The sequence below is a fragment of the Enterobacter sp. K16B genome, assembly GCF_020216105.1.
GTDB classification, from domain to species: Bacteria; Pseudomonadota; Gammaproteobacteria; order Enterobacterales; family Enterobacteriaceae; genus Enterobacter; species Enterobacter sichuanensis.
Genome location: NZ_JAIWJZ010000130.1, coordinates 1 through 54,874, shown reverse-complemented (window position 1 = coordinate 54,874; position 54,874 = coordinate 1). Strand labels below are relative to the sequence as shown.

The window sequence follows — 54,874 nt, the reverse complement described above, 5'->3', positions numbered from 1 at the left end:
GGCGTGTGTGCCGTTGTTCCGTGTCAGTGGAGGCGCATTATAGGGAGTAATTCCGAACCTGCAAGGATAAAGTGAAAATTATTTACTGACTGCTCACTTTCCAGGCAAATCTGACTCCAGACCTCAATTCTCGCCTGGTTTTTAAACAAAAACGAGCCGCAAGCGGCTCGTTTTTGCGTTTTGTGACCTACTGCACTGCCACAATGCGATCGTCGTTGGCTTCCAGACGAATAACTTTTCCTGGAATCAGCTCCCCGGAAAGGATCTGCTGCGCCAGCGGGTTTTCGATCTGCTGCTGGATAGCACGTTTTAATGGACGCGCACCGTACACCGGATCGTAACCATTCTTACTCAGCAGTTTCAGCGCTTCATCGGAGATGTGAATTTCATATCCACGTTCTTCCAGACGTTTATACAGACGCTGCAGCTGGATCTGCGCAATCGACGCAATGTGTTTCTCACCCAGCGGATGGAACACCACCACTTCATCAATACGGTTGATGAACTCCGGACGGAAGTTATGGCTTACCACACCCAGCACCAGATCCTTCATATGGCTGTAGTCCAGTTCGCCGAAACGTTCCTGAATCAGATCGGAGCCCAGGTTCGAGGTCATGATGACAACCGTATTACGGAAATCGACCGTTCTCCCCTGCCCGTCTGTCAGACGACCATCGTCCAGGACCTGAAGCAGAATGTTGAACACATCCGGATGCGCTTTTTCCACCTCATCCAGCAGGATGACGGAATAAGGGCGACGACGCACCGCTTCTGTCAGGTACCCACCCTCTTCATAACCAACGTATCCCGGAGGCGCACCGACCAGACGCGAAACGGCGTGTTTTTCCATAAACTCGGACATGTCGATACGGACCATTGCATCGTCGCTGTCGAACATAAAGTTAGCCAGCGCTTTACACAGCTCGGTCTTACCGACACCGGTCGGCCCCAGGAACAGGAAGGAACCAATCGGACGATTCGGGTCGGACAGCCCTGCACGGCTACGACGAATAGCATTCGATACCGCCTCAACCGCCTCGTTCTGGCCAATCACCCGATTGTGGAGATCGTTCTCCATGCGCAGCAGTTTTTCACGCTCACCTTCAAGCATGCGTGCTACCGGAATGCCTGTCCAGCGAGCAAGGACTTCAGCAATCTCGGCATCCGTGACTTTATTACGCAACAGACGCATCGTTTTACCTTCCGATTGCGTCGCAATCTCAAGCTGTTTTTCCAGCTCAGGAATTTTGCCGTACTGCAGCTCGGACATTCGCGCCAGGTCGCCCACGCGTCGCGCCTGCTCAATGGCAATTTTTGCCTGTTCGAGTTCAGCTTTAATGGTCTGCGTACCGGACAGGGAAGCTTTCTCGGCTTTCCACTCTTCTTCCAGCTCGGAATACTGGCGCTCTTTATCGTCCAGTTCTTCATTGAGCATATCCAGGCGTTTCTTACTGGCTTCATCAGACTCTTTCTTCAGCGCCTGCTGTTCCAGCTTGAGCTGAATGATGCGTCGGTCAAGTCTGTCCAGCTCTTCCGGTTTCGAGTCAATCTGCATACGAATGCTTGAAGCCGCTTCATCAATCAGGTCGATGGCCTTATCGGGCAACTGACGGTCGGCGATGTAACGATGCGAAAGCGTCGCAGCCGCTACGATGGCCGGGTCAGTGATCTGCACATGGTGGTGCAGTTCATAGCGCTCTTTCAGACCACGTAAAATCGCGATGGTATCTTCAACGCTTGGCTCAGCGACAAACACTTTCTGGAAACGACGTTCCAGCGCAGCATCTTTTTCAATGTACTGACGGTACTCATCAAGCGTAGTAGCACCGACGCAGTGAAGTTCACCGCGCGCCAGCGCAGGTTTCAGCATGTTCCCGGCATCCATCGCGCCGTCCGCCTTACCAGCACCGACCATGGTGTGCAGTTCGTCGATAAACAGGATAACGTTGCCTTCCTGTTTCGCGAGATCGTTAAGGACGCCTTTCAGACGCTCTTCGAACTCCCCGCGGTATTTCGCACCGGCCACCAGCGCGCCCATATCCAGCGCCAGTACACGGCGGCCTTTCAGCCCTTCCGGCACTTCACCGTTCACGATACGCTGCGCCAACCCTTCAACGATGGCAGTTTTACCGACACCCGGCTCACCAATCAGTACCGGGTTGTTCTTGGTACGACGTTGCAGTACCTGAATCGTACGGCGGATCTCTTCGTCACGGCCGATCACCGGGTCAAGTTTGCCCTGTTCAGCACGTTCGGTCAGATCGACCGTAAATTTCTTCAAAGCCTGACGTTGGTCTTCGGCTCCCTGATCGTTCACGCTTTCACCTCCGCGCATTTTCTCAATCGCCTGAGTCACATTGGCGGTGGTTGCTCCGGCAGATTTCAGCAGGTCGGTCAAGGTACCGCGTGATTCAAGCGCCGCCAGAACAAACAGCTCTGACGAAATAAAGTTGTCCCCACGTTTTTGCGCCAGCTTGTCGCAAAGGTTCAGCACACGCACCAGATCCTGCGACGGCTGCACGTCCCCGCCGGTCCCTTCGACCTGCGGTAAACGGCTCAGCGCCTGATCGATGGCGGTGCGCAACTGGCCAGCATTAATGCCAGCAGACGTTAATAAAGGACGTACCGATCCCCCTTCCTGATTCAGCAAGGCACTCATTAAATGAAGAGGTTCGATAAACTGGTTGTCGTGCCCCAGTGCGAGGGACTGGGCATCGGCGAGAGCAAGCTGGAATTTATTAGTAAGACGATCCAGACGCATAACTCCTCCCATAACAGGTCAAATTTGCTACTGGAGATTAAATGAGGTCATCCCTCAATTATTCAAGGTTAATGACCTGAATTATGTGAAAAGAAAACAGCACGTGCCGGATCGTCTTGATTCTTTAGGTTATATCAGCCAAATGAAACTTGCCATACGCCCCGTGGTCTTGTCGCGGCGATAAGAGAAAAAATCACCCTTTTCGGTGAAGGTGCAGCGATCGCCGCCGAAAATCTGCGTCACACCAACATTATTCAGACGCTGACGGGCAAGCTGGTAAATATCGGCCAGATATTTATTCCCCGAAGGCTGGAAGGCGTCCACGGCTTGCGGATCTTTTTCCATAAAAGCGTCGCGGACTTCGGGTCCTACTTCAAAGGCACGAGGACCGATGGCCGGGCCAAGCCAGGCCATGATATTGGCGGGGTCATCCTTAAAGCAGGCGACAGTCTCCTCCAGCACGCCTTCACACAGACCACGCCAGCCAGCATGCGCTGCGGCAACCTCGGTACCTGCACGGTTACAAAACAGAACCGGCAGGCAATCGGCCGTCATTACGGCACAAACGGTGCCCGGAGTATTACTGTAAGAGGCGTCAGCACGTTTAGAAGCGTAGGGTTCTCCCGTCAACTTCAGTACCGCTTTACCATGAACCTGTTCAAGCCAGACCGGTTTCGACGGTAGGTTCCCTGCAGCAAACAGGCGCCTGCGGTTCTCTTCAACATGCTCAGGATCATCGCCACAGTGCGCACCGAGGTTCAAAGACTCCCAGGCACCCTGGCTAACGCCGCCAGTGCGGGTTGAACTGCAGGCAGCCACGCCTTCAGGCAATGGCCACTCCGGGACAATCAGTTTGGTCATAACCAGTCCACTTGATCCTTATGTTCTTCGAAATCAGCACGCATCGCGTCAATAAGTTCCACCATATCCTGTGGGATAGGCGCATGCCACTCCATCTGAATACCGGTGATCGGATGGTATAGGCGCAGCATGGTCGCGTGCAGCGCCTGGCGATCGAATTTGCGCAGTACGCTGATGAACTCATCCGATGCGCCTTTAGGCGGACGCGGACGGCCACCGTAAACCTGATCCCCCACCAGCGGATGGGTTATGTGTGCCATGTGAACACGGATCTGGTGAGTACGCCCGGTTTCCAGACGCAGACGCAAGCGCGTATGAATGCGGAAGTGCTCCATAATGCGGTAGTGCGTTACCGCGGGTTTACCCATCGGATGCACCGACATATGAGTACGTTTGGTTGGGTGACGACTGATTGGCTCTTCCACCGTACCACCAGAGGTCATATGCCCAATGGCTACCGCTTCATACTCACGGGTAATTTCGCGCAGCTGCAGCGATTCCACCAGACGGGTCTGCGCTGGAACAGTCTTCGCGACCACCATCAGACCGGTCGTGTCTTTATCCAGACGGTGCACAATGCCCGCGCGCGGAACATCCGCGATGGGCGGATAATAATGGAGAAGTGCGTTAAGTACCGTACCGTCAGGGTTCCCCGCGCCCGGATGAACAACCAGGTCGCGCGGTTTGTTGATCACCAGGATGTCATCATCTTCGTAGACGATGTCCAGTGGGATATCCTGCGGCTCGAAGCGGATTTCCTCTTCGATTTCAGCATTGATGGCGACAGCTTCCCCACCTAACACTTTCTCTTTTGGTTTGTCCCAGATCTTGCCATTTACCATCACGCGCTGGTCAAGGATCCATTCTTTTATGCGTGAACGCGAATAATCAGGGAACAATTCGGCCAAAGCCTGATCTAAGCGTTGACCGAGCTGATTTTCGGAGACTGTTGCGGTGAGTTCTACTCGTTGTGCCATAAACTGCTTCTTCGTTTAACGTTGGGTTTTACGGCTTTGCCGTTTAATATAGTGTGCTATTGTAGCTGGTCTTAATCGGGAGCAGGAACAGAGTTTCTCCCGGACAAACATTTGAGGAAAGTCAAAACGTCATGACGCGCATGAAATATCTGGTGGCAGCGGCCACGTTGAGCCTGGCTTTGGTGGGCTGCTCCGGTTCAAATGAACAGGTCCCTGACAATCCGCCGAATGAAATCTATGCGACTGCACAACAAAAGTTGCAGGACGGTAACTGGAAACAGGCGATAACGCAACTGGAAGCGTTGGATAATCGCTATCCATTTGGTCCGTATTCGCAGCAGGTACAGTTAGATCTCATCTACGCATACTATAAAAATGCCGATCTGCCGCTGGCACAGGCAACCATCGATCGTTTCATGCGTCTGAACCCGACTCATCCTAACATCGACTATGTCATGTACATGCGCGGTCTCACCAACATGGCGCTGGATGACAGTGCGCTTCAGGGCTTCTTCGGCGTGGATCGTTCCGACCGTGACCCACAGCATGCGCGTGACGCCTTCAATGACTTCTCCAAACTGGTGCGCGGCTATCCGAACAGTCAGTACGTGACTGACGCCACCAAACGTCTGGTGTTCCTGAAAGATCGTCTGGCGAAATATGAGTACTCCGTGGCGGAATACTATACCCGCCGTGGCGCATGGGTTGCCGTGGTTAACCGCGTAGAAGGTATGCTTCGCGATTACCCGGATACCCAGGCAACGCGCGACGGCCTGAAGCTGATGGAAAATGCGTACCGTCAGATGCAGATGACCGCCCAGGCTGAAAAAGTGGCGAAAATCATTGCTGCCAACAGCAGCAACACCTGATATGACCTCAATGCAAAACGGCAGCCTTCTGGCTGCCGTTTTTTTATTCATTTCTAAGCATCGCTGAAGCGCTTTAGCCTCAACACATCCCGTCAACTATGACCGCAATTTTTGCCTTCCACAAGGTAAATCTCACCTCTTCCTGCCCTGCCTCACAAAAAAGATTCCCTGACAAAAACCGACAAAATAACGTGATCTAAATCACACATTTTGACATTGGGTCGGGTATGCTGGAATCACCAAGACGGAAAGACAAGAGGTAAAATTTATGACAATGAACATTACCAGTAAACAAATGGAAATTACTCCGGCAATTCGCCAGCACGTCGCAGACCGTCTCGCCAAACTGGATAAATGGCAAACACATTTGATTAATCCACATATCATCCTGTCCAAGGAGCCGCAGGGTTTCATCGCTGACGCAACTATCAATACTCCAAACGGCCATCTGGTCGCCAGCGCAAAACATGAGGATATGTACACCGCAATTAACGATTTGATCAACAAGCTGGAACGGCAGCTCAATAAAGTGCAACACAAAGGTGAAGCCCGTCGCGCCACAACATCGGTGAAAGACGCCAGCTTCGCGGAAGAAGTTGAAGAAGAGTAATCCTTTAAATTGAGTGTACCGCCAACGCGCCTTCGGGCGCGTCTTTTGTTTTTTATTGACAGGGTGAAAACAGTACGGGTACTTTAACGATATCAATCACAGGATGACCTTATGAAACTGACACCGTTCTTCTTCGCATTCTTTTTTACCTTCCCCTGAACGGGAGGCGTTTCGTCGTGTGATAAAGAATGCGAAGACGAACAACAAGGCCTCCCACACCGGGGGGCCTTTTTTATTGATAACGATAAAATGAGACAGGCAACACTATGACACCGGAAAACCCGTTACTGGATCTGCGAGTTAAGATCAGCGCACTGGATGAAAAATTACTGGCGCTGCTGGCTGAACGCCGCGCGCTCGCCATCGAAGTGGGTAAAGCCAAGCTGGACTCCCATCGCCCGGTCCGTGATATTGACCGCGAGCGCGATCTGCTGGAGCGGCTGATTCAGCTCGGTAAAGCGCATCACCTCGATGCCCATTACATCACCCGGTTGTTCCAGCTCATCATCGAAGACTCTGTTCTGACCCAGCAAGCTTTACTCCAGCAGCACCTGAACAAAACCAATCCGCACTCTGCGCGAATCGCCTTCCTCGGGCCGAAGGGCTCTTATTCTCACCTGGCCGCACGTCAGTATGCCGCACGCCATTTTGAAGAATTTATTGAGAGCGGCTGTGCGAAGTTTGCCGATATTTTCAATCAGGTCGAGACCGGCCAGGCGGATTACGCCGTCGTCCCGATTGAAAACACCAGCTCCGGCGCCATCAACGACGTCTACGATTTGCTGCAGCACACCAGCCTGTCGCTGGTTGGCGAACTGACGATCCCTATCGATCACTGCGTGCTGGTCTCTGGCTCAACGGACCTGAGCAAGATCGAAACCGTCTACAGCCACCCGCAGCCGTTCCAGCAGTGCAGCCAGTTTCTGAACCGTTACCCTAACTGGAAAATCGAGTACACCGAAAGCACCTCCGCGGCGATGGAAAAAGTCGCGCAGGCTAACTCCCCCGCCGTCGCGGCGCTCGGTAGCGAAGCGGGCGGCGCGCTGTATGGTTTACAGGTGCTCGAACGCAACCTGGCAAACCAGACGCAAAACATCACCCGCTTCGTGGTGCTGGCCCGCAAGGCCATTAATGTGTCAGACCAGGTCCCGGCCAAAACCACGCTGCTGATGGCGACCGGCCAGCAGGCCGGCGCGCTGGTTGAAGCCCTGCTGGTGCTGCGTAACCACAACCTGATCATGACGAAACTGGAATCACGTCCGATCCACGGGAACCCGTGGGAAGAGATGTTCTACCTTGATATCCAGGCCAACCTGGAGTCTGCTTCCATGCAGAAAGCCCTGCGCGAACTGGGTGAAATTACCCGTTCAATGAAAGTGCTGGGCTGCTATCCAAGTGAAAACGTCGTGCCGGTCGATCCCATCTAACGTTCGATAAAGCGGCTTTTCTTCATCCCTGCCACGTTAACGGGCAGGGTGAAAATGGCGCCGGAGAGTGGATACTGCGCCACCTCCTGCGCGTCCATATTTTCCCGCGTGGTCGTGATGAACAGCGTTTTCATGTCGTCACCGCCAAAACAGACCATCGTCGGGCAACGTACCGGCATTTCATACTCTTCCAGCTGCCCCCCTTGTGGAGAAAAACGCGCGATACGCCATCCGTCAAACAGCGCGCTCCAGTAGCAGCCCTCAACATCCATTGCCGCGCCGTCCGGTATCCCCTCCCCCTCTTTAAACTGACGAAATACCTCACGCCTGCCCGGTTCGCCCTGCTCATCGAGCGGCGTACGGTAAATCACACCATTTGGCGTGTCTGAGGTAAACATCCACTGATTATCCGGGCTAAACGCTAAACCGTTGTGCCCGTGAATATCGCACTGGATCACTTTCGGCGTCAGGTCGTTGTCGATACGCATCAGCAGTGCGCCGTTGTAATCCCCCGGTCCCCAGAAAGTCCCCGCATAGAAACGCCCCTGACTGTCGGTTCCTCCATCATTAAAACGCGCCAGCTGCGGATTAGAGGGGTTATCGCACACCTTGCGCTGCAGAAGGCCATGCTTGTCAGCCAGCCAGATGCCAGTGCGCATAGCGACGATAAACCCGCCGCGCTCACGCAGTGCGAAACAGCCCACCTCCTCATGGAAAGAGAGCACGGTATGTTCCGCGGTCGGCAGATGGTATCGGTGGATCTCCCCTTCCAGAATATCCGCCCAGTAGAGTGCGCGCTCTTCCGCGCTCCACGTCGGGCATTCGGGCAGATGCCCGGTGTAATTGAACAGCAACTGCGGTTCGGCCATGACGGTTCCCCAAAATGAAAAAAGCCAGCGATGCTGGCTTTCAGTATATACATCATCGCATTACTGGCGACTGTCATTTGCCTGGCGCAATAGCGTGCGGCTCTCACTCTGGAAACGCTGCGCGTAGTCGCCAAACCAGTGTTCGACCTTGCGGAAACTGTCGATAAACGCCTGCTTGTCTCCCTGCTCCAGCAGCGTAATGGCTTCCCCAAATCGCTGATAGTAACGCTTGATGAGCGCCAGGTTGTTTTCGGAGGACATGATAATGTCCGCATACAGTTGCGGATCCTGCGCAAACAGACGCCCGACCATCGCCAGCTCCAGACGATAGATAGGTGAAGAGAGCGCCAGCAGCTGTTCAAGCTGAACGTTCTCTTCCGCCAGATGAAGACCATAGGCAAACGTGGCAAAGTGGCGCAGCGCCTGAATGAAGGCCATATTCTGATCGTGCTCGACCGCGCTGATGCGGTGCAGCCGCGCGCCCCAGACCTGAATCTGTTCCAGGAACCACTGATAAGCTTCCGGCTGACGACCGTCACAGTAGACCACCACCTGCTTAGCCAGACTGCCGCTGTCCGGGCCAAACATCGGGTGCAGCCCCAGGACCGGCCCGGTATGCGCCGCCAGCATTGCCTGCAGCGGACCATTTTTGACAGAGGCCAGGTCTACCAGGATGCAGTCTTTCGGTAAAGGAGGAAGCTTCCCGATGATCTGCTCCGTCACGTGGATCGGCACGCTGACGATAACCATCCCGGCATCTTTCATGAGCTCCGGTGCCTGTGCCCAGTCCTCTTTTTCCAGAATGCGTACCTGATAGCCAGAAAGGGTCAGCATTTTTTCAAACAGACGCCCCATCTGTCCTGCCCCGCCGACAATCACCACCGGACGCAGTGACGGACAGAGGGTTTTGAAACCCTTGTCGTTTTCGCTGGAATAGGATTCCCGCATCACGCGACGCAGAACATCTTCAATCAAATCCGGCGAAACACCCAGCGCCTGCGCCTCTTTGCGACGGGAGGCCAGCATGGAGGCTTCGCGCTCCGGGACGTAAATCGGCAGGCCGTATTTGCTTTTTACCTCACCGACTTCGGCAACCAGCGCCATACGGCGCGCCAGCAGATCCAGCAGCGCCTTATCCACTTCATCAATTTGATCGCGTAATGCGGTCAATTCAGCAACCATAACTAACCTCTTAAGCCAGACGCGCCGCCAGCTGGCCGTTTAAATCTTTATGGATCTCACGCAGCAGGGCATCGGTGGTCTCCCAGCTAATGCAGGCATCCGTCACGGATACGCCGTGCTTCATTGCGCTGCGCGGTTGTTCAGATGATTGATTGCCTTCATGAATGTTGCTCTCAATCATCAGTCCGATAATCGAACGGTTGCCATCTTTGATCTGCGCGACCACGGATTCTGCAACCGCAGGCTGACGGCGGTAATCTTTATTGGAATTACCATGACTGCAATCTACCATCAGTGCCGGGCGCAGTCCCGCCTGCTCCATCTCTTTTTCACACTGCGCCACATCTGCCGGGCTGTAGTTTGGCGCTTTACCGCCGCGCAGGATCACATGCCCGTCCGGGTTGCCCTGGGTTTGCAGGAGACACACCTGGCCTGCCTGGTTAATACCGACAAAGCGGTGCGGCATGGCGGCAGCGCGCATGGCGTTGATCGCCGTCGCCAGGCTACCATCGGTACCGTTTTTAAAGCCAACCGGCATCGACAGGCCAGACGCCATCTCGCGGTGGGTTTGTGATTCCGTGGTACGCGCACCAATGGCGGACCAGCTGAACAGATCGCCCAGGTACTGAGGGCTGTTTGGATCCAGCGCTTCGGTTGCCAGCGGCAGCCCCATACTGACCAGCTCCACCAGCAGGCGACGCGCAATTTTCAGGCCTGCTTCCACATCAAACGAGCCATCCATGTGCGGATCGTTAATCAACCCTTTCCAGCCAACGGTCGTACGTGGCTTCTCAAAATAGACGCGCATCACCAGATAGAGGCTATCGCTGACCTCCTCCGCTAATGCTTTAAATCGACGAGCGTACTCAATGGCGGTTTCAGGATCGTGAATGGAGCAAGGACCACATACCACCAGCAGGCGCGGATCGCGACCGGCAATGATGTCAGAAATGGTCTGGCGCGAGTGCTCAATCTGAGCCTCCTGCGCGACGCTCAGCGGGAACTCCGCTTTCAGTTGATCCGGCGTGATTAAAACCTGTTCGTCAGTGATATGTACGTTGTTCAGCGCGTCTTTTTGCATGATGGCGATCCTGTAAAGCTCGTTTGCGATAGTTGTTTTCCTCAATGAGGTGACACCACGATACCATAAAAAGTAAACATTTCAATCCAAAATACGTACACTTTAATTTACAGAAGCCATTTTATTGCCAATATCAGCCGATAAAAACGTAAAGATTAAATTACATACGAGCTATCATTTGCCAGGCTATGCTGAAGAAAAAAGGAGAATGGCTATGCGTTCAATTGCTCTCGTGCTGTTGTCGCTGTTGTTATCGGGCTGCCAGATCAATCCTTACACTTTCCAGCCCGACTGGACCAGTCCATCCTGGTTTGATGCAGGTAAAGAAGACGCCATGAACGGCCTGCCGGTTAAAGATAACCAGACCCTGGCCGATAGTTTTAACGATCCACACGTTGATCGTAGTGAATATCTTCGCGGCTATGCCGATGGTCAGAAGAAAGTTTGCGAAGAAGGCTTTATCCACGCCTGGGGTTTAGCAGGCAAATCTTTTCCTGCCAGTTGCGATACTGTCGAAAACGCCGCAAAACTGCATACCGCATGGCAACAAGGAATGGATGAAAGTATGCGTTCCAGCAGACTGAATTAAATCTGTTTTTATTCATCGAAAAATAAACAACTGTAGGATTTAGCTTAGGTCGGCCGGACGCTATTCCTGACATAATGACGGCTTTGATAAACAATGGTATTCTGCCCGCAACTCTTAAGGACATCTATTTCCGGAGCGTTGTGGCGGATTCTGGTGAGAAATTCATTCTTGAACTCTTTGTTCCGACTTACTCTGGTGCTAATGCTGTTCTTTATGGTGGGCCTGGCGACGGCAGGCACGCTCACGGAAACGGATAAATCGGTACGTTCGATTGTCTCAGGCATAGTGAGCTATACGCGATGGCCGTCACTTTCCGGACAGCCTAAACTCTGCGTCTACGCCACCTCTCATTATACTCACGCACTCAGCAGCAATGAGGGGCATAGCGAGTTACCTTATACTCCCGTTATTGTGCGTAACGATCGGGAAGCCCTGGCCGCGACGTGCGATGCTATTTATTTCGGGTCTGAATCACCGGCCAAACAACTTGAATTAATAAGTCAATATCAGGGCAGAGCATTACTTTTAATCTCAGAGCAAAATCCGGAATGTGTAATTGGCAGCGCGTTTTGCCTGATGATCGATCGCGACCAGGTACGGTTCTCCGTCAATCTGGATGCGCTGACGCGCAGTGGCGTTAGAGTCAATCCGGATGTATTAATGCTTGCACGGAATAAGCAGCATGGATAAAGATTTCACTTCAACGCCACGTCCGACGTTTAAAAGAACGTTGAGGCGAAACAGCATGATAAGCGTCATCATCACGATGACGTTAATATGGGTGTTGCTCTGTTTTGCTTCCGTTGTGACGTTAAAACAATACGCGCAAAAGAACCTGGAATTAACTGGCGCAACAATGAGCCACAGCCTGGAAGCCTCGCTGGTGTTCAACGATTCTCTGGCGGCCAACGAAACGCTTGCGGCCCTGGGTAAACAGGGGCAGTTTGCCGTGGCCGAGGTGGTCAACGCGCATAAAAAGCGGTTTGCTTACTGGTCCTGGAACCCGGAGGATAACAACGACACGCTGGGCGCCCTGGTCAGTCGCTGGCTTTTTCCCGTTCCGGTTGCGCAGCCCATCATGCATAACGGCGCAATGGTCGGCGAAATTAGACTTACCGCGCGAGACAGTCTCATCAGTCATTTCATCTGGATGTCGTTTGCCGTGCTTACCGGCTGCATTCTTTTTGCTACCGTCGTCGCACTCACCATTACCCAGTCTTTGCATCACGGTATGGTGACGGCCCTGCAAAACATCACCGACGTCGTGCATGATGTCCGCACTAACCGCAACTTCTCCCGCAGGGTGAAAGATGGCCGCATCGAAGAGTTTCACCAGTTTGGTGAAGACTTCAACAGTCTTCTGGATGAGATGGAAGAGTGGCAGCTAAAACTGCAGGCCAAGAACGCCCAGCTGTTGCGGACCGCCATGCACGACCCGCTCACCGGCCTTGCCAACCGTGCGGCGTTTCGTAACAGCATTGCAGCTTTAATGAACGATCCTTCCGCCAGAACTAACTCGGCCCTGCTCTTCCTCGACGGTGATAACTTTAAGTTTATTAACGACACCTGGGGACATGCGGCAGGAGACTGCGTGCTGATTGAAGTGGCGAGCAGAATGATGGAGTTTGGCGACAAACGTCATCAGTCCTATCGCCTTGGCGGTGACGAATTTGCCATGGTGCTCTACGGCGTGCACTCTGAGCTTGAGGTTCAACACATTTGTGCTGCGCTTTCGCAGCAGTTTATCCGTCCGTTTGATCTCCATAACGGACAAAAAGCATCAATGTCACTCAGCATTGGCTTTGCTCTGGCGTGGGAAAATGCTTCCGTGGAAGCATTACTGGAGAGGGCTGACCGCAATATGTACCAGGTTAAAAACCAGCGTACGAAAACAATAAGTTAGAAAGGATACACTATGTTAAAACGATACTTCGCGCCGTTAGTTCTGGCCTCAATGGTTTTCGCAGGCTGTCAGTCGCCGCCGGAAGGCAAATTCACTCCTGAGCAAATCGCGGCGATGAAGTCTTACGGTTTTAACGAACTGAACGGTGACTGGTCACTTGGCCTGTCGGATACCATCCTGTTTGATAAAAATGACGCCCGGCTGCGACCTGAAAGTGAAACACAGATCAAGTCCATGGCCTCTCGCCTTGCCGAAACCGGCCTGAACCACGCGCGAATGGACGGCCACACGGACAATTACGGTGAAGAAAGCTACAACAATGCGCTGTCGTTAAAACGCGCCAATGCCGTGGCCGACGCCTGGGCGAAGGGAGCGAATATCCCGCGCAGCAATCTCACCACGCAGGGATTGGGTCAAAAATACCCGGTTGCGAGCAACAGTACCCCACAAGGGCGTGCTGAAAACCGCCGGGTTGCCGTGGTTATCAGCACGCCATAGGGTTATTTAGCGGAAGATTCGGCGAGCGTCACCCCTGTTGCCGCTCGCCAGCGTAGCCAGTCCACCAGAACAAACAGCGCCAGACTCACGCCCATGACTGGCAGGGCTATCCCCAGCAGCAGGCTAATCAACACCGTAATGCCCCTTCCCCAGCCCGGCAACGCCAGCCAGCTCTGGCAAAGCGTCTGCACCGGACTCACTGTCGATTGCGCCGGACGACGCATCCACCACATCCGGTATCCCCAGATGATGAGCACGCACAGGGCAAGGCCGAACACGACGAGCAGTAGCTGATTCACCAACCCGAATAAGATCCCCATATGAAAATCTACTCCCCAGCGGGTCAGTTTTGCCATTAGCGGGAAATCCTCAAATCGGGTTCGGTCCAGCACCTGCATCGTATGCGGATCAACCGCAACGGCGTCCACCTGGGTTGGCCAGCTGCGATCGATTTCCGTCACCGTCCAGGCGCGATCTGCCGTTTGCGCCGGGCGGATCTCCAGCTTGCTGGCATCAATCCCCGCTTTACGCGCCGCGCTTAAGACCCCATCAAACTGCGTCAGATCCATCGCCATCTCCGGCATCATCATTCCGCCGTGATGGCCATGGTGTTCGGCATGTTCATCCACGCTCTCCGGCGCACCGGAGAGCGTGGTGTTCACCTGAGGGGTGAGCCAGTTCATCTCTGCCCGCAGCTTATCAACATTCCCGCCAGCCCACTGGGACCAGGTCAGGCCGGTTGCAGAGAATAACAGCATTCCGCCCAGCAGAGCCCAGCCCAGCGTCACGTGCACGCGACGCCGGTTCTGGAAGCGATTGTTGATCCGCCGTTTGGGGCGGGTATAACACCACAGGGCAATGCCACCCAGCGCGGCCACCCACATCCAGGAGGCCGCCAGCTCGCTGTAGAGCCTTCCTGCGTCGCCCAGCATCAGAGACGTATGCAGATAATCAATAGTCTGGCGCAGCGGTAAAATCCCGCTGGTGCCATACACCGTCAGATCCCCCAGTACCGCCAGATTGACCGGATCGACAAAAATAGCCCGGTGTTCAGATGGTCCAAGCGTCGGGTCAGCAAACATCACGCGGGTGGTTTCACCTTCAACCAGCCCCGGACGAACGGCGTGCAAACGTAAATCTGATCCAACCGTTTTTTCCGCCACAGCGATTTGCTCCGCCAGAGGCTGCGGCTCGCCCACGGAATCCGTGTGGAGCGCATGCCGGTAGAGCGCATTCTCCAGCTGCGGGGTGGCCACATACAGCGTACCGGTCAGCGCGGCGAAGAAGATAAACGGGCCGACAAACAGCCCAACATAGAAATGGAGGCGACGCAGCAGGTTTCCCCATGCCGCGTGCGAAGTACAGGTCGTCATACTTTTCCTTTTTAAGGCAAAAAGTTATCAATATTTTTTTAAAGGGAAAAAGCAGACTGCCGCGGTGGCGCGCGGGTATCAGGGTAAAGCCAGGGGAAAAAGTGCCAGTGGCTGACCGCCCGACGCGGCGGTTTCACGCGAAGCCTCTGCAGCACCACGCTGAGCAGGGCGATCAGCGCCAGCATCATGCCCGGTACATGCGCTAACAGCACGCAGTAGCCGCACGCTTCAGCATGGTCAACAGGCACCGTGTGGGACATATCGCCGTGGTGCTCATCCATCGACATCATGCTCATGTCATGATGCATACCCGGCATGGCGCTCATGGGATCTTTTTGCAACGAGACGGAGATGAGCGGCGCCACCACGATCAGCAGGATCGCAAACAGCGCGATCAAGGCCGCTGCGCGTTTCCGGTTTTGCTGATGCAGTACGTTATCCACTTCCCCTCCCCTCAAGAGGCAAGCATTGTAAATGATTTATGACGAAAGGGTTAACGCGAGAGATACGATGGGATAAAAAAAGGGCCAGCCTTTCGGCCAGCCCTTTCTAACAGGATGTCGCTTAAGCGAATCTTAGTTCAGACGCTCTTTAATACGAGCAGACTTACCAGTACGCTCACGCAGGTAGTACAGTTTAGCTTTACGTACAGCACCACGACGTTTAACAGCAATGCTGTCAACTACCGGAGAGTGAGTCTGGAAGACACGCTCAACGCCTTCGCCGTTGGAAATTTTACGAACAGTGAATGCAGAGTGCAGACCGCGGTTACGAATAGCGATAACCACGCCCTCGAATGCCTGCAGACGTTTTTTGGAACCTTCAACAACCCATACTTTCACTTCCACGGTGTCACCTGGACGGAAGGAAGGTACGTCCTGCTTCATCTGCTCTTGTTCAAGTTGCTTAATAATGTTGCTCATAATTTAATCTCTTATCCTGGGTAAACTGATATTCGGGTGCGTATTACGCATTCCCATCATGTTCATGCTGCTGTTGCGCGTGTTCAGTTTTGAACTCGGCCAGCAACTTTGCTTGCTCTTCAGTCAGAGCCAGGTTTTCCAGAAGTTCAGGTCTTCTAAGCCAGGTTCGGCCCAGCGACTGCTTCAAACGCCAGCGACGTATCTCGGCATGGTTTCCAGACAGTAACACTGCCGGTACTTCCATCCCTTCTAACACTTCAGGACGAGTATAGTGTGGACAGTCCAGCAATCCATCGGCAAAGGAATCTTCCGTTGCCGAAGCTTCATGGCCCAGAACACCCGGAATGAACCGGGCGACAGAGTCAATCAGCGTCATTGCGGGTAACTCACCACCGCTGAGAACGTAATCGCCGATAGACCATTCTTCGTCAATCTCGGTTTGAATTACGCGCTCATCTATCCCTTCGTAGCGACCACAGACCAGAATCAGCTTTTGATTCGTCGCCAGTTCGCTCACGCCCGCTTGATCAAGCTTGCGTCCCTGAGGTGACAGATAAATCACCTTTGCGCCTTCACCTGCCGCGGCTTTTGCTGTGTGAATGGCGTCCCGTAAGGGTTGCACCATCATTAACATCCCCGGTCCGCCGCCGTAAGGACGATCGTCCACGGTACGGTGCCGGTCATGAGTAAAGTCACGAGGACTCCAGCTCTGGATGCTCAGCAGGCCATTCTTTACTGCCCGGCCAGTTACCCCGTAATCGGTAATCGCGCGGAACATTTCAGGAAACAGGCTAATTATGCCAATCCACATAGCGCCGTCTTTTACCGTTTATCCGGAGAATTTAAAAACCAGGATCCCAATCTACTTCAATGGTTTGAGTAGTGAGATCGACTTTCTTGATAACCTGTCCATCGAGGAACGGGACCAACCGCTCCTTGATGCCAAATGCATCTTTCAGGTTTGCCTTAATGACGAGAACGTCATTTGACCCGGTTTCCATCATGTCGATGACTTTCCCCAGGCTGTAGCCTTCAGTGGTCACTACCTGGCAGCCCATAAGGTCTTTCCAGTAGTAGTCACCCTCTTCAAGCTCCGGCAACTGCGACGAATCCACGACAATTTCACAATTAGTCAGCGCATTCGCGGCATCACGATCATCAACGCCTTTCAGCTTGATGATGATGTCCTGATTGTGGTGACGCCAGCTTTCCAGCTCGACCTCTTCCCACTTACCGCCTTTCTGGATAAACCAGGGCTGGTAATTAAAAATGCTATCAGCGTCTTCAGTGGAGGAAAACACTCTGAGCCAACCACGGATACCGTAGCAAGAACCCATTTTTCCCAATACAATCGGTTCAACAGGTGCTTTATTGCTCATCATGACCACCGTGACAGATTAAGCTGCTTTGTTTGCTGCTTTGATCAGCGTAGCAACGCGATCGGAAACAGTAGCGCCCTGGCCAACCCAGTGAGCGATACGATCCAGATCCAGACGAGTTTCTTCTTCTGCGCCAGCGGCCAGTGGGTTGAAGAAACCAACGCGCTCGATGAAGCGACCGTTGCGTGCATTACGGCTGTCAGTCACAACAACCTGGTAGAACGGACGCTTTTTAGCGCCGTGACGTGCTAAACGAATAGTTACCATAACATCCTCTTGTGTGAATAAAACAACCGGGCCCCATCGAGGAACGGAGCCCGGGTGTCATATTAAAAGCCCGAAAATTTTACTCATTTTCGGGCAAAAAGCAATCTCAAAAGCGATTAACGCCCTGGAAAACCGGGAGGCATCATCCCTTTCATGCCGCGCATCATCTTCGCCATGCCGCCTTTCTTCATTTTCTTCATCATGCGCTGCATGTCGTCGAACTGTTTCAGAAGACGGTTAACGTCCTGCACCTGCATGCCGCAACCGGCTGCGATACGGCGTTTGCGGGAACCTTTGATGATATCCGGGTTAGCGCGTTCCTTGAGGGTCATCGAGTTGATGATCGCCTCCATCCGCACCAGCACCTTGTCATCCATCTGCGCTTTCACGTTGTCCGGGATCTGGCCCATGCCTGGCAGTTTGCCCATCAGGCTTGCCATGCCACCCATGTTTTTCATCTGACGCAGCTGCTCAAGGAAGTCGGTCAGATCGAAACCATCACCTTTTTTCAGCTTGCTGGCCAGCTTCTCAGCCTGCGCGCGGTCAACCTTGCTCTCGATATCTTCGATCAGCGACAGCACGTCGCCCATGCCGAGGATACGGGAGGCAATACGATCCGGATGGAACGGCTCCAGCGCTTCGGTTTTTTCGCCCACGCCGAGGAATTTGATCGGCTTACCGGTGATATGACGAATGGAGAGAGCCGCACCGCCGCGGGCGTCACCGTCCACTTTGGTCAGCACCACGCCGGTTAACGGCAGGGCTTCGTTAAACGCTTTTGCGGTATTCGCCGCATCCTGACCGGTCATGGCGTCAACAACAAACAGAGTCTCTACCGGGTTAATAGAGGCATGCACCTGTTTGATCTCGTCCATCATCGCTTCGTCAACGTGCAGACGACCGGCTGTATCCACCAGCAGCACGTCGTAGAATTTCAGCTTCGCCTCTTTCAGCGCCGCGTTAACGATATCGACAGGTTTCTGGGCGACGTCTGACGGGAAGAAATCCACGCCGACCTGCTCAGCCAGGGTTTCCAGCTGCTTGATCGCCGCCGGGCGGTAGACGTCCGCAGACACCACCAGCACTTTCTTCTTGTGCTTCTCACGCAGGAATTTCCCCAGCTTACCGACGCTGGTGGTTTTACCCGCACCCTGCAGGCCCGCCATCAGCACCACGGCCGGTGGCTGAGCCGCCAGGTTCAGGACCTGGTTCTCTTCGCCCATCGCCGAAACCAGTTCGTTACGAACGATTTTGACGAACTCCTGACCCGGGGTCAGGCTCTTGTTAACTTCATGACCAACCGCCTTCTCTTTAACGCGGTTGATAAAATCACGAACAACCGGCAACGCGACGTCTGCTTCCAGCAGCGCCATGCGCACTTCGCGCAGCGTTTCCTTGATGTTGTCTTCGGTAAGGCGTCCGCGGCCGCTGATGTTGCGCAGCGTGCGCGACAAACGATCGGTTAAATTATCAAACATTGTCTCTCGCCTGAGTAGAAACGTTGGGCCGCCATGAGCGACACATACACAGAATTTTGCCGGAGTATAACATGAAGGCGCCTTTGTTGTTATGCAACGGTTGGAGCAGGCGTCACGTAACGTTATACTGCTTCTCTTTCTTATTAAGACAACTGTCGATGCCTATATGCCTGTTTTCGCACTGATCGCCCTTGTTGCCTACTCTGTCAGCCTCGCGCTGATCATTCCCGGACTGCTGCAAAAAAACAGCGGCTGGCGGCGCATGGCTATTCTTTCGGCGGTGATCGCACTGATTAGCCACGCGTTTGCGCTGGAATCACGCATTATCCCCGGCGACGGCAGCGTGCAAAACCTGAGCGTCCTCAACGTCGGCTCGCTGGTCAGCCTGATGATCTGTACGGTGATGACCATCGTGGCCTCTAAAAATCGCGGCTGGCTGCTGCTGCCGATTGTGTATACCTTCGCGCTGATCAATCTGGCCTTAGCCACCTTTATGCCTAATGAGTTCATTACCCATCTGGAGGCGACGCCAGGGATGCTGGTGCATATCGGCCTGTCGCTCTTTGCCTATGCGACGCTGATCATCGCCGCGCTCTACGCCATGCAACTCGCCTGGATTGACTACCAACTGAAAAACAAAAAGCTGGCGTTTAACCATGAGATGCCGCCGCTGATGGTGATTGAGCGTAAAATGTTCCACATCACCCAGGTGGGCGTGGTGCTGCTGACCCTGACGCTCTGCACGGGTCTGTTTTATATGAAGAACCTGTTCAGCGTGGAGAATATCGATAAAGCGGTGCTCTCCATCATTGCCTGGTTTGTCTATATTGTCCTGTTATGGGGCCATTATCATGAAGGCTGGCGCGGTCGCCGCGTGGTCTGGTTCAACGTCGCGGGTGCGGGCATTCTCACCCTTGCCTATTTTGGCAGCCGCTTCATACAGCAATTTGCTGGCTAAGAAACAAAGGAGTTCCCCCTGGAACACATCTCTACCACCACGCTGATCGTTATCCTGATCGTCATGGTGGTCATCTCCGCCTATTTCTCCGGCTCGGAAACCGGCATGATGACCTTAAACCGCTACCGGTTACGTCATCGTGCTAAACAGGGTAACCGTGCCGCACGTCGCGTTGAAAAGCTGCTCCGCAAGCCGGATCGCCTGATTAGCCTGGTGCTTATCGGCAACAACCTCGTCAACATTCTGGCCTCTGCCCTCGGCACCATCGTCGGGATGCGCCTGTACGGCAACGCCGGGGTGGCGATTGCCACCGGCGTGCTGACGTTTGTGGTGCTGGTGTTTGCCGAAGTGCTGCCGAAAACCATCGCCGCGCTTTACCCGGAGAAGGTCGCCTACCCGAGCAGCTTCCTGCTGGCACCGCTGCAGATCCTGATGATGCCGCTGGTCTGGCTGCTGAACATGGTGACGCGCGTCCTGATGCGGATGGTGGGGATCAAAGCCGATGTCACCATCAGCAGCGCGCTCAGCAAAGAAGAGCTGCGCACCATCGTGAACGAATCCCGCTCGCAGATCTCCCGACGTAACCAGGACATGCTCCTCTCGGTGCTGGATCTGGAAAAAGTGAGCGTGAACGACATCATGGTGCCGCGTAATGAAATCGTCGGTATCGACATCAATGATGACTGGAAAGCCATCGTCCGTCAGCTGACGCACTCGCCGCACGGGCGCATTGTCCTGTATCGCGACTCGCTGGATGACGCCATCAGCATGCTGCGCGTGCGCGAAGCCTACCGTCTGATGACCGAGAAAAAAGAGTTCACCAAAGAGGTGATGCTGCGCGCCGCCGACGAGATTTACTACGTGCCGGAAGGCACCCCGCTCAGCACGCAGCTGGTGAAATTCCAGCGAAACAAGAAGAAAGTTGGCCTGGTGGTCAATGAGTACGGCGACATTCAGGGCCTGGTGACGGTCGAAGATATTCTGGAAGAGATTGTCGGAGACTTTACCACCTCAATGTCCCCTTCCCTTGCGGAAGAAGTCACTCCGCAAAATGACGGCTCGGTACTGATTGACGGCAGCGCGAACATTCGCGAACTCAACAAAGCCTTTAACTGGCATCTGCCGGAAGATGAGGCTCGCACCATTAACGGGATGATTCTGGAAGCGCTGGAGGAGAACCCGGCGGCAGGCACGCGGGTGCGCATTGAGCAGTACGATATTGATATCCTGGACGTGCAGGACAATATGATTAAGCAGGTGAAGGTCCTGCCTGTAAAACCCCTGCGCGAAAGTATCGCAGAGTAAGGTTGTAGGCCGGGTGAGCGAAGCCGCCACCCGGCACTACGCGTGCGGCAAATTACGCTTTCGCTTTCGCCACGGTTACCATCGCAGCGCGAATGGTACGGCCGTTCAGGGTGTAGCCTTTCTGCATCACGCCCAGCACTTTACCGGCTTCAATCTCTTCAGATTCCACCATCGCAATCGCCTGGTGAACGTTTGGATCCAGCGGTACGTCGGTATCGGCAATCACTTCCACGCCAAACTTACGCACCACGTCGAGCATGGATTTCAGCGTCAGCTCGATGCCTTCGATCATCGCCGCGTTGTCCGGATTCGCTTTGTCAGCGACTTCCAGCGCGCGATCGAGGCTGTCGATCACCGGCAGCAGTTCGTTGACGAATTTCTCCAGCGCAAACTTGTGCGCCTTCTCAACGTCCTGCTCGGTACGACGACGCAGGTTTTCCATCTCCGCCTTGATGCGCAGAACACTGTCGCGTTCGCGATTCTGTGCTTCTACCAGCTGGGCTTCCAGATTCGCAATTTTTTCATCGCGCGGGTCCACCTGCTCAGCAGATGCGTCTGGCTCTACAGCCTCAACTTCATCGTGCTGTTCCGTGATAATTTCTTCAGGGGCTTGCCCCTCAGGCGTTTTCTGTTCTTTACTACTCATGAATTTCTCCGCGTTTTTCTGCATTCATCTCGCTAACTTCGCTTATTATGGGGATCAGTTTCCGGGATTCAAGGGAACAAGACAGATTGTCATCATTCATCAGGCACAAGGACCTCCAGAAAATGAATAATCATTTCAGGTGTATTGGGATCGTCGGGCATCCGCGTCACCCTACCGCATTGACGACACATGAAATGTTGTATCGCTGGTTGTGTAGCAAAGGCTATGAAGTGATGGTCGAGCAGCAGATTGCCCAGGAGCTGCAGCTGAAGAGCGTCAAAACTGGCACGCTGGCGGAAATTGGCCAACAGGCCGACCTCGCCGTGGTGGTAGGCGGCGACGGCAATATGCTCGGCGCGGCCCGCACGCTGGCGCGGTATGACATCAAGGTCATCGGCATCAACCGTGGCAATCTCGGCTTTCTCACCGACCTCGACCCGGACAATGCGCAGCAGCAGCTGGCCGACGTGCTGGAAGGCCACTATATCAGTGAAAAGCGCTTTTTACTGGAAGCGCAGGTGTGCCAGCAGGACTGCCAGAAACGCATCAGCACCGCGATTAACGAGGTGGTCCTCCACCCCGGTAAAGTAGCGCACATGATTGAATTCGAGGTTTATATCGATGAAATCTTTGCCTTCTCCCAGCGTTCTGACGGGCTGATTATCTCCACCCCGACCGGCTCAACCGCCTACTCGCTTTCTGCCGGCGGGCCGATCCTGACCCCGTCTCTGGATGCCATTACCCTGGTGCCGATGTTCCCGCACACGCTCTCTGCCCGGCCGCTGGTCATCAACGGCGACAGCACGATACGTCTGCGGTTCTCGCACCGGCGTAACGACCTGGAGATCAGCTGCGACAGCCAGATAGCGCTGCCAATCCAGGAGGGGGAAGACGTCCTTATTCGCCGGTGTGATTACCATCTGAATCTCATTCACCCGAAAGATTACAGCTATTTCAACACATTAAGCTCGAAGCTTGGCTGGTCAAAAAAATTGTTCTGATTTTGCATCCAGCACTTTACTGTATATAAAACCAGTTTATACTGTATGAAAACACAGTTATGGTTTTTCATACAGGAAAACAATTATGCTGGCACAACTGACCATCAGCAACTTTGCCATTGTTCGTGAGCTTGAGATCGATTTCCACAGCGGCATGACGGCGATCACCGGGGAAACCGGTGCTGGTAAATCCATTGCCATTGATGCCCTCGGCTTGTGCCTTGGCGGCCGTGCAGAGGGCGACATGGTGCGCATGGGCGCGAACCGTGCCGACCTGTGCGCCCGCTTCTCCCTGAAAGACACCCCTGCAGCCCAGCGCTGGCTGGAACAGAACCAGCTTGAAGATGGACGTGAGTGTTTACTTCGCCGCGTGATCAGCAGCGACGGTCGCTCCCGTGGCTTTATCAACGGCACGGCGGTTCCGCTTTCCCAGCTGCGCGAACTCGGCCAACTGCTTATCCAGATCCACGGTCAGCACGCGCATCAGCAATTGGTTAAACCCGAACAGCAGAAAGCGCTGCTGGACGGCTATGCGGGTGAGTACGCGCTTACTCAACTGATGGCGGAGCACTATCGCCAGTGGCATCAAAGCTGCCGGGAACTTGCCCAGCATCAACAGCAAAGCCAGGAGCGTGCCGCACGTGCGGAGCTGCTGGAATACCAGCTGAAAGAGCTGAACGAATTTAACCCGCAGGCGGGTGAGTTTGAGCAAATCGACGAAGAGTACAAACGCCTGGCGAACAGCGGCCACCTGCTCTCAACCAGCCAGAATGCGCTCAACCTGCTGGCGGATGGCGAAGACGTGAACCTGCAGAGCCAGTTGTATAACGTCCGTCAGTTGCTTACCGAACTGGTCGGCATGGACAGCAAACTTTCTGGCGTCCTGGATATGCTGGAAGAGGCTGCCATTCAGATCTCCGAAGCCGGTGACGAACTGCGCCACTACTGTGAGCGTCTCGATCTCGACCCGAACCGTCTGTTTGAGCTGGAGCAGCGCATCTCCCGTCAGATCTCGCTTGCACGCAAGCATCACGTCACGCCGGAAGAGCTGCCGGGCTACTATCAGTCTCTGCTGGAAGAGCAGCAGCAGCTTGACGATCAGGCTGACTCCCTGGAAACCCTCTCTCTGGCAGTGAGCCTGCACCATGAACAGGCGCTGGCGACAGCGCAAAAGCTGCACGACATCCGTCAGCATTACGCTCAGGAGCTGAGCCAGCACATCACGGACAGCATGCACACGCTGGCGATGCCGCACGGCATCTTCACCATTGATGTTCGCTTCGAAGAAAACCACCTGACGGCAGAAGGTGCGGATCGCATCGAATTCCGCGTCACCACCAACCCGGGGCAGCCGCTGCAGGCAATCTCCAAAGTGGCCTCCGGCGGTGAACTGTCGCGTATTGCGCTGGCAATTCAGGTGATTACCGCGCGTAAAATGGAAACCCCGGCGCTGATTTTCGATGAAGTGGATGTCGGGATCAGTGGCCCAACGGCGGCGGTGGTCGGTAAACTGCTGCGCCAGTTAGGCGAATCAACGCAGGTGATGTGTGTCACCCACCTGCCGCAGGTAGCGGGCTGTGGACATCATCACTTTATCGTTAGCAAGGAAACCGACGGCGAGATGACCGAAACGCACATGAAGCCGCTGGATAAACGTGCGCGTCTGCAGGAGCTGGCGCGCCTGCTCGGCGGCAGCGAAGTGACGCGTAATACGCTCGCGAACGCGAAAGAACTGCTGGCGGCATAAACTTTTTCGGGATCTCAGGGTCATACAGAACAACAAAAACGCCGCCAGACCGGTTTCAAAGTGGGGCAAGGTCTATTATCATCGGCATATTACATATGAGCCGCGTTCTGCTCGGGCCCGAAAAGGAATCAAATCATTATGCGTTGTAAAATGCTGACCGCTGCCGCAGCGGTTCTTCTGATGTTGACCGCAGGCTGTTCCACTCTGGAGAAAGTGGTTTACCGTCCTGACATCAACCAGGGGAACTACCTTACCCCTAACGATGTGTCCAAAATCCGTGTGGGGATGACACAACAGCAGGTCGCTTATGCACTGGGAACCCCGATGATGTCCGATCCGTTCGGCACTAACACCTGGTTCTATGTCTTCCGTCAGAAGCCGGGCCATGAAGATGCAACCCAGCAGACCCTGACGCTGACCTTCAGCAGCGCTGGTGTGTTGACTAACATCGACAATAAGCCTGCCCTGACCAAATAACACGGTGTCAGAAATGCAAAAAGGTGCTCATTGAGCACCTTTTTTGTGTCTGAACACTTGCGCAGAATCGTAGCCCCGGTAAGCGCAGCGCCACCGGGGAAAGAAACCGCTACTTACCAGATTTCTCCGCACGCTGGCGACGCAGCTCTTTCGGGTCGGCAATCAGCGGACGATAAATCTCCACCCGGTCACCCTCTTTCAGCACATCTCCCAGCTTCACCGGACGGCTGTAAATTCCGACCTTATTTTTCGCCAGGTCGATATCGCTGCGAAGCTCAAGGATGCCGGAAGCACGGATAGCCGCTTCGACGGTCGCGCCCTCTTCCAGCGACACGCGCTGCAGGTACTGCTTCTCCGGCAACGCATACACCACTTCTACCGCAATCTTATGCGACACTGTAAACCTCTTTGGCGCGGGTGGTGAACGCCTGAACCATGTTCGAGGCCAGCTCTTTGAAGATGCGGCCAAACGCCAGCTCAATCAGCTTATTGGTAAACTCAAAGTCCAGATGGAACTCAATGCGACAGGCGTCAGCGCTCAGGGGCGTAAATTTCCAGCCTCCCATAAGCTTTTTAAACGGACCATCCACCAGATGCATCAAAATACTCTGATTGCTCGTCAGCGTATTACGGGTGGTGAACGTCTTGCTGATCCCCGCTTTGGAGACATCCACTGCCGCCGTCATCTGCGTCGGGCCGGACTCCAGAACGCGGCTCCCGGTGCATCCCGGAATAAACTCTGGATAAGACTGAACATCGTTCACTAACTGATACATTTGTTCCGCGCTGTAAGGCACAAGCGCAGTACGGCTAATCTGAGGCATAGCATTTCCCATGGTCACACAACGGACAAATAATAACATTTATCACCTGTTAAAAAAACGCTAAGCCTCATCTCGTGCTAAGATAGCGCGTTAGACCTCACAGGACGCAATGAGGTGACTTTTTGAAATCAGATTACCGACGGCTTTACGACACTTATGACGAAGAAAAAAGCACATAAACCAGGCTCGGCGACCATTGCGCTCAACAAGCGTGCTCGCCACGAGTATTTCATTGAAGAAGAATTCGAAGCGGGCCTTGCGTTGCAGGGCTGGGAAGTAAAATCGCTGCGCGCCGGAAAAGCCAACATCGGCGATAGCTACGTGATCCTGAAAGATGGCGAAGCCTTCCTGTTCGGTGCGACCTTTACGCCGCTGACCGTCGCCTCGTCACACTACGTGTGTGACCCAACGCGCACCCGTAAGCTGCTGCTGAACAAGCGTGAGCTGGAATCCCTTTACGGGCGCATTAACCGCGAAGGTTTCACCGTGGTCGCCCTGTCGCTGTACTGGAAAAACGCCTGGTGCAAAGTGAAAATTGGCGTCGCGAAAGGTAAAAAACAGCACGACAAACGTACTGACCTGAAAGAGCGCGAGTGGCAGCTCGACAAAGCGCGCATCATGAAAAACGCAGGACGTTGATTCTGCACACTTATTGTACTATTCAATAAGTTAGCGTTCCGGGCTGGTATCCAGGAAGTGAAATCTGGTATACTTAGTTCAACACTATTGGGGCTGATTCTGGATTCGACGGGATTTGCGAAACCCAAGGTGCATGCCGAGGGGCGGTTTGCCTCGTTAAAAGCCGCAAAAAAATAGTCGCAAACGACGAAAACTACGCTTTAGCAGCTTAATAACCTGCTCTGAGCCCTCTCTCCCTAGCTTCCGCTCTTAAGACGGGGATCAAAGAGAGGTCAAACCCAAAAGAGATCGCGTGGAAGCCCTGCCTGGGGTTGAAGCGTTAAAACTAATCAGGCTAGTTCGTTAGTGGCGTGTCTGTCCGCAGCTGGCGTGCGAATGTAAAGACAAACTAAGCATGTAGTACCGAGGATGTAGAAATTTCGGACGCGGGTTCAACTCCCGCCAGCTCCACCAAAATTCTCCATCGGCGATCACCAGAGTCGACTGATGAAGTCCTGAAAGCCCGCACGGCACAAGCCCTGCGGGCTTTTTTGTGTCTGTCCTTGTCCGAGAACATCCGACTAAATCCGGTGATTATTGGTATACGTTTAGGTATACGGTAGGATGTATACCTAAAAGCGTATACCAATTCATGAAGGAGCGGCCACACTGGCACGGACAACACGCCCCCTGACCAATACCGAAGTTCTTCGCGCTAGAGCGTTAGAGAAGGATCTAACGCTGCATGATGGCAATGGCCTTTTCCTGATAGTGAAAACTAGTTGAAAAAAGCTCTGGCGCTTTCGTTATCAACGTCCTGCGACAAAACAACGGACAATGATGGGGCTAGGTGCCTTCCCCGCCCTTTCGCTTGCCGATGCCCGAGGGTTAAGAGCGGATTAACTTGCCTTGTTAGCTAATGGTATCGACCCTCAAGTTCAAGCTGAAGTTGCAGAGGAAGAGCACCAAATCGCTCTGGACAGTATTTTTTCGACGGTCTCTGCTAACTGGTTCCAACTCAAAAGCAAAAGCGTTACTCCTGATTACGCAAAAGACATTTGGCGCTCACTGGAGAAAGATGTATTCCCTGCCATCGGTGAGATCCCTGTTCAGCAAATCAAAGCCCGTGCATTGGTTGAAACGCTTGAACCAATCAAAGCACGTGGAGCACTTGAGACAGTACGCCGGTTGGTGCAGCGCATTAATGAAATAATGATTTATGCCGTCAACACTGGTCTGATTGATGCGAATCCAGCATCAGGTGTTGGAATGGCCTTTGAGAAGCCCAAAAAGCAAAACATGCCGACACTTCAGCCAGAAGAATTACCAAAGCTGATGCGTTCTCTAGTGATGTCAAATCTGTCTGTCCCGACGCGCTGTCTCATTGAATGGCAGCTCCTGACTCTTGTGCGCCCTTCTGAAGCCTCCGGTACTCGGTGGGCAGAGATCGATTTCGAAGCAAAGCTCTGGACAATTCCAGCCGAACGGATGAAGGCTAAGCGGGAGCATATAGTTCTTCTATCTCTTCAGGCATTAGAGATTCTTGATGTGATGAAGCCTATCAGTGCTCATCGTGAACATGTTTTTCCGAGTCGGAATGACCCAAAGCAACCAATGAATAGCCAGACAGCAAATGCTGCTTTAAAAAGAATTGGATATGGGGTTAAATTAGTAGCACATGGTTTGCGCTCAATAGCGAGTACTGCAATGAATGAAGCTGGTTTGAATTCAGATGTGATTGAAGCAGCACTCGCTCATAGTGACAAAAATGAAGTTAGGAGAGCCTACAACCGTACAACATATTTGAATCAAAGAAAGGAAATAATGAGTTGGTGGGGAGATTCTATATACTCCTTATCATTTATAAAAAAGGGTATGTCATGAGTAAATTCCAAAAAATAGACTTAGCATATGACTTCTTAATTGAAAAAGAAAAACAAGGCGCAACCTTTAAATTGTCGGAGCTATCAGAAGCCAGCACATGGTCTTTGAAAACATGTTCAACACATATTTCAAAGAAGCTTAGCTCCTATTTTCAGAGGGAAGGAGACGACTATATAACTAATGGTCTTTTATTCTTAAGTAAAAACGACTTCAGAGCAGCCCTAAGCCAGATATCATCTCTAACCAATAATTACTCTAGAAAAGGAATTCTTTTAAATAAAGCTAAAGAGTTTGCAATACTCGCGGTTTCCACTTACAACAACCCGACTATAAAATTCAAAACATATGGATTTATAATCAACATGAATATAGCATTCACATCACTTTTTCATGCTATATTTGAAAAAAACGAGGTCGACTATTATCACAAAGATGGTGCAGGGAATACAATTTTCATCGATGGAGAAGAAAAAGCATGGGAATTAAAAGAATGCACAGAAAAATATTGGCCTGGGGTCAGCTCACCAATTAAATCTAACCTTCACTTCCTCATAGGCCTAAGAAACAAAATCGAGCATCGCTTTCTTCCTGTCATAGACTTAATGTGTAGCGGAGAATGTCAAGCTGCATTAACTAACTTTGAAAACATTATAACTAAAGAATTTGGTGATGAGCATGCATTATTAGTAAACCTTGCTGTATCTATGCAACTTAGTCGAGTATCTTCAGAAGCCAAAATAGAAGCATTAAAACAATTCCAATCACAGAATTACGCCGTAGTTAGGGAGTTCATGGAAGCACAACAACATGAATTAAGTGCAGAAGCATTAGAGAGCCAAGAGTACCGCATTAAAGCTTTTTTAATTCCAAAGATAGGAAATCATGCATCATCATCAGATCTATCTATTGAATTTGTTAATTTTAGAAAACTGAGCGATGAAGAAAAAGCACAGTATGAACAGGGCATAACATTTATAAAAGAAGTACGAAGCCCTTATATTCATAAACCATCAGATATTGTTTCAAAAGTAAAGGAAACTCATAACTTCTTCAATATGGCTTTACACACAAAGTGCTGGAAGTTCTTCGATGCCAGGCCAGTGGAAATGAATAATGACTACAAAGGAATATATTCAGGTTTTGTCTTAGGCTTCAACAATTATCTTTACTCTAACGATTGGGTATCATTTTTAAATGAACAACTTAGTAACAATGACACCCTACAACGCATCCGCGCCTCCTGAAGGAAATATATATGGCAAATTTTTTTCGTTTAGACAGGGATTGGGGATTCTTACAAGCTTTAGATGAGATAAACTCTCATTACAAGCCCGGAGGAATGGTCTCCGGAATGGCCAGGAATGTTCAGATACAAAATTGGGGAGTTCTTGTTGGAAGAACTCGTGCACTTGCTGAAGTTGAATTAGCGATATCCCTTGCTGGGTCAAAATCTAAACTATGTAGGATAATACAAATATCAGCCTCATCCCTTAATATGATGATTGATTTTTTCGAGAGTCTACCTAATGATATTAATAAGCAGGGAATCCAACAGGGAACATCCATATCCGGGCATTTATTACTTCGCCAGATTGGGAAAGGTGGGAATGCAGTAGTATGGAAAACAAGAACAACAAATAACAACCTGCATATAATGAAGATTGCTAAACGCAGTAAAGGAATAGCATTATCACGCTTTGATGATGAAATATCCACATTAAATAGAATCAAAGCCATAAAGAACAAGAACCTTCACACAATCCCTATCATTAATAGTTATAGAAGCTTGGACGATGATGGTTTTGCTTGGTTTACAATGCCAGAAGCCACCCCTCTGGAAAAAAACTTTGAAAAACACGCATCCACACCTCTAACCATATTAAAAGGCATGTTGGATGTCTGTAAGACAATTGAAATACTTCACGCCCAAGAAATTTACCATCGAGATATAAAACCAGATAACATACTTATCTATCAACATAAGTGGTCTCTTGGTGATTTTGGCATTGCCACTTTCCCCGATAAAGAAAAAATCACTAAAGAAGGTACCAAAATGGGTTCCCTGCATTACTACGCACCAGAAATGTTAAGCAGTTCTCAAGAAAATTCTGGTATGTATGCTGACATATACAGCTATGCAAAGTCATTATGGGCCTTATTAAGCGGAAATAAGTATCCTATTGCTGGGGAACTTAGATTAGACCGTCCAGAGGCAAAGTTATCTACTTACTGCATGTTGGATAAAATAGAGTTACTGGATGAAGTCATATCAGCTTGTACAAGCTATACACCAACAAACAGACCTTCAATATCAGAGATAAAAGCTGTAATTGAAAAGGTCCTAGAAAATAAATAACACATCAGCTCTGCGCGCAATGCTCTCCCCGCCACGCCTGCCCGCTTAAGGGGGCGTTTTTAATGCAGGCGCATGACCGGCCTCAGGGCGCGCCAGTGCTGACGCTGGCGGGAGATTCAGTGTCGGTAAAACGCATGCAAAACCATGCACCTTATGCATGCATGGCTTTAATACGTAAAAATGGCGGGATTTTCGGGGATTTTTAAGCGGGCTACTGCACAGCCAGTTCTACACGGCGGCGGGTGTAACTCAGGCTCTGTGCAGGTGTGAATTTTTCACGACTATCATCGCTCGAGGCCGCGTCAGGCCTGAATCCGATGGTCGTTAAAATGTCATTATCCTGCGCCGAATAATTAATTTTTTCTCCGGCGGCCAGCCAGACCTGCAGCGCCTCACGCAGATAGTCGAGTGAGTGCTGCATGGCGCAGCGCTGAACGGCGGAATGTTGCCCGGAATAATCCATCAGCTCAGGGGCAAGGGCGGCGGCCAGCTCCGCGCCGTGCGCCTGCATAAAATCGTTTGAACGGTCGCGGATGCTGATGCGCTGCACCTCCTCATGCGAGCGGATATCACGCCCGGCAGCCTGATTTATTTCCCACTTTTTAGCGTTCCGTTATCTGACGGACGGCCTCTTCCTAAATTCAGGTGTAAATCGTGGGGTGCCCATACGCTCCTCCTATGCTCAAACTATAGGGCAGGATCGTCTACCAGGGCGGGGTCAGTCCATAAGGCCAACTGATGTAAAATACAATTCGGTAGCTTGGCATGAAAACTGAGCAACCAGCTGCTGCCCATTCTTGCATACGACGGGCGGCGTTTTCTTCAGACAAATCCCCCTCGGAGAGATACAAAAATGCTTTCCATAGTACGGCTCGCATGTGATCGCTGGCCGCAACCTTAACCACACTGGACAGCCCACTATTGCTTATAACATATTCTCAGCCACCAAAACCGACACGTTGAACTACCGAGTCTCTATTAAAGTTGGAGTGCTAAAAATTGTTCTTAGGCGTCGCCAGCAAGTAAAGCATGGAGAAAAACAAGGATCCCCAATATACCGAGTCATATCGATAGGGATCAAAATTAATATGCAAAAAACCGCTTACAAATTCGTAGCCATTTGCAAAGATGTTTATCTGAAGGGATGCAATAGCGATTACAAATATCATATAAGCAATAAATAATGGATATTTATGAAGCCTGTTAACTTTTAACTTCCCCAGATAAAGCAAGAAGAAAACCACAATAGATACAATAAAATAGACCACAGCAGGCCAGACAGGAGGATAAAGCGAAAATTCCAAATCTTGTGGCATAATCAGTTCCCTTTAGTTATCTGGTACATCTGCCAACCTGTAATGCTACTACTGGTCGCATCCAGAGTGATTGCGGTTTTGGATGCCTCTTGCCAGCCTGGGTGGCGGCTAGCTCCACGCCGTGCGCCTGCATAAAATCATTTAATCGGTCGCGGATGCTGATGCGCTGTACCTCTTTATGCAAGCGGATATAACACCCTACAGCCTGCATTATGTTCCATTATTCACACCGATAATCTCGCGCAGCGTTTGCTTGCTCCGGCCTCTGTAGCCATCACTCGCAAGCAATAACCTGGCAGCATTATTCTCCCCCGAAAGGGCTGATAATGGCACGGTTTATCCGGTCGTATCGTTAAAAAAGCCAGCGACCCGCATTCGCCGATTCAATAAGCATACTCACTGTCAACGGTTCGGGCGCATGATGATCGGTTCTAAGATAGCGGGGCAATATCGCATTTGGCAGGAAGCGAATCCCCTCATTTGGGAAGTAACGATTAAAGACGAAGCCAGACATATCCACATCCAGACTTTCTGAATATTCCTTAAGGAAATCAGTCATATCTTCCGGCAGTACACTTAGTTTCCCTGTGCTTACAGAGGTATCGTCCGCCATTTCCCAGAAGTGTTTTTTAATGAGTTCCCTGACGAGTGCGGCTTTGTCTGTCATTACCTTTCTCCAGGCCCAACGATAAGCTGATAACGGTGGATAACGTTATGGGTGATCATAGCAAGGTCATAGGCCGTCAGTACGGCACCAACCCAAGGGAGCCATCTCCCGATGTATGCCCCTATACTGGTTGTGTATGCCCATTCGCCACGTAAGCGTTTTGCCCAGGTGATGGTTCTACGGCCCTGCTTAAAACGCTGTCGGATAAGCGTACGAAGCCCAAGAGAAAGCGGGCTTGTTCCCCTGGTTGCAGCACCTGCCCCCAGTTTCCCGCTAACAGGGATTACCGGCAAGCTGACCAACATGGAAGCAATTGCCAGCAAGTCAATCACATCATTAAACTGCTTTTTAAATTCATCCAGAAGAAGCCAGTAAAGTAGCTCCTCTTTATCGACGCTCATTCCATCAAAGAAGTATGTTCCGTTTAACTGTTCGGTCGTATCCATAACCTATCCCTGTTTAAGCTGACGAACTAAATCCTAATACTGGCCTTTGGTACCGTCCAGAACATGCGCCTTAACGTTATCCTAATTTTGGGTTCAGACGATGCCACGACAAAAAATGTTGGGAAAGGATGCACACCAGGTTCCCGGCACGAACAACTTTGCGCACCTTCCTGCTTCAATGGATACCAGAAATTGCCAGACGGCCTTATCATTCAATAGGGGGCGTTGGCACAACTATCGATGGCTTCGTCGGCAGTGCTTTTGCTGCAAGGGAAACAGGACGTTTATGGAAGTGATTATGCAACAGGTTAATTCAATATCTCTGGTTAAGGTTCGCGACGCTACCGATGTATCCCAGACTCAATCTGACGTTGTGCTCTATGGTAAAAGCACCGGCATTCTTGTACCGGGGAAGGTGCTTGAAGCAGCAGTCCAGGTTAATGAGCAGCGTTTTATCCTGTTTCTGACGGATGACATTATTTTCGAGGAATCCCTGACGATTGCCCTTATTGACGTTCATGACGGGCTTAAAGAAATTGTTCATTTAGGAAATGAGTACTCGACAGGAACGTTTGCGGATCTCCAGGTTACTGACAATAGCGTGGATTTCAGGTTTATTGGGGATTATATCTGGACACTGAAAGTATCCGATTCACCTCGTCTGCGGCTTCCTTTTGTTTCGGATCCCAAAGGTGTTAAACGGACGTCAGGTCTGAAAAAGTACATAACGATAACTGCCGCACCGGCGTCGGAAAACGTAAGCTGAAGTCATTATTTAACAGAATGAAAAGGCTTTCCGCTGAGCTGGATAAATGCTCCAGAGAAGTATGCAGACTCAGCGAATGATGAAGACCTGAAAGCCCAGAAAATTTCCCGGCGACACTGAAGCATCACCCCATTAAACATTCTTCCTCTCATGCTCAATAAGCCATTCTTTGCGTGAAATTCCCCCTCCGTAACCCGTCATCGCGCCATCTTTTCCAATTATCCTGTGACAGGGGATCACAATCGCAATCCGGTTTGCACCATTAGCAGCAGCGACGGCGCGCACGGCATTTGGCTTATTTAGCCGCAGTGAAATGGCCTGATAGTGTGAGGTCTGTCCATAGGGAACTGCACGCAGTTCTTGCCAGACGGATTGTTGAAAATCACTGCCCGGAGCATCTAAAGAAAGATCAAACTGTCGACGCGTTCCGGCAAAATACTCGCCAATCTCTTTTACTGCCTGCCGGGTATGGCTGTTTTCTCCGGTGACAATTCTGGCGTTAAATAACCGCTGAATATCGCGAAATTCTGTTTCTAACATCCGGCGATCGGTAAACTCCAGCAGGCAGACTCCCCGCTCTGTCGCACAGACAAACATCGGCCCAAGCGTGGTGGTAAACCGGTGAATCACAATCACCTGGGTTGTCTGAGTCGGCGCTGCACCAGTAAGCCGCTTGTAGGTATAACCAAACCCGCTCAGGGATTCATAGCCATTGTCCAGCGCAACGTCCGTCGCCGCGCGTCCGCTTTTCAGCTCCTGCAGGGCAATGTTGACCCGCTGCATTCGCTGGAAAGCCTGAAAAGTGATGCCGTGATGTTGCAGGAACCAGCGCCTTACCCGCTCCGGACTGATGCCATGCTGACGAAGCTCCGCGTCGGTTACGCGGGATTTAATATCGCGCCTGACAAGCGCAAGCGCCTGTTCAACAAATAATGGCGCGCTGTGCGCATTTTCAGCGGGTCGGCAGACCTTACAGGGACGAAAGCCGGCCGCAAGGGCAGATTTGGCATCTTTATAAAACTCGACATTTTCGCGTTTGGGTTTTCGTGCCCGACATACCGAAATGCAGAATACGCCCGTGGTTTTGACGCCAACAAAAAACACGCCAGTATATTCTGAAGCACGCTCAAGTAATGCCTGATACCAGATATCGCATAAATTCTTATCGGTTATTTTCATCACTAAAAAGTCCTTCAAACGTCTGACGAGATCGGATCGCATGCATGACGTCAGACAGCGTTGACTGCATGGCCGAATGAACAAAATTGCCCATTGAAATGCGGCTTACCCCGGCACGTTTCAGCCTGTCGAATGACGGAAGATCGGGCATGCACATCACATTCAGAGGCAGCCCCGTTGCCTCTGCAATGAGGCTGATGTCTTTCTCTGACGTCAGACAGGGAACAAAAAGGCCGTCAGCCCCTGCAGCTTTATAGCGCTGACCCCGTGATATTGTCTCCTGCAACGCATCTTTATGTCCGAGCAGGTAAGTATCAGTCCGGATGTTCAGAAACAGGCGACAATTTTCGCTTCTCAGCGCATCACATACTGTGTTCAGAATACGGGAAAAATCAGAGGCATCGTCAAGCTGACGCACCCCGTTTATGACTCTGCTGTCTTCAAGGTTAACGCCTGCTACGCCTGTCTGTGCAAGGCGCCTGAGGTTGGCTGCTATCTCTTCGGCTGAATCCCCATACCCTGCTTCCATATCAACGCTCAGGGGCAGTTTGCTGACAGCCCGGATACGGGTGACCATATAAAATAGCTCATCAAACGGCATTCCCTGCCCGTCTTCATATCCCAGTGTGGACGCGATTGCTGCGCTGGACGTTCCCAGTGCCTGATAACCGGCTTCTTGCGCCGCGACAGCACTGGCAGCATCCCAGATGTTAGCGATAATAAGGGGATCATGCGGGTTGTGGAGGTCTGCAAAGTTCATATTAATATCCTCTCGATAGATTGAAAATGAATCTAAGCATTCCGTCAGAGTGTCACAACCGAAATTCAGACGACCATTTTTTCGCAAACGTCGTCTGAACTCGGGGGCGAACCAGACTGATACCTTTCAGGGTCACGTGCTGGCTTTCAGCATGGCAAGCACCGCCCAGCGTGCCGCATCGTCTGCGATATTTTCCGGCAGCGCATCAGCCCTCAGATTGATATAAGCGTCAACAGCCTTTCTGATGGCCATGCTGACGGAGTTACGATCGTGCATTGCCAGCGTGGAAGTCAGCAGGCCATCAGGATCAATGCCATGGAATTCAATACGGCGAACCCCACGTTGCGGTAGATTTGCACGACGGAACAGCATAGGTCCCAGCACCTGCTCCCGGAAGAATGACAGCATGCCAATCGCTTCGAAGAGTTCACCCCTTCCCAGTTTCACCACCGCATAATGAAGCCAAATCCAGGCTCGGGACTCAAACCACTCCGGCGTCATGTCAGGCCATTGAGCTTTAAATTTAGCCAGTTGTCGCTCCAGAGCCAGGTTATCACGGGTAAACAACACGGCTGGCTCCTCAACGCGTTGAGTGAGCATTTCCAGGGTGACAAATTTCAGATCGACATGAAGGAGCTCGGGGCCATACAGGCAGATAAGCAGACGAGGCTCTCCGACATGTTCCCCGGTGAAAGCATGGAGCAGATGGCCCAGTGTTCCGGCGAGCGCAATGCGCTGCGCCATGATGTCATCATAGTAGAGAGGGTCTACCACAACGATAAAATCGAGATCGGAGTATTTATCGAACCCACCATGAACAAGCGAGCCGCCAGCAAGAAGGGAGTGGATCCGCGAATCAGCCTGAAATGTAAGCCTGAGTTGCTCTGCAAAACTTCTGTGTAACTCGGGTAATGTACTAAGCATACTTTTTCCTGTTCACAAAAAAGACAAAGCATTACAGAATATCGAGTGATTTATATTCAGGCCAGATATTTTTGAAGGAACAGTCATTTTTCATTAAACGAACAGAGGGCTAATTCGCTCTTATTAAACGCCAGGCTTTATACGTTAATTTGAGGGGAGTCATCCAACAGAAGATTCCAAAGATAAAGAGTACAGCAACGCCTGATGAAATGATATTTTCGCGGGAAGCGAAGCACACCGCCAGGATGAACAGAACAGTGAGTACGATTGAAAGAATGAAAGTACCTTTAAAACGGTTTGATAGTGCCGGAAGCAAAATATCCAATGTGGTACTTTGTGTATGCACATAGCGTTTTAGCTTTTGCAGCTCTTCTTCGGTGAAACCCGATCTAAGCAACGTTTCTTCCGTTATCGCCATACCATTCCTCCTCCCTCTAATCAAAGCCAGTATACCGTTACCTTTGCAAAATAAAACCGACCAATTGACCAGTACTTTATATTGCTCCCCCCATCCCTTTGACCAACATCAACGACACCTCCCCTTCCCCTGTGGAGAATAAAAAATTCACACCACCCAGAGCTACGGATTAGCCGCCCCAACCCGGAAGGAACCTCACTATGTACAGACCCATCGTCGTCATTCTCTTCATTCTCCTGACCCTTGCCGCCCTCATTGAAACAGGCGTTTTATCCTTTGGATAATCCTCAAGAGAAATACCGTTCATCACGGCACATTGATCTCATTACAGTTTTTTCCTAAAGCCATCCCGTTTCGTCTGTGCCATGCTGAATCAGGCTCATAACCGATAACGTTAAATGAGGATATTATGAAAAAAACAATTATCGCATTATCTGCCGTTCTGCTGGCTTCTCCAGTATTTGCTGCGACCACACATGCAACTGACGATACCGTCGCGGCGGCGAACGCAAACGCCAACGAGGCGAAGCAAAAACTGCACGAAGAGCAGAACAAAGGTGAAGAGCTGAAGCTGAAGCAGAAACACGCTGCGGAAGGTAAAAGCGAAAGCTTTGGCAGCAAGGTCAGCGAAGATTCCCAGAAAGCCTGGCATAAAACCAAAGAAGGCACCGAGAAAGGGTGGGATGCCACCAAAGAAGGCGCTGAGAAAGGCTGGAACAAAACCAAAGAAGGTGCCAGCGAGCTGGAAAAGAAAGTCACTGAGTAACCCCTCCGAAAGGCCGCCCACGCGGCCTTTTTTATTCCCTGCCGTTCTGCTTCCTGGAGGCTAAACTTGTCTCAGGAGGGCACCATCATGAGCCACAAAGAGACTGCACCCGATACTCAGGGCGTGACCGTTGAACTACTTTCCATCGTCGATCTGGGCCCGGAGATCGCAGGCATGGACGGACGTCAGCTTCGCATGCGAAAAGTGACACTCGCCCCCGGCGCGGTCTTTGGTCCGGTCCACGATCATATCGATCGCCCCGGTACCGTTTTTATCCTCGAGGGGACCATCACCGATCATCGTAACGGTATCGCCACTGACTACGGTCCCGGCGTCGGCTGGCCGGAAGACCATAACACTGTCCACTGGCTGGAGAACCGGGGGACAGTCACCGCCGTCGAGATCTCGGTGGATATAGTGAAAACCACCTGACGCAAAAAAAGTCGAATAGATCCCGGGGGTGGCGCGTTTACTCCCAACCCCCCTGACTGAGATCCTGAGATGCTACGACGCCTGGTGATATTGCTGATTCTGGTTTGTCCGTGGGCGTTAGCTGCCCCGACAAGCTACCTTATCGACACCGAAAATACCGCCATTCGGCTTTCGTGGCATGCCTTTGGCGGTATTCTTTCCTGGGCGACATTCAGCGGCGTGACGGGTGCCGTAACGCTCAATCCGGATAACGATCTCGACGACCATATCCACGTCACCATACCCGTGGCAACCCTGGTGGCCTCAAACAAGCTGCTCACCTGGCAACTGAAAAGCGATATGTTTTTTGATGCTGAGCACTACCCGACTATCGAGTTCATCAGCTCCCGGGTGGTCGCCCAGGGCGCCGGGCGGTTCAGGGTGTTCGGCACGCTGACCGTACGTAACCTCGCCCGCCCGGTGATCCTGGAGGCGGTGGTGAAAGACCCGCATGCGCAGGCCCTCACGCTGGATGCCACCACCGCGATATCTCGCGCGGCCTATGGGATGGATAAATTTGCGCTGGTCGTTGACGATCGGATTGCCATCGCCATTGCGATACAGACGAACACGGTGCCGTCATCCTGAGATCGCGCGCTGCAGCTGTTCCGCGTTTTCCCGCAGGTGAGACGACGGGTTGCGGCCAATCAGGACAAACTGGTAGCCCGCATCCTGCCACCACGCCAGGTTCATACTGTGCCGCTGCTCCTGACGCAGAGAGGCCGTTGTCTTCTCATCGACAGGAGAGATACAGAGCGCCATCGGGCCGTAGTCGGCGTTGATCCACGCAACCTGCGCGATCGAGGTGGTTTCATAGCGCAGCATCCGCACCATTTTCAGCTCTGCTCCCTGCAGGGTAAGCTGCGCCATCTGCAGTTTTATCCCGATATCCTGCGCGGCCCGTTCCAGCCCGCGCTGCAGGACCAGCGCTGCGCTGTCCATATCCAGCAGGGTCTCCACGCTGTACAGGGACATATATTGTGCTTCGAGGTCGCGGATATGGGCGTTCTCATCGTCAGGGCCGGAAGCAGGACGCAGCAGATACCCCAGCCCGGAACCCACCAGCAAAAAACTGACCGAGGCGGCAATCAGCGCCCGCCTGCTGACGCCGGGCGGCGTGGAGGCCTGCGGGTCGGGAAGTGCCGCCAGACGCGCCTCCATCTCTGCCAAAGGCGCGTCGTCCAGCAGAGAGGCAAACGCCCCGGCGTAATCCTCGCTGCTTTTCATCAGCTCGGCGGTCCGCCCGGAGAGGCGTTCGTCACGCTTCAACTGTTCTTCAAACTGCTGCGCGTCGGCGCGACACATCTCGCCATCTATCCATGCCACGATAGCTTCGTCGTTATAGGGCGGTGTAAAACGGTGCGAGTTCAAGAGCGTTTCTCCTTTACCGGAGACAATACATCGGCGGACCTGGCAAGCGTTGCCCGTGCCGTGGCCAGCCGGCTCATCACGGTACCGACTGGCACCGCCAGGGTGTCCGCCGCCTCCTGGTAGGTAAAGCCTTCGACATAAACCAAAAATACCGTGTTGCGCTGGGCTTCAGGCAGCGCGTTAACGCGCTGCATCACCTTCAGGTAATGCAGGTGCGTCTCAGCCTGCTCACGGGTGTCCGGTGCCAGAAGCTCGTCGCTGGCGACAAACCCCTGCCCCTGACGAACGTGCCGTGCCCTAAGCTCAGAGATCCAGATGGAGTGCAGGATCGCGAACAGCCACCTGTCGATGCGTGTACCCGGCGTATACTGGCTGCTTCTTTCAAGCGCGCGCACGCAGGTGGACTGAACCAGCTCTTCGGCGATATCCCGGTTTCGCGACAACACCAGGCCATAGCGCCAGAGGCGCGGCAGGTGTGCGGCAAGCTGTTGACGAACCTCACGGCTAGCGATGGGTTTTCCCTCCACGAGAAAATCAGGATTCCGGATGTCCGTTGATGGCGGCCTGCAGGTCACGGTACTCCTCGCAGGAGTGGCCACAAATACCGGCAATCACCTTCAGTTGTTCTTTCGCGAGGTCAGGCCGTCCTTTCACCATCCACGCTTCACCGAGGTATTCCCGGGCTTTGGCATAATCCGGGGCGATAGCCAGCGCACGCTGGTAGTAACCAATCCCTTCATCCGTGCGGCCAAGCTTACGGGTGGCATACCCGCGATAGTTCCACGCTTCTGCCGTGTTACCGTTTTTCAGGGAATCCAGCAGGTTCAGCGCCGCCTGGTACTCTCCTTTTTTCGCGAGATGGTACGCATAGTTGGTTTTGTCCTGGTCGCTGAGGCTGCTGCTCTTGTCCGGCACACATTTCTGGGTTGCGCTGTCATACACCTGTCCGGACGGACAGTCGGGCGTTTTGCTCTCGGTACTATTATCGCCCATGGCCAGCGCCAGCGGAGACAGCAGGGAAAAAATCAGCAGCGGGACAAGACGAAACGAGGTGGTGTTCATAGTAAGCTCCTGAGTCAGAAGAGAGTGACATCAGTAAACGCCCGACTGATGATTTTTATTCATTTTCCGGTTCATTTTTTTACTGTCTTAACATCAGGCTGACGTTATCGCCGCAGTGAAAATGAATCAGGTTATATTCATTTTTGTCTTCTTAATGTTATTCGTTTCGCGTGATAGCAGAAATTCAAGCGGGCATGAAAATATATTTCATTTTTCAAGTAACATAATATATCTTACATCAAAAATGTTACCCTAACTTAAATGCACATTAAGCATGATTAAATAGTACCGTTTTTAATTATTTTTAACCTCCCTCCCTACCAATTATCACACTACATCAAAAAAGGATTTAACAGCGTCTGACATTCAAACAAAGATTTTTAAAAACAATAAGATAGATACGTTATTTTATAAACACCATGAATGCATTAATACATCTTTGATTTTTACCTCGTTATTTCCCAACGCTTAAGTTGCAGATTCAGAGTTTTCTGGCTATATCATTTTTATATCCTCAAAAACCAATTCCTCTATTAATTACAGGGTTTTATACGACGCAAAACACGAATTAAAACTGATCGCTTTCATATGTCATTAGATTCGCTCTGATGTTGCCACTCTGAATCCTGGCGGGCATCGTGCGCCCTAAAAATAACGGTGAGTGCTGCTTTATAACAGCCACTCCGCCGGGAGCGCGCTTTACCCTTCACGCAGATGGCTCATCTCGCTCGCCGTTCACGACAACGCTGCTGGAGTCAAAAATAAATGAGCCAAATCTCTGTTATATCGAAACTTACCGGTGTGGAAACCACCACGGAAGGCACTCAGGTAACCCTGAACCATTCCTCTATCGTTGAGCTTAAGGTTGAGCGAGCTAATGTGGCCGATTTCGCCCGCAGCGGTAACGATCTGGTGATCACGCTCCACTCCGGCGAGGTGATTACCCTTAAAAATTTCTACGTCACCGATGCGCAGGGGGCGAGCCAGCTGGTTCTGCAGGACAGTGAAGGGGTGCTGTGGTGGGTCCAGGATCCCGCCGGTGCGGCCACCTATGAATCCATTGCCTCTACTGACGTCCTGCTTGCGGCGTCAGGCAGTGATGCCGGTGGTGCCGCCATCTGGCCGTGGGTACTGGGTGGCATTGTCGCCGCGGGCGGCATCGCGGCGGCGGCAAGCACCGGAGGCGGTGGTGGTGGAGGTGACGATGACAACAACTCGAACCCCGGCACGCCGACAAACCCTTCCGATCCGGATACCACGCCGCCGAATGCCCCAACCGGCCTTCAGTTCTCTGCGGACGGTAAAACCGTCACCGGTAGCGCCGAACCTGGCAGCACCATCACGCTGAAAGACGCCAACGGCAACGTGATCGGCACCGGCAAAACCGGCAGCGATGGTAAATTCACCGTCGACCTGGGAACACCACTGACCAACGGCGAACAGATCACCGCCACCGCAACGGATCCGTCGGGAAATACCAGCCCGGGCACGACGGTGACCGCCCCGGACACCACCGCGCCGGATGCCCCGGATATCCTGATCGTGAACGACGATGCGGGCGCCACGGCTGGCCCGCTGGAAAACGGCCAGCGTACTGATGATGCCCGCCCGACCTTCAGCGGCATCGGCGAGCCCGGCAGCACCATCACCCTTTACGATAACGGCAAGCAGATTGGCACCACCAAAGTAGATGCCAAAGGGAGCTGGAGCTTTACCCCCACCAGCGATCTCGCCAACGGCAGCCACACCATCACCACCACCGCCACCGACGCGGCAGGCAATACCAGCCCGGCATCCGGTGCCGTGAACTTTATCGTGGATACGGTCGCGCCAGGCGCGCCTGTTATCACCAGCGCAACGGACGATGTCGATCCGGTGACCGGATCAATCAGTAACGGCGGCAGCACCAACGATCGGCGACCACAACTCAGCGGCACCGCAGAGGCGGGCTCCACGGTGACCATCTATGATGGCTCTGTCGCCATTGGCACGGCGGTAACCGGCAGCAACGGCGTCTGGACCTTCACTCCGCCGGTGGATCTCAGCGAAAGCACGCATCAGCTTACCGTCCGGGCAACGGACGCCGCCGGTAACACCGGTCCGGCGTCCCCGGTCTACACCATTACTGTCGATCTCACCGCGCCAGGCACCCCGACTGCGATTGTGCTGAACGATGATACGGGTCTCATTAAAGGGGCGATTACCTCGGGCCTGTTTACCGATGCCTCTCAACCGATTCTGGCAGGGCGAGGCGAGCCCGGCGGGATCATCTCCCTCTACGATAATGGCGAACTGGTGGGCACAATTAAGGTCCAGCCTGACGGCACCTGGAGCATCAAGCCAGACAGCCCGCTTGCAGAGGGGGCCCACTCGATCACCGTACAGGTCACCGACGCGGCCGGTAACACCAGCGCGATGTCGCAGCCAATCAACTTCATTGTGGATACCACTCCGCCAGCCATGCCTGTCATTGCCCTTAACCCTGAGGGCACGCAGATCACCGGCACCGCCGAGCCTAACAGCACCATTGTGATCACCAACAGCGACGGCGTTGAGATCGGCCGCACGACGACAGACGGTAACGGTAATTTCGTTGCCACGCTGACGCCTGCGCAAACCAACGGCCAGGAGATCTCTGTCGTGGCCTCCGACGCCGCAGGTAACCAGAGCCCGGCCGCCACCGTCACCGCCACAGACACCACGCCGCCTCAGGCACCTGGCAACCTGCAGGTCTCGGAGGACGGGCAAAGCGTCAGCGGCACGGCGGAAGCTGGCAGCACCGTCACCATTAAAGGGCCGGACGGCACGGTTATCGGCACAACCACCGCGAATGATGATGGCACCTTCAGCACGCCAATCAGCCCGGCCCAGACTAACGGTGAGGTGCTGACCGTCATCGCGACCGACGGCGCCGGCAATGCCAGCCTGCCGAACACGGCCACGGCACCCGATAACACCGCTCCTCTGGCACCAGACAACGTGGTGGTCTCCAGCGATGGCACCACCGTTACCGGGACTGCCGAAGCGGGCAGCACCGTGACCATTCGCCAGGGGGATGTCATCGTCGGTCAGGCCGTTACCGACGACCAGGGCAACTTTAGCGTGACGCTGAATCCGCCAAAAGCCAACGGTGAAGCCCTGACCGCAGATGCAACCGACCCTGCCGGTAATACCGGGCCAACCACGCCGGCTCTCGCGCCGGACATTACCCCGGCGCAAACCCCGGTGATTGTCTCAGTTGTCGATGACGTCCCGGGCACCACGGGCACCATCGCTCAGGGCGGGCTGACCAACGATGCAACGCCAACCATCAGCGGCACCGGCGAAGCGGGCACGCGGCTCTATATCTACAGCGGCAGCGATCAAATCGGCACGCTGATTATCCCCTCTTCCGGCCAGTGGAGCTTTACCCCGACCGTGCATCTGCATGAAGGCGGCCACGTGCTGAGCGCGACGGCCATCGACGCGGCAGGCAACGCCAGTGGAACCTCTAACACCTGGAGTATTACGGTCGACAGCGTCGCCCCTGGCACGCCGGTCATTACGCAGGTGGTGGACAATGTTGAAGGCCGCACCGGTGCGCTTGACGTGGGTGAAACCACCAACGACCCGACCCCGACGCTCAACGGCACCGCCGAACCAGGCGCGACGGTCACCATTCGTCTGGACGGTAACAGCATTGGCACGGCGGTCGCCGCAAGCAACGGCGCATGGAGCTTTACCCCCGCCACTCCGATTAACAATGGCTCACATACCTTAACCGTCGTCGCGACCGATGCGGCAGGTAACAGCAGTTCACCTTCCGGCGGCTTTACCTTTACAGTCGATATCACGCCGCCGCCTGCGGCGACCATCGCCACCGTGACCGATAGCGTGGGCGACGTGCAGGGCCCGCTCAGCAGTGGCGATACCACGGATGACACCCTGCCGCAGCTGCAGGGCAGCGCGCCAGCGGGTACCATCATCACCGTCTATGACGGCGATACCCTGATCGGTACCGCTGACCTCGACGGCAACGGCGGCTGGAGCTTTACACCAACGACTCCGCTCACCGATGGCCCGCATTCGATCACCGTCCATGCCACGGATGCCGCCGGGAACACCACCGTCTCCGATCCGTTCGACCTGGTGGTAGACACCGTCGCCCCTGCCACGCCGGACACCCCGGCCGTCACCGTTAATCCGGATGACACAACGCCAACGCCGCTGAACCCGGGAGAAGTGACCCGCGATACCACCCCAACGCTGAGCGGCACCGGAGAGGCGGGTGATACCGTCGCTATCTATATCGGCGGCGTCAAAGTTGATGAGGTCCCGGTAGGCAGCGACGGCAACTGGAGCTGGACGCCAACGACCCCGCTGGATAACGGCACCTATGACATCACCCTCACCGTCACCAACAAGGATGGCGCGGGCAATGAAAGCGCCCCGTCCCAGCCAGTGACCATCACCATTGATACCGACGCACCGGCCACGCCTGATGCCCCTACCGTGACCGACAGCGTGAGCCAGATAACCGGCCCGGTTGCCGATGGCGAAACCACGAACGATCCGCGTCCGGTACTCAGCGGCACCGGTACGGCAAACGACGTGATTATTATTTATGACAGCATTAATAATCAGCCTGCCACCGAAGTGGGTCGCGTCACCGTAGACAGCAATGGCAACTGGAGCTGGCGTCCTGAGAGCGATATTGACGAGGGAAGCCACCAGTTTACCGCCACGGCGACAGATGAGGCGGGCAACGTTTCGGCCACCTCACCCGGCATTACGATTACCGTTGATACCGTGGCACCGGACGTTCCGGTCATTGGTGCCGTCGGCGGCGGAGCAAATGGCAGTACGATCACGGATGCCACGCCTACCGTTGGCGGAACCGGCGTCAACGGCGAGACGGTGATCGTCTATAACAACGGCGCCGAGGTGGGACGTGTCGACGTAACCAATGGCGAATGGTCCTTCACCCTGCCAGCCCAAACCGACGGTCCGCTGAACATCACCGTGGCGGGCGTTGACGCGGCGGGTAACGTCAGCGCCACCAGCCCGGTCTTTACCGTCACGCTGGATACCGTTGCGCCTGAAATACCGCAGATTAACGCGATCTCAGACAGCCAGTTCGCAAACGACACGCTTTACACCCGCGACAGCACGCCAACCCTCACCGGTACAGGCGAACCGAACAGTACGGTGATCGTCTCCGTGGACGGCGTACCATCACCTGTAACGGTGACGGTACAGCCGGATGGCAGCTGGAGCTGGACCGCGGGCAGCCCGCTGTCGGATACCCCCCACACCTTTACCGTCTCGGCGGTTGACCCGGCGGGTAACGCCTCCGGCAGTTCTGCACCGCTTAGCGTAACGGTGGATACCGTCGCGCCGGCAGACCCGATCAATATCAACGTGGCCGCGCAGGGCACGCCACTGACGGGTACGGCGGAAGAAGGTGCCACCATCACCGTAAAAGACGGCAATGTGGTGATTGGTACCGGTGTCGCCGCCGCTGACGGCAGCTTCTCCATCGCACTCAGCCCGGCCCAGCAGGATGGTAAAACGCTGACCGTGATCGCCACCGATGAGGCAGGCAATGGCAGCCCCGGCGCGAGCTATACCGTTACCGGTACGTTGCCAGGTCTGCCGGATGTACCGATCATCACCGACATCACTGACAATATCGGGGACGTAACGGGCAACGTACTGGGTAAAACCTCGGACGATACCGCCCCGGCCATCAGCGGAACGGCCCCTGCCGGCAGTCTCGTCACGCTCTACCTGGACGGCAGTTTGATCCCGCTGACCACAATTTTGGTGGGGTCAGGCGGCACATGGAGCTATCAGCTACTCGCACCGCTGAGCGCAGGCGATCACTTCTTTGAAGCGACTACCACGGCCAACTTAATCACCAGCGGCCGTTCCCCGGCCGCCACGGTGACCATCGACCTCACCGCCCCAGACACCCCAACCATAGGCGCAGTGATTGATGATGTCGCGCCGGGCACCGGCCCATTGACCAACGGCCAGGCCACCAACGACAACCAGCCGACCCTTACCGGCACCGGCGCGGTGGGCGATACCATCTCCGTCTACAGCAACGGCGTGCTGCTGGGGACCACACAGGTTGGCAGCACGGGCACCTGGAGTTACACGACGCCTGTGCTGGCAGAGGGTAATAACGTCCTGACCATCCGCGAGACCGATCCGGCCGGCAACCAGAGCGGAGATTCGACGGGCTTTACCATCGTGGTTGATACCCTCTCCACCACACCGGTGATCACCAACGTCACCGATAATGTTGGCAACGCCCCCACCACCGTGGTCAGCGGCGATCCGACTAACGACGCGACGCCAACGATTACCGGTACGGCAGATGCGAACAGCGTCGTGACGATCTTCGATGGCGGCACGCAGATTGCCGTGGTCACCGCGGATGGCACCGGCGCATGGTCGTTTACCCCTGAAACCGCCCTCGGTGAAGGGCTGCACAGCTTTACCGCTATCGCCACCGATCCGCAGGGTAACGTCAGCCAGGTCTCCAACACCTGGGGCGTGGTGGTCGACCTGACGGCGCCCGGGGTTCCTGTGCTGGATACCGTCAGCGACAACGCGGCGGGCGGGATTGTCGGGAATCTCACGACTGGCCAGGTCACCAATGACGCGACGCCAACCCTCACCGGGAGAGGTACCGCGGGCAGCACCATCCACATTCTGAACAACGGCGTGGAAATTGGCACCGCCCCGGTAGACAGCAACGGCAACTGGAGCTTTACCCCTAACCCGGCGCTGGGGGATGGCAGCTATAACATCCGTATCAACGCCAGCGATGCCGCCGGTAACGTCTCCGCCAACTCGCCGGTCTTCGTCTTCACGGTCGATACCACGGGCCCTTCCGCGCCGGGGATCACCAGCGTGATTGACGATGTCGGCCCGGTGACCGGTACGCTTACGTCAGGTAACAGCACCAACGATGCGCGTCCAACTTTCAACGGCACGGGCGAAGTCGGTTCCACGGTGCATATCATTGTGGACGGAAGCGAAATTGGCACCGCGGTGGTCAACGCTCAGGGGAACTGGACCTTTACTCCGGGCACCGCGCTCGGCGAGGGGGCACACGCCATCACCTTCAACGCCACCGACGCCGCAGGCAACACGGGCGCCACCACGGCACCGTTTAACCTGACGGTGGACACTGTCGCCCCGTCAGCACCGGTGATCTCCACCGCGGCTGACAATGCCGGCAGCGTGCAGGCCCCGCTCACCTCCGGCCAGAGCACCGATGACACCACGCCAACGCTGACGGGCACGGCGGCGGCCAATGCCACCATTACGATTTACGAGAATGGTCAGCCGGTCGGCACCGCCACGGCGAACGGCAGCGGCGCATGGAGCTTTACGCCGTCCACACCGCTGGCGAATGGCAGCCACACCTGGACCGCCACGGCCACCGATGCGGCGGGCAACGTCAGCCCGGCCTCCTCTGGCTTCACCCTGGTGGTGGATACTACCCCGCCAAACGCGCCGGTTATCAGCCAGGCGATTGACGATGTGGGCAGTATCACCGGCGCACTCAGCTCCGGGCAGACCACCGACGACACCGTGCCGCGCCTTGTCGGAACCAGCGAGCCGTTTGCCACCGTCAATATCTATGAAGGTGCAACACTTGTGGGAACCGGCACCGCGGATGCCAGCGGAAGCTGGAGTATTCTGCTTAACACCACCCTGGCGACGGGCGCGCACAGCTTCACGGCCCGCGCGACGGATGCGGCAGGCAACACCAGCGTTCCGTCAGCGACCTTCAGCCTGACTATCGACACCACGCCGCCTGCGCAGCCTTCGCTGAGCAGCATTGTGGATGACGTCGGTAATGCCGCCACGCCGATTGCCAACGGCGGATTAACCAACGACGCGCAGCCGACCCTGACCGGTACGGCGGAAGCGGGCGCGACGGTGAAAATCTTTGATAACGGCGTGCAGATTGGCAGCGTGACCGCCACCGGCGGGGCGTGGAGCTTTACGCCAACCACACCGCTCGCGAACGGCCAGCACAGCCTGACCTTCACCGCCACGGATGCGGCCGGCAACGCCAGCACCCCCACTACCGGGTATGTGATCAACGTCGATGCCACCGCGCCAGCGGCGCCGGTCATCAGCTCGGTCGTGGATGATGTGGGCAGCATCACCGGGCCGATAACCGGCGGCAACCCAACCAACGACGCGCGTCCAACGCTGAACGGTACCGCGGAAGCCAATGCCACCGTGCGCATCTACGACGGTGCTACCCTGGTTGGCACGGTCACCGCTGATGCCAACGGCAACTGGACGCTGCCGCAAACCACCACCACGCTGGCGGAAGGCTCGCATACCTTTACCGCCACCGCCACGGATGCGGCGGGCAACACCAGCGTGGCATCGGCCCCTACCACTATAACGGTGGATCTGACCGCGCCTGGCGCACCGGGCAGCCTTGCGGTCATCACCAACGGGACGCACGTGACCGGTACCGCCGAAGCGGGCAGTACCGTCACCATCACCAGCAGCACCGGGACGGTGCTCGGTACCGCAACGGCGGACGGCAGCGGCAACTTTAACGCGACCATCTCCCCGGCACAGACCGACGGTGAATCCCTGCTGGTCTACGCCACCGACAAGGCGGGTAACGCCAGCCTCAGCGCCTCGGTGACCGCGCCTGTTACGCCGATCCCGAACGCACCGGTTATCGCCAGCATCAACGATAACGTGGGCACCGTGACCGGCAATCTGACCAACGGAAAAACCACTGATGACACCACGCCAACCCTGAGCGGGACGGCCCTGGCGGGCTCCACCGTCACGCTGTATAACAACGGCGTGTCAATGGGCACCGTGGTGGCCGACGGTTCGGGCAACTGGAGCTTCACCACTCCGGCGTTAGGTGAAGGCGCTCACGCCTTTACCGCCACCGCGAGTAACAGCGCCGGTACCAGCCCGGTCTCCGGCGCGACCACCGTGATCGTCGATCTCACCGCCCCAACGGCGCCGACGGGCACCTTCAACGCCGACGGCAGCGTGTTGACCGGCAACGCGGAGGCCGGCAGCACCGTCTCTATCCGTCTTGCTGACGGCACCACGGTGACCACCACCGCGGGAAGCAACGGGACCTACAGCTACACCTTCCTCAACAAGCAGACGGAAGGCCAGACGCTGCAGATCACCGCCACCGATGCCGCGGGGAATACCTCGCAGCCGGGTTCAGCCCTCGCGCCGGTGGTGCCGCTCTCCGCCAGCAATAACGTCGAAGAGCTGGATCTCAGCACCACCGCCACCGTCACTAACAGCCAGTACAGCGATTACGGCTTCCTGCTGGTGGGTGCGGTGGGCAATGTCCTGACGCTGCTGGGGAATGACACCGCTCAGGTGGACTTCACGGTAGGCAGCGGCGGCAGTGCCGACATCGTGGTGAATGCCAACGCTACCGGCGCCGTGCTCTCCCTGCTCAACACCCTTGAGCTGGTGGTGCAGCGTTTCGATACCGTCAATGGCACCTGGACCACGGTGGTCGATACCGGCCAGCCGCAGTTCGCCGACCTGCTGACCCTGGGGGCCACCGGCGTATCGCTGAACCTCACCGGGCTGGCGAACGGTGACTATCGCGTGCTGAGCTATAACACCAACCTGCTGGCCACCGGCTCGTACACCAGCCTCGACGTGGCGGTGAAAGAGACCAGCGCGGGCACCGTCACCGGCGACACCAGCCTGAACGGCAACGTGATCCTCGATACCGACCCCACCGCGGGGAGCGACAATGCCCCGGCAGGCACGACGGTCTCCGCCGTCACCAACGCGCTGGGGGTCACCACCAGTGTGAACGCTGACGGCACGGTCGTACAGGGGCAGTACGGTACGCTGACCATTAACCGCGACGGCAGCTACACCTACAACCTCACCGACACCAGCGCCGCGGTGATAGGCCGCACGGAGAGCTTCACCTACACCATTACCCATAACGGCATCAGCGCGTCGGCAAACCTCGTGCTGTCGCTCGGCGCGGGCAGCGTAACGAACGGCATTGTCGCCGTTGACGATACGGCTTCCCTGACCTTCGACACCAGCGTACACGCCATCGACAACGGTACCTCGTCGCAAAGCGGCTTTACCCTGGTGGGGATCAATCTCGGCAACACGCTCGGGCTGAACCTGCTGGACGACATGACCAACCCGATCATCTACAACGTGGAGGAAGGCACCACCCGCACCATGACCATCCAGGCCTCCGTCGGCGGCGTGGCGCTGGCGTCGGTATTCGATCTGTACGTCTATAAGTTCAACAACGCCACCCAGACCTTCGAGCAGGTTCGCGTTGAGTCGGGCTGGCTGCGCGCCCCGCTGCTGGGCGGCACGTCACCTCAGCTGACGCTGAACCTGCCTGCCGGGGAGTATCTGTTCCTGCTCAATACCGCGGCGGGGATCACCGCGCTGACGGGCTATACGCTGAGCGTTCTGCAGGATCATGTCTACAGCGTGGCGAGTATCAGCGAGACAACCACGGGCGACGTGCTGACCAATGACCCGGTTCCGGCAGGAACGGTGGTCTCGGAAGTGAACGGCGTGGCGGTCAACAGCAGTGGCACCACCACCATTCAGGGGGAATACGGCACGCTGACCATCGATTCGTCCGGCCAGTACACCTATACCCTGAAGAGCGGCATGGGCGCGGACCATATCAGCACCCCGGATACGTTTGTTTACACCATCACCGCGCCAGACGGGTCGAAAGATACGGCGACGCTTAACATCACCCCAACCGCGCGGGCGATGGATGCGGTTAACGACGTCAGCGCCGCGATGGACGTGACCTCGGTACACCACACGTCGACCTACTCCGATACCACCGTGGGCAGCGCCCAGTGGACGACGGCGCTGTTCTCGTCCACCCAGGGCAGCGGAAGCGGCACCTTTGTGGTGGATCCAAACACCGCGCTGCATAACGCGTCGCTGCACTTTAGCGTCTCCTCGCTGCTGGCGCTGGGCGGTCTGACGGTGAACTGGGCGATCAGCGACGCCAACGGGGTGATCCGTAACGGCTCCTTCAGCGGCGGTTCGCTGCTCGGCGGCAGTATCGACGTTCCGCTGACCGGGCTGGACCTGAGCGCCGGGACCTATACGCTGAGTTATACCGGCAGCGTACCGGGGCTGAGCGTGGGCACCATCACCATTACCCCAAGCGTCAACGGCACCACCTACTCGCTCAGCCAGTTCGACGCGACCAGTGGCCACACGGTTGACGGCAACATCTTCGACGGCACGGATTCCGCCGGGGCGATGGATCAGCTGCACTCGGTGGACACCCGCGTAAGCATTACCGGATACAACGGCGTGACCACCACGCTGGATCCGTATACCGGCAGCACCACGGTGAACGTGGTGGGCCATTACGGCACGCTGGCGATTGGCGCGGACGGCCACTACACCTACACCCTCAATACCGGGGTGTCGCTCTCATCCATCACCTCGAAGGAGACCTTCAACTACACCCTGACCGATGCCAACGGGAAAACGGACAGCGCCACGCTGACCATCAATATGGCGCCGCAGTTCATCAGCTCTGAACATAACGACGTCATAACCGGTACGGCCTACGGCGATACGCTGATTTACCAGGTGCTGAACAGCACCGCAGGCAACGCCACGGCGGGGAACAGCACCGGCGATCACTGGACCAACTTCTCGCTGGCGCAGGGGGACAAAATCGACATCGGCGATCTGCTGGTGGGCTGGAACGGTAGCGCCTCAACGCTCGGTAATTATCTCCATGTTACTAATAGTAATGGCAATACCGTGATCTCCATCGACCGTGATGGGACAGGAACCACCTACGCTAATAGTGCACTCGTTACGCTTGATGGCGTTCAGACCACCTACGACGAGTTAGTCAACCAGCACCACATCGTTACCTGATAGCACCTGTAGTACCTGACCCGGGCGCACAGCGCCCGGGCATAAACAATAAAGCTGTACTTATTTTATTAGGGACATGACATGGGAATGAAGATGCCTTACTGGTGGCTTTCGTGCTGCCTGATCTCTGTACCCGCTCTCTGCGCGAACCCGGCGGCAACGATCAATACCGGACAACTTCGCGAAACGCAGGAACTCCCCTCACTGAATGGCCGCGTGGCGCCTGTCGCGGGCAATGCCGCCCCCGGCACGCTGCAGCTGAGCGACGCCGTTAACCGCGCCGTGACCTGGCACCCGTCGATTAGCGAAGCGGTGGGAAAACTCTACCAGCAGAGCGAAGAGGTGGACGTCGCGAAATCAAAATACTATCCACAGATTAATGCCGGTATGGACAACGGCTACAGCCATGACGGCGACGATAACGGCTTTACCCCGTCGCTGGTTCTTTCTCTCTCCCAGATGCTGTATGACTTCGGCAAAGTGGCAAGCCAGGTGCGTGCCGAAAGCGCCGGAGTGGCCCAGCAGCAGGCGAACGTGCTGGTGAGCATCGACACCATCGCCCATGATACCGCCATCGCCATGGTGCAGGTGCAAACCTGGCAACAGATGGTCGACACCGCCAAAGAGCAGCTCGACGCCCTCTCCTCGATTGGCAAGCTGACCCGCCAGCGTAACGACGAAGGGGCGACTTCGCTTTCAGACGTGGTACAGACCGATGCCCGTATCGAAGGGGCCCGCGCCCAGTTGATGCAGTACCAGGCCAGTCTGGACAGCGCCCGCGCCACGCTGATGAGTTTTCTCGGCTGGAATTCACTGAACGAGGTAGGAAACGATTTTCCGCAAAAGCTGGCCCGCAGCTGCGACGTCGCCGAGCCGGACGATCGTCTGGTGCCAGCGGTGTTAGCGGCATGGGCGCAGGCCAACGTCGCCCAGGCCAACCTTGACTATGCCGACGCGCAGATGACGCCCACCGTCTCACTGGAGCCGGAGGTGCGCCATTACCTCAACGACCGCTACGCGGGAAACGAAACGCGGGATCGCACCCAGTATTCCGCGTGGGTGAAAGTGCAGATGCCGCTCTATCAGGGCGGCGGCCTCACCGCCCGGCGTAACGCCGCCGGACACGCGGTGGAAGCGGCGCAGTCCACCATCCAGCGCACCCGGCTTGAGGTACGCCAGAAGCTGCTGGAGGCTCGCAGCCAGGTGATGAGCCTGCTCAGTACCCTGCAGATTCAGGGCCGCCAGGAGGCGCTCAGCGCCCGCACCCGCGAGCTGTACCAGCAGCAGTATCTTGATCTGGGCTCACGCCCGCTGCTCGACGTGCTCAACGCCGAGCAGGAGGTCTATCAGGCACGTTTCACCCAGCAGCAGACCCTCGGCCAGCTGCACCAGCTGCAGCTCAACTGCCTCTACAACACCGGGCAGTTGCGTCATGCGTTTGACCTTGATAACCGCACCATCCAGACCGTGGAGATCCAGCCATGAAGCAGCGTGAGATTCCGCAAGGTGAAAACATGACGGATGAGGCCCTGGTCCAGTGGGCGCAGGCTTTTGGCTTTGTCGCCACGCGCTACCGCGTTGCTTGCTCCCCAGGCGCCCTGCTGGCAGGCGCGCCGTGGCTAAAAGGCAAACCGATGGTACCCGCTCTGACTCAGCTTGCCCGTGAGGCGGGGCTGTCGTTTCAGTTGCTCACAGCCGATAAGGCGTCGCTCAACAGCTGGCGTCTGCCGGTAGTCGTGGCGCTGAACGACGGCAGGATCGGGGTGATCGAACACTTCGACGGCGACGATACGCTGGAGGTCAGCTTTTTCGACGACCAGACCTACACCAACCGGCTGTCGATGACGGGGATGTTGCCCGCCATCCGTCACGTTATCGCCCTGCGTCCACTGGCAGCGCTGAAGGACAGCCGGGTGGACGCCTATATCTCGAAATAC

The 54,874-nt window shown here is 54.7% G+C and carries 48 protein-coding genes, 1 other RNA gene, 4 pseudogenes and 1 other annotated feature; of the genes and pseudogenes, 25 read left to right on the top strand and 28 right to left on the bottom strand.

All coding sequences use genetic code 11. The features are described from left to right. Positions 1 to 187: 187 nt before the first annotated feature. The 3 genes from clpB to rluD form a co-directional block, all read right to left on the bottom strand. Positions 188 to 2,761: an ATP-dependent chaperone ClpB gene (gene clpB / locus LDK53_RS20360; protein ID WP_025759246.1), complete on the bottom strand. Its 2,574-nt coding sequence runs from the start codon at positions 2,759 to 2,761 to the stop codon at positions 188 to 190. A 129-nt stretch (positions 2,762 to 2,890) separates the two neighbouring features. Next, a complete protein-coding gene (yfiH, locus tag LDK53_RS20355) occupies positions 2,891 to 3,622 on the bottom strand; it encodes a purine nucleoside phosphorylase YfiH (RefSeq protein WP_025759247.1) in 732 nt (243 codons plus the stop codon). Further along, on the bottom strand, positions 3,619 to 4,599 hold the full coding sequence (gene rluD / locus LDK53_RS20350; RefSeq protein WP_025759248.1) for a 23S rRNA pseudouridine(1911/1915/1917) synthase RluD: 981 nt from the start codon (positions 4,597 to 4,599) through the stop codon (positions 3,619 to 3,621). The genes yfiH and rluD overlap by 4 nt, the downstream gene beginning before the upstream one ends. Positions 4,600 to 4,730: 131 nt before the next feature. On the opposite strand from rluD, the gene bamD reads away from it, so the two are divergent. From bamD to pheA, 4 genes are all read left to right on the top strand, one after another. After that, positions 4,731 to 5,468, top strand: a complete 738-nt coding sequence (gene bamD / locus LDK53_RS20345; RefSeq protein WP_023308867.1) for an outer membrane protein assembly factor BamD — start codon at positions 4,731 to 4,733, stop codon at positions 5,466 to 5,468. Between the two features lie 268 nt (positions 5,469 to 5,736). Further along, complete coding sequence (gene raiA, locus LDK53_RS20340; protein WP_008502470.1) at positions 5,737 to 6,078, top strand: ribosome-associated translation inhibitor RaiA; 342 nt, start codon at positions 5,737 to 5,739, stop codon at positions 6,076 to 6,078. 110 nt (positions 6,079 to 6,188) lie between these two features. After that, positions 6,189 to 6,314 (top strand) — a sequence feature (Phe leader region). After that, positions 6,190 to 6,237, top strand: a complete 48-nt coding sequence (gene pheL, locus LDK53_RS20335; RefSeq protein WP_100249759.1) for a pheA operon leader peptide PheL — start codon at positions 6,190 to 6,192, stop codon at positions 6,235 to 6,237. Its footprint overlaps the feature before it by 48 nt. 30 nt (positions 6,315 to 6,344) lie before the next feature. After that, positions 6,345 to 7,505, top strand: coding sequence for a bifunctional chorismate mutase/prephenate dehydratase (pheA, locus tag LDK53_RS20330; RefSeq protein ID WP_094918818.1), 1,161 nt, complete (start codon positions 6,345 to 6,347; stop codon positions 7,503 to 7,505). Here pheA and LDK53_RS20325 read toward each other — a convergent pair. The 3 genes from LDK53_RS20325 to aroF are packed head-to-tail and all read right to left on the bottom strand — an operon-like array spanning position 7,502 to position 10,637. Next, positions 7,502 to 8,374, bottom strand: coding sequence for an SMP-30/gluconolactonase/LRE family protein (locus LDK53_RS20325; protein ID WP_225287916.1), 873 nt, complete (start codon positions 8,372 to 8,374; stop codon positions 7,502 to 7,504). The two genes, pheA and LDK53_RS20325, sit on opposite strands and share 4 nt — an antisense overlap. A 60-nt stretch (positions 8,375 to 8,434) precedes the next feature. Further along, positions 8,435 to 9,556 carry a bifunctional chorismate mutase/prephenate dehydrogenase gene (tyrA, locus tag LDK53_RS20320; RefSeq protein ID WP_059387077.1) on the bottom strand — a complete coding sequence of 374 codons (1,122 nt, stop codon included), beginning with the start codon at positions 9,554 to 9,556 and terminating at the stop codon, positions 8,435 to 8,437. A 10-nt stretch (positions 9,557 to 9,566) separates the two neighbouring features. Then, the gene (aroF, locus tag LDK53_RS20315; RefSeq protein ID WP_025759254.1) at positions 9,567 to 10,637 is read right to left on the bottom strand and encodes a 3-deoxy-7-phosphoheptulonate synthase AroF; all 1,071 of its coding nucleotides are present in this window, start codon (positions 10,635 to 10,637) and stop codon (positions 9,567 to 9,569) included. A gap of 214 nt (positions 10,638 to 10,851) precedes the next feature. Between aroF and LDK53_RS20310 the strand changes: the two genes are divergently transcribed. The 4 genes from LDK53_RS20310 to LDK53_RS20295 all read left to right on the top strand — a co-directional run bounded on the left by LDK53_RS20310 (position 10,852) and on the right by LDK53_RS20295 (position 13,627). Continuing rightward, positions 10,852 to 11,226 carry a DUF2799 domain-containing protein gene (locus LDK53_RS20310; RefSeq protein ID WP_025759255.1) on the top strand — a complete coding sequence of 125 codons (375 nt, stop codon included), beginning with the start codon at positions 10,852 to 10,854 and terminating at the stop codon, positions 11,224 to 11,226. A gap of 201 nt (positions 11,227 to 11,427) precedes the next feature. Then, positions 11,428 to 11,916: a YfiR family protein gene (locus LDK53_RS20305; RefSeq protein WP_225287915.1), complete on the top strand. Its 489-nt coding sequence runs from the start codon at positions 11,428 to 11,430 to the stop codon at positions 11,914 to 11,916. Further along, a complete protein-coding gene (gene dgcN, locus LDK53_RS20300) occupies positions 11,909 to 13,129 on the top strand; it encodes a diguanylate cyclase DgcN (protein WP_047959267.1) in 1,221 nt (406 codons plus the stop codon). The genes LDK53_RS20305 and dgcN overlap by 8 nt, the downstream gene beginning before the upstream one ends. Positions 13,130 to 13,141: 12 nt before the next feature. Continuing rightward, positions 13,142 to 13,627, top strand: a complete 486-nt coding sequence (locus LDK53_RS20295; RefSeq protein ID WP_225287914.1) for an OmpA family protein — start codon at positions 13,142 to 13,144, stop codon at positions 13,625 to 13,627. A 2-nt stretch (positions 13,628 to 13,629) separates the two neighbouring features. Here LDK53_RS20295 and LDK53_RS20290 read toward each other — a convergent pair whose 3' ends face one another. The 7 genes from LDK53_RS20290 to ffh form a co-directional block, all read right to left on the bottom strand. Further along, complete coding sequence (locus LDK53_RS20290) at positions 13,630 to 15,000, bottom strand: PepSY-associated TM helix domain-containing protein (protein ID WP_225287913.1); 1,371 nt, start codon at positions 14,998 to 15,000, stop codon at positions 13,630 to 13,632. 38 nt (positions 15,001 to 15,038) lie between these two features. Next, entirely contained in the window at positions 15,039 to 15,443 is a 405-nt protein-coding gene (locus tag LDK53_RS20285) for a DUF2946 domain-containing protein (protein ID WP_225287912.1), read from the bottom strand. Between the two features lie 132 nt (positions 15,444 to 15,575). Beyond that, entirely contained in the window at positions 15,576 to 15,923 is a 348-nt protein-coding gene (gene rplS / locus LDK53_RS20280; RefSeq protein ID WP_002914145.1) for a 50S ribosomal protein L19, read from the bottom strand. Between the two features lie 43 nt (positions 15,924 to 15,966). Beyond that, positions 15,967 to 16,734: a tRNA (guanosine(37)-N1)-methyltransferase TrmD gene (gene trmD, locus LDK53_RS20275; protein WP_008502493.1), complete on the bottom strand. Its 768-nt coding sequence runs from the start codon at positions 16,732 to 16,734 to the stop codon at positions 15,967 to 15,969. Positions 16,735 to 16,765: 31 nt separating this feature from the next. Next, positions 16,766 to 17,305 carry a ribosome maturation factor RimM gene (gene rimM, locus LDK53_RS20270; protein ID WP_032672618.1) on the bottom strand — a complete coding sequence of 180 codons (540 nt, stop codon included), beginning with the start codon at positions 17,303 to 17,305 and terminating at the stop codon, positions 16,766 to 16,768. 15 nt (positions 17,306 to 17,320) lie between these two features. After that, positions 17,321 to 17,569 (bottom strand): 30S ribosomal protein S16, encoded by a 249-nt coding sequence (gene rpsP / locus LDK53_RS20265; RefSeq protein WP_003863133.1) that lies wholly within the window; start codon positions 17,567 to 17,569, stop codon positions 17,321 to 17,323. A gap of 116 nt (positions 17,570 to 17,685) precedes the next feature. Next, complete coding sequence (gene ffh / locus LDK53_RS20260) at positions 17,686 to 19,047, bottom strand: signal recognition particle protein (protein ID WP_008502496.1); 1,362 nt, start codon at positions 19,045 to 19,047, stop codon at positions 17,686 to 17,688. Positions 19,048 to 19,213: 166 nt separating this feature from the next. On the opposite strand from ffh, the gene LDK53_RS20255 reads away from it, so the two are divergent. Beyond that, the gene (locus LDK53_RS20255; RefSeq protein WP_032623031.1) at positions 19,214 to 20,005 is read left to right on the top strand and encodes an inner membrane protein YpjD; all 792 of its coding nucleotides are present in this window, start codon (positions 19,214 to 19,216) and stop codon (positions 20,003 to 20,005) included. Positions 20,006 to 20,023: 18 nt separating this feature from the next. Next, positions 20,024 to 21,310, top strand: coding sequence for an HlyC/CorC family transporter (locus LDK53_RS20250; protein ID WP_225287918.1), 1,287 nt, complete (start codon positions 20,024 to 20,026; stop codon positions 21,308 to 21,310). A 52-nt stretch (positions 21,311 to 21,362) separates the two neighbouring features. Here LDK53_RS20250 and grpE read toward each other — a convergent pair whose 3' ends face one another. After that, the gene (gene grpE, locus LDK53_RS20245; protein WP_008502499.1) at positions 21,363 to 21,956 is read right to left on the bottom strand and encodes a nucleotide exchange factor GrpE; all 594 of its coding nucleotides are present in this window, start codon (positions 21,954 to 21,956) and stop codon (positions 21,363 to 21,365) included. Between the two features lie 122 nt (positions 21,957 to 22,078). Between grpE and nadK the strand changes: the two genes are divergently transcribed. The 3 genes from nadK to bamE all read left to right on the top strand — a co-directional run bounded on the left by nadK (position 22,079) and on the right by bamE (position 25,181). Then, a complete protein-coding gene (nadK, locus tag LDK53_RS20240) occupies positions 22,079 to 22,957 on the top strand; it encodes an NAD(+) kinase (RefSeq protein ID WP_008502500.1) in 879 nt (292 codons plus the stop codon). A gap of 85 nt (positions 22,958 to 23,042) precedes the next feature. Continuing rightward, positions 23,043 to 24,704: a DNA repair protein RecN gene (gene recN, locus LDK53_RS20235; protein ID WP_025759266.1), complete on the top strand. Its 1,662-nt coding sequence runs from the start codon at positions 23,043 to 23,045 to the stop codon at positions 24,702 to 24,704. A gap of 138 nt (positions 24,705 to 24,842) precedes the next feature. Beyond that, a complete protein-coding gene (gene bamE / locus LDK53_RS20230) occupies positions 24,843 to 25,181 on the top strand; it encodes an outer membrane protein assembly factor BamE (protein ID WP_008502502.1) in 339 nt (112 codons plus the stop codon). Between the two features lie 109 nt (positions 25,182 to 25,290). Here the strand turns inward: bamE and LDK53_RS20225 are convergent, their stop codons facing one another. Together LDK53_RS20225 and LDK53_RS20220 are read right to left on the bottom strand one after the other, a co-directional pair. Further along, positions 25,291 to 25,578, bottom strand: a complete 288-nt coding sequence (locus tag LDK53_RS20225; protein ID WP_095450552.1) for an RnfH family protein — start codon at positions 25,576 to 25,578, stop codon at positions 25,291 to 25,293. Next, positions 25,568 to 26,005, bottom strand: a complete 438-nt coding sequence (locus LDK53_RS20220; protein ID WP_003863117.1) for a type II toxin-antitoxin system RatA family toxin — start codon at positions 26,003 to 26,005, stop codon at positions 25,568 to 25,570. The genes LDK53_RS20225 and LDK53_RS20220 overlap by 11 nt, the downstream gene beginning before the upstream one ends. A 156-nt stretch (positions 26,006 to 26,161) precedes the next feature. Here LDK53_RS20220 and smpB point away from each other — a divergent pair, with 156 nt between their 5' ends. From smpB to LDK53_RS20195, 5 genes and pseudogenes are all read left to right on the top strand, one after another. Further along, on the top strand, positions 26,162 to 26,644 hold the full coding sequence (smpB, locus tag LDK53_RS20215; RefSeq protein ID WP_225287911.1) for an SsrA-binding protein SmpB: 483 nt from the start codon (positions 26,162 to 26,164) through the stop codon (positions 26,642 to 26,644). A gap of 89 nt (positions 26,645 to 26,733) precedes the next feature. Further along, positions 26,734 to 27,097, top strand: a transfer-messenger RNA (tmRNA) gene (gene ssrA, locus LDK53_RS20210). Positions 27,098 to 27,292: 195 nt separating this feature from the next. Further along, positions 27,293 to 28,507 (top strand): annotated as a pseudogene (locus tag LDK53_RS20205) (integrase domain-containing protein). Then, positions 28,504 to 29,751: a DUF3644 domain-containing protein gene (locus LDK53_RS20200; RefSeq protein ID WP_225287910.1), complete on the top strand. Its 1,248-nt coding sequence runs from the start codon at positions 28,504 to 28,506 to the stop codon at positions 29,749 to 29,751. The pseudogene LDK53_RS20205 and the gene LDK53_RS20200 overlap by 4 nt, the downstream one beginning before the upstream one ends. Positions 29,752 to 29,762: 11 nt before the next feature. Then, a complete protein-coding gene (locus tag LDK53_RS20195; protein WP_225287909.1) occupies positions 29,763 to 30,863 on the top strand; it encodes a protein kinase domain-containing protein in 1,101 nt (366 codons plus the stop codon). Positions 30,864 to 31,074: 211 nt separating this feature from the next. On the opposite strand, the pseudogene LDK53_RS20190 reads toward LDK53_RS20195, so the two are convergent. From LDK53_RS20190 to LDK53_RS20170, 5 genes and pseudogenes are all read right to left on the bottom strand, one after another. After that, positions 31,075 to 31,473: pseudogene (locus tag LDK53_RS20190) on the bottom strand (phage polarity suppression protein); the annotation flags it as partial. Between the two features lie 382 nt (positions 31,474 to 31,855). Beyond that, positions 31,856 to 32,179: a hypothetical protein gene (locus tag LDK53_RS20185; RefSeq protein ID WP_225287908.1), complete on the bottom strand. Its 324-nt coding sequence runs from the start codon at positions 32,177 to 32,179 to the stop codon at positions 31,856 to 31,858. Positions 32,180 to 32,273: 94 nt separating this feature from the next. After that, positions 32,274 to 32,434 (bottom strand): annotated as a pseudogene (locus LDK53_RS20180) (phage polarity suppression protein); the annotation flags it as partial. Between the two features lie 97 nt (positions 32,435 to 32,531). After that, positions 32,532 to 32,846 carry a DUF1493 family protein gene (locus LDK53_RS20175; protein WP_225287907.1) on the bottom strand — a complete coding sequence of 105 codons (315 nt, stop codon included), beginning with the start codon at positions 32,844 to 32,846 and terminating at the stop codon, positions 32,532 to 32,534. After that, complete coding sequence (locus tag LDK53_RS20170; protein ID WP_225287906.1) at positions 32,846 to 33,292, bottom strand: STM2901 family protein; 447 nt, start codon at positions 33,290 to 33,292, stop codon at positions 32,846 to 32,848. The genes LDK53_RS20175 and LDK53_RS20170 overlap by 1 nt, the downstream gene beginning before the upstream one ends. Before the next feature lie 286 nt (positions 33,293 to 33,578). On the opposite strand from LDK53_RS20170, the gene LDK53_RS20165 reads away from it, so the two are divergent. Beyond that, positions 33,579 to 34,058: a hypothetical protein gene (locus LDK53_RS20165; protein WP_225287905.1), complete on the top strand. Its 480-nt coding sequence runs from the start codon at positions 33,579 to 33,581 to the stop codon at positions 34,056 to 34,058. A gap of 132 nt (positions 34,059 to 34,190) precedes the next feature. On the opposite strand, the gene LDK53_RS20160 is transcribed toward LDK53_RS20165, so the two are convergent. From LDK53_RS20160 to LDK53_RS20145, 4 genes are all read right to left on the bottom strand, one after another. Then, positions 34,191 to 35,237 carry a bifunctional transcriptional activator/DNA repair enzyme AdaA gene (locus LDK53_RS20160; RefSeq protein WP_225287917.1) on the bottom strand — a complete coding sequence of 349 codons (1,047 nt, stop codon included), beginning with the start codon at positions 35,235 to 35,237 and terminating at the stop codon, positions 34,191 to 34,193. Continuing rightward, complete coding sequence (locus LDK53_RS20155) at positions 35,221 to 35,997, bottom strand: isocitrate lyase/PEP mutase family protein (RefSeq protein ID WP_225287904.1); 777 nt, start codon at positions 35,995 to 35,997, stop codon at positions 35,221 to 35,223. Before LDK53_RS20155 ends, LDK53_RS20160 begins: the two co-directional genes overlap by 17 nt. A gap of 132 nt (positions 35,998 to 36,129) precedes the next feature. Then, a complete protein-coding gene (locus LDK53_RS20150) occupies positions 36,130 to 36,921 on the bottom strand; it encodes a nucleotidyltransferase domain-containing protein (protein ID WP_225287903.1) in 792 nt (263 codons plus the stop codon). A 109-nt stretch (positions 36,922 to 37,030) separates the two neighbouring features. Beyond that, complete coding sequence (locus tag LDK53_RS20145) at positions 37,031 to 37,339, bottom strand: hypothetical protein (protein WP_225287902.1); 309 nt, start codon at positions 37,337 to 37,339, stop codon at positions 37,031 to 37,033. 409 nt (positions 37,340 to 37,748) lie between these two features. Between LDK53_RS20145 and LDK53_RS20140 the strand changes: the two genes are divergently transcribed. The 3 genes from LDK53_RS20140 (at position 37,749) to LDK53_RS20130 (ending at position 39,164) form a co-directional block, all read left to right on the top strand. Then, a complete protein-coding gene (locus tag LDK53_RS20140) occupies positions 37,749 to 38,105 on the top strand; it encodes a hypothetical protein (protein WP_008502540.1) in 357 nt (118 codons plus the stop codon). Positions 38,106 to 38,192: 87 nt separating this feature from the next. After that, complete coding sequence (locus LDK53_RS20135; RefSeq protein WP_225287901.1) at positions 38,193 to 38,537, top strand: cupin domain-containing protein; 345 nt, start codon at positions 38,193 to 38,195, stop codon at positions 38,535 to 38,537. A 69-nt stretch (positions 38,538 to 38,606) separates the two neighbouring features. Next, positions 38,607 to 39,164: a YceI family protein gene (locus tag LDK53_RS20130; protein WP_225287900.1), complete on the top strand. Its 558-nt coding sequence runs from the start codon at positions 38,607 to 38,609 to the stop codon at positions 39,162 to 39,164. Here the strand turns inward: LDK53_RS20130 and LDK53_RS20125 are convergent. Genes LDK53_RS20125 through LDK53_RS20115 form a run of 3 tightly spaced genes read right to left on the bottom strand, consistent with a single transcriptional unit; the run spans position 39,156 to position 41,009 of the window. Next, positions 39,156 to 39,947, bottom strand: a complete 792-nt coding sequence (locus LDK53_RS20125) for an anti-sigma factor family protein (protein ID WP_225287899.1) — start codon at positions 39,945 to 39,947, stop codon at positions 39,156 to 39,158. The genes LDK53_RS20130 and LDK53_RS20125 overlap by 9 nt on opposite strands. Next, positions 39,944 to 40,474: an RNA polymerase sigma factor gene (locus LDK53_RS20120; protein ID WP_225287898.1), complete on the bottom strand. Its 531-nt coding sequence runs from the start codon at positions 40,472 to 40,474 to the stop codon at positions 39,944 to 39,946. Before LDK53_RS20120 ends, LDK53_RS20125 begins: the two co-directional genes overlap by 4 nt. Before the next feature lie 7 nt (positions 40,475 to 40,481). Further along, entirely contained in the window at positions 40,482 to 41,009 is a 528-nt protein-coding gene (locus LDK53_RS20115) for a tetratricopeptide repeat protein (RefSeq protein WP_025759282.1), read from the bottom strand. Positions 41,010 to 41,774: 765 nt separating this feature from the next. Here LDK53_RS20115 and LDK53_RS20110 point away from each other — a divergent pair. From LDK53_RS20110 to LDK53_RS20100, 3 genes and pseudogenes are all read left to right on the top strand, one after another. Further along, positions 41,775 to 52,937 carry a BapA/Bap/LapF family large adhesin gene (locus tag LDK53_RS20110; RefSeq protein ID WP_225287897.1) on the top strand — a complete coding sequence of 3,721 codons (11,163 nt, stop codon included), beginning with the start codon at positions 41,775 to 41,777 and terminating at the stop codon, positions 52,935 to 52,937. An 81-nt stretch (positions 52,938 to 53,018) separates the two neighbouring features. Beyond that, positions 53,019 to 54,422: a TolC family outer membrane protein gene (locus tag LDK53_RS20105; protein WP_225287896.1), complete on the top strand. Its 1,404-nt coding sequence runs from the start codon at positions 53,019 to 53,021 to the stop codon at positions 54,420 to 54,422. Next, positions 54,419 to 54,874 (top strand): annotated as a pseudogene (locus tag LDK53_RS20100) (type I secretion system permease/ATPase); the annotation flags it as partial. The gene LDK53_RS20105 and the pseudogene LDK53_RS20100, both read left to right, overlap by 4 nt.

What these genes read in the sequence shown, in the direction of transcription:
- recN (WP_025759266.1), top strand. Translation starts at nt 23,043, where the DNA reads ATGCTGGCACAACTGACCATCAGCAACTTTGCCATTGTTCGTGAGCTT.
- tyrA (WP_059387077.1), bottom strand. Translation starts at nt 9,556, where the DNA reads ATGGTTGCTGAATTGACCGCATTACGCGATCAAATTGATGAAGTGGAT.
- LDK53_RS20200 (WP_225287910.1), top strand. Translation starts at nt 28,504, where the DNA reads ATGAGTAAATTCCAAAAAATAGACTTAGCATATGACTTCTTAATTGAA.
- LDK53_RS20135 (WP_225287901.1), top strand. Translation starts at nt 38,193, where the DNA reads ATGAGCCACAAAGAGACTGCACCCGATACTCAGGGCGTGACCGTTGAA.
- LDK53_RS20105 (WP_225287896.1), top strand. Translation starts at nt 53,019, where the DNA reads ATGGGAATGAAGATGCCTTACTGGTGGCTTTCGTGCTGCCTGATCTCT.
- bamE (WP_008502502.1), top strand. Translation starts at nt 24,843, where the DNA reads ATGCGTTGTAAAATGCTGACCGCTGCCGCAGCGGTTCTTCTGATGTTG.
- trmD (WP_008502493.1), bottom strand. Translation starts at nt 16,734, where the DNA reads ATGTGGATTGGCATAATTAGCCTGTTTCCTGAAATGTTCCGCGCGATT.
- LDK53_RS20305 (WP_225287915.1), top strand. Translation starts at nt 11,428, where the DNA reads ATGCTGTTCTTTATGGTGGGCCTGGCGACGGCAGGCACGCTCACGGAA.
- bamD (WP_023308867.1), top strand. Translation starts at nt 4,731, where the DNA reads ATGACGCGCATGAAATATCTGGTGGCAGCGGCCACGTTGAGCCTGGCT.
- ffh (WP_008502496.1), bottom strand. Translation starts at nt 19,047, where the DNA reads ATGTTTGATAATTTAACCGATCGTTTGTCGCGCACGCTGCGCAACATC.
- LDK53_RS20220 (WP_003863117.1), bottom strand. Translation starts at nt 26,005, where the DNA reads ATGCCTCAGATTAGCCGTACTGCGCTTGTGCCTTACAGCGCGGAACAA.
- dgcN (WP_047959267.1), top strand. Translation starts at nt 11,909, where the DNA reads ATGGATAAAGATTTCACTTCAACGCCACGTCCGACGTTTAAAAGAACG.
- nadK (WP_008502500.1), top strand. Translation starts at nt 22,079, where the DNA reads ATGAATAATCATTTCAGGTGTATTGGGATCGTCGGGCATCCGCGTCAC.
- LDK53_RS20150 (WP_225287903.1), bottom strand. Translation starts at nt 36,921, where the DNA reads ATGCTTAGTACATTACCCGAGTTACACAGAAGTTTTGCAGAGCAACTC.
- rluD (WP_025759248.1), bottom strand. Translation starts at nt 4,599, where the DNA reads ATGGCACAACGAGTAGAACTCACCGCAACAGTCTCCGAAAATCAGCTC.
- rplS (WP_002914145.1), bottom strand. Translation starts at nt 15,923, where the DNA reads ATGAGCAACATTATTAAGCAACTTGAACAAGAGCAGATGAAGCAGGAC.
- LDK53_RS20140 (WP_008502540.1), top strand. Translation starts at nt 37,749, where the DNA reads ATGAAAAAAACAATTATCGCATTATCTGCCGTTCTGCTGGCTTCTCCA.
- smpB (WP_225287911.1), top strand. Translation starts at nt 26,162, where the DNA reads ATGACGAAGAAAAAAGCACATAAACCAGGCTCGGCGACCATTGCGCTC.
- LDK53_RS20310 (WP_025759255.1), top strand. Translation starts at nt 10,852, where the DNA reads ATGCGTTCAATTGCTCTCGTGCTGTTGTCGCTGTTGTTATCGGGCTGC.
- aroF (WP_025759254.1), bottom strand. Translation starts at nt 10,637, where the DNA reads ATGCAAAAAGACGCGCTGAACAACGTACATATCACTGACGAACAGGTT.
- LDK53_RS20295 (WP_225287914.1), top strand. Translation starts at nt 13,142, where the DNA reads ATGTTAAAACGATACTTCGCGCCGTTAGTTCTGGCCTCAATGGTTTTC.
- LDK53_RS20165 (WP_225287905.1), top strand. Translation starts at nt 33,579, where the DNA reads ATGGAAGTGATTATGCAACAGGTTAATTCAATATCTCTGGTTAAGGTT.
- LDK53_RS20170 (WP_225287906.1), bottom strand. Translation starts at nt 33,292, where the DNA reads ATGGATACGACCGAACAGTTAAACGGAACATACTTCTTTGATGGAATG.
- LDK53_RS20185 (WP_225287908.1), bottom strand. Translation starts at nt 32,179, where the DNA reads ATGCCACAAGATTTGGAATTTTCGCTTTATCCTCCTGTCTGGCCTGCT.
- LDK53_RS20145 (WP_225287902.1), bottom strand. Translation starts at nt 37,339, where the DNA reads ATGGCGATAACGGAAGAAACGTTGCTTAGATCGGGTTTCACCGAAGAA.
- LDK53_RS20110 (WP_225287897.1), top strand. Translation starts at nt 41,775, where the DNA reads ATGAGCCAAATCTCTGTTATATCGAAACTTACCGGTGTGGAAACCACC.
- LDK53_RS20195 (WP_225287909.1), top strand. Translation starts at nt 29,763, where the DNA reads ATGGCAAATTTTTTTCGTTTAGACAGGGATTGGGGATTCTTACAAGCT.
- LDK53_RS20160 (WP_225287917.1), bottom strand. Translation starts at nt 35,237, where the DNA reads ATGAAAATAACCGATAAGAATTTATGCGATATCTGGTATCAGGCATTA.
- LDK53_RS20130 (WP_225287900.1), top strand. Translation starts at nt 38,607, where the DNA reads ATGCTACGACGCCTGGTGATATTGCTGATTCTGGTTTGTCCGTGGGCG.
- pheA (WP_094918818.1), top strand. Translation starts at nt 6,345, where the DNA reads ATGACACCGGAAAACCCGTTACTGGATCTGCGAGTTAAGATCAGCGCA.
- LDK53_RS20175 (WP_225287907.1), bottom strand. Translation starts at nt 32,846, where the DNA reads ATGACAGACAAAGCCGCACTCGTCAGGGAACTCATTAAAAAACACTTC.
- LDK53_RS20155 (WP_225287904.1), bottom strand. Translation starts at nt 35,997, where the DNA reads ATGAACTTTGCAGACCTCCACAACCCGCATGATCCCCTTATTATCGCT.
- raiA (WP_008502470.1), top strand. Translation starts at nt 5,737, where the DNA reads ATGACAATGAACATTACCAGTAAACAAATGGAAATTACTCCGGCAATT.
- yfiH (WP_025759247.1), bottom strand. Translation starts at nt 3,622, where the DNA reads ATGACCAAACTGATTGTCCCGGAGTGGCCATTGCCTGAAGGCGTGGCT.
- LDK53_RS20290 (WP_225287913.1), bottom strand. Translation starts at nt 15,000, where the DNA reads ATGACGACCTGTACTTCGCACGCGGCATGGGGAAACCTGCTGCGTCGC.
- grpE (WP_008502499.1), bottom strand. Translation starts at nt 21,956, where the DNA reads ATGAGTAGTAAAGAACAGAAAACGCCTGAGGGGCAAGCCCCTGAAGAA.
- LDK53_RS20325 (WP_225287916.1), bottom strand. Translation starts at nt 8,374, where the DNA reads ATGGCCGAACCGCAGTTGCTGTTCAATTACACCGGGCATCTGCCCGAA.
- rimM (WP_032672618.1), bottom strand. Translation starts at nt 17,305, where the DNA reads ATGATGAGCAATAAAGCACCTGTTGAACCGATTGTATTGGGAAAAATG.
- LDK53_RS20255 (WP_032623031.1), top strand. Translation starts at nt 19,214, where the DNA reads ATGCCTGTTTTCGCACTGATCGCCCTTGTTGCCTACTCTGTCAGCCTC.
- clpB (WP_025759246.1), bottom strand. Translation starts at nt 2,761, where the DNA reads ATGCGTCTGGATCGTCTTACTAATAAATTCCAGCTTGCTCTCGCCGAT.
- LDK53_RS20115 (WP_025759282.1), bottom strand. Translation starts at nt 41,009, where the DNA reads ATGAACACCACCTCGTTTCGTCTTGTCCCGCTGCTGATTTTTTCCCTG.
- rpsP (WP_003863133.1), bottom strand. Translation starts at nt 17,569, where the DNA reads ATGGTAACTATTCGTTTAGCACGTCACGGCGCTAAAAAGCGTCCGTTC.